This window comes from Roseobacter sp. AzwK-3b, from assembly GCF_000170875.1.
GTDB classification, from domain to species: domain Bacteria; phylum Pseudomonadota; class Alphaproteobacteria; order Rhodobacterales; family Rhodobacteraceae; genus Roseovarius; species Roseovarius litoreus.
In genome coordinates this window covers 452,824-508,629 of record NZ_ABCR01000001.1, presented here as the reverse complement: position 1 = coordinate 508,629, position 55,806 = coordinate 452,824, and the positions used below count along the sequence as shown (strand labels likewise).

Annotated in this window: 56 protein-coding genes (2 of these 56 cut by a window edge); 17 read left to right on the top strand and 39 right to left on the bottom strand. The window is 61.1% G+C overall.

Annotated elements, in window-relative coordinates; genetic code table 11:
- On the top strand, positions 1-836 hold the 3' portion of the coding sequence (locus tag RAZWK3B_RS02300) for an argininosuccinate synthase (RefSeq protein ID WP_007811841.1). The gene continues 391 nt to the left of window position 1, outside the view; the window shows 836 of its 1,227 coding nt (coding positions 392-1,227); its start codon lies beyond the left edge, outside the window; its stop codon occupies positions 834-836.
- An 89-nt stretch (positions 837-925) separates the two neighbouring features.
- Here RAZWK3B_RS02300 and RAZWK3B_RS02295 read toward each other — a convergent pair whose 3' ends face one another.
- Positions 926-1,639 carry a sulfotransferase-like domain-containing protein gene (locus tag RAZWK3B_RS02295; RefSeq protein WP_007811840.1) on the bottom strand — a complete coding sequence of 238 codons (714 nt, stop codon included), beginning with the start codon at positions 1,637-1,639 and terminating at the stop codon, positions 926-928.
- 27 nt (positions 1,640-1,666) lie between these two features.
- Positions 1,667-2,575, bottom strand: coding sequence for a D-amino acid aminotransferase (locus tag RAZWK3B_RS02290; RefSeq protein ID WP_007811839.1), 909 nt, complete (start codon positions 2,573-2,575; stop codon positions 1,667-1,669).
- Positions 2,576-2,756: 181 nt separating this feature from the next.
- On the opposite strand from RAZWK3B_RS02290, the gene msrA reads away from it, so the two are divergent.
- Positions 2,757-3,419 carry a peptide-methionine (S)-S-oxide reductase MsrA gene (gene msrA, locus RAZWK3B_RS02285; protein ID WP_007811837.1) on the top strand — a complete coding sequence of 221 codons (663 nt, stop codon included), beginning with the start codon at positions 2,757-2,759 and terminating at the stop codon, positions 3,417-3,419.
- A 7-nt stretch (positions 3,420-3,426) separates the two neighbouring features.
- Here the strand turns inward: msrA and RAZWK3B_RS02280 are convergent, their stop codons facing one another.
- The gene (locus tag RAZWK3B_RS02280; RefSeq protein ID WP_007811835.1) at positions 3,427-5,682 is read right to left on the bottom strand and encodes an NADP-dependent malic enzyme; all 2,256 of its coding nucleotides are present in this window, start codon (positions 5,680-5,682) and stop codon (positions 3,427-3,429) included.
- A gap of 167 nt (positions 5,683-5,849) precedes the next feature.
- Between RAZWK3B_RS02280 and mutS the strand changes: the two genes are divergently transcribed.
- A complete protein-coding gene (mutS, locus tag RAZWK3B_RS02275) occupies positions 5,850-8,459 on the top strand; it encodes a DNA mismatch repair protein MutS (protein WP_007811834.1) in 2,610 nt (869 codons plus the stop codon).
- A 26-nt stretch (positions 8,460-8,485) separates the two neighbouring features.
- On the opposite strand, the gene RAZWK3B_RS02270 is transcribed toward mutS, so the two are convergent.
- Positions 8,486-9,046 (bottom strand): nucleotide exchange factor GrpE, encoded by a 561-nt coding sequence (locus RAZWK3B_RS02270; protein WP_007811833.1) that lies wholly within the window; start codon positions 9,044-9,046, stop codon positions 8,486-8,488.
- 9 nt (positions 9,047-9,055) lie between these two features.
- Positions 9,056-10,120: a heat-inducible transcriptional repressor HrcA gene (gene hrcA, locus RAZWK3B_RS02265; protein WP_037294972.1), complete on the bottom strand. Its 1,065-nt coding sequence runs from the start codon at positions 10,118-10,120 to the stop codon at positions 9,056-9,058.
- 123 nt (positions 10,121-10,243) lie between these two features.
- Between hrcA and rph the strand changes: the two genes are divergently transcribed.
- Genes rph through hemW form a run of 3 tightly spaced genes read left to right on the top strand, consistent with a single transcriptional unit; the run spans position 10,244 to position 12,711 of the window.
- Positions 10,244-10,960 (top strand): ribonuclease PH, encoded by a 717-nt coding sequence (rph, locus tag RAZWK3B_RS02260; protein ID WP_037294795.1) that lies wholly within the window; start codon positions 10,244-10,246, stop codon positions 10,958-10,960.
- Positions 10,953-11,561, top strand: coding sequence for an RdgB/HAM1 family non-canonical purine NTP pyrophosphatase (gene rdgB, locus RAZWK3B_RS02255; protein WP_007811830.1), 609 nt, complete (start codon positions 10,953-10,955; stop codon positions 11,559-11,561). The genes rph and rdgB overlap by 8 nt, the downstream gene beginning before the upstream one ends.
- Positions 11,554-12,711: a radical SAM family heme chaperone HemW gene (hemW, locus tag RAZWK3B_RS02250; RefSeq protein ID WP_007811829.1), complete on the top strand. Its 1,158-nt coding sequence runs from the start codon at positions 11,554-11,556 to the stop codon at positions 12,709-12,711. The genes rdgB and hemW overlap by 8 nt, the downstream gene beginning before the upstream one ends.
- Before the next feature lie 6 nt (positions 12,712-12,717).
- Here hemW and RAZWK3B_RS02245 read toward each other — a convergent pair whose 3' ends face one another.
- From RAZWK3B_RS02245 to hemJ, 7 genes are all read right to left on the bottom strand, one after another.
- Entirely contained in the window at positions 12,718-13,626 is a 909-nt protein-coding gene (locus RAZWK3B_RS02245; RefSeq protein ID WP_007811828.1) for a ParB/RepB/Spo0J family partition protein, read from the bottom strand.
- 15 nt (positions 13,627-13,641) lie between these two features.
- Positions 13,642-14,451, bottom strand: coding sequence for a ParA family protein (locus tag RAZWK3B_RS02240; RefSeq protein ID WP_007811827.1), 810 nt, complete (start codon positions 14,449-14,451; stop codon positions 13,642-13,644).
- Entirely contained in the window at positions 14,444-15,055 is a 612-nt protein-coding gene (gene rsmG / locus RAZWK3B_RS02235; protein ID WP_007811825.1) for a 16S rRNA (guanine(527)-N(7))-methyltransferase RsmG, read from the bottom strand. The genes RAZWK3B_RS02240 and rsmG overlap by 8 nt, the downstream gene beginning before the upstream one ends.
- Entirely contained in the window at positions 15,052-16,914 is a 1,863-nt protein-coding gene (gene mnmG, locus RAZWK3B_RS02230) for a tRNA uridine-5-carboxymethylaminomethyl(34) synthesis enzyme MnmG (RefSeq protein WP_037294792.1), read from the bottom strand. The genes rsmG and mnmG overlap by 4 nt, the downstream gene beginning before the upstream one ends.
- A gap of 12 nt (positions 16,915-16,926) precedes the next feature.
- Positions 16,927-18,213, bottom strand: coding sequence for a tRNA uridine-5-carboxymethylaminomethyl(34) synthesis GTPase MnmE (gene mnmE / locus RAZWK3B_RS02225; protein WP_007811820.1), 1,287 nt, complete (start codon positions 18,211-18,213; stop codon positions 16,927-16,929).
- Positions 18,214-18,238: 25 nt separating this feature from the next.
- Entirely contained in the window at positions 18,239-19,510 is a 1,272-nt protein-coding gene (gene rho / locus RAZWK3B_RS02220) for a transcription termination factor Rho (protein ID WP_007811818.1), read from the bottom strand.
- A gap of 130 nt (positions 19,511-19,640) precedes the next feature.
- Positions 19,641-20,090, bottom strand: coding sequence for a protoporphyrinogen oxidase HemJ (gene hemJ / locus RAZWK3B_RS02215; protein ID WP_007811816.1), 450 nt, complete (start codon positions 20,088-20,090; stop codon positions 19,641-19,643).
- Positions 20,091-20,501: 411 nt separating this feature from the next.
- Here hemJ and RAZWK3B_RS02210 point away from each other — a divergent pair, with 411 nt between their 5' ends.
- The 4 genes from RAZWK3B_RS02210 to dnaQ are packed head-to-tail and all read left to right on the top strand — an operon-like array spanning position 20,502 to position 23,245.
- Positions 20,502-21,098, top strand: a complete 597-nt coding sequence (locus RAZWK3B_RS02210; RefSeq protein ID WP_007811814.1) for a Maf family protein — start codon at positions 20,502-20,504, stop codon at positions 21,096-21,098.
- Positions 21,095-21,928, top strand: coding sequence for a shikimate dehydrogenase (locus RAZWK3B_RS02205; protein ID WP_007811812.1), 834 nt, complete (start codon positions 21,095-21,097; stop codon positions 21,926-21,928). The genes RAZWK3B_RS02210 and RAZWK3B_RS02205 overlap by 4 nt, the downstream gene beginning before the upstream one ends.
- Complete coding sequence (gene coaE / locus RAZWK3B_RS02200) at positions 21,925-22,518, top strand: dephospho-CoA kinase (RefSeq protein ID WP_007811810.1); 594 nt, start codon at positions 21,925-21,927, stop codon at positions 22,516-22,518. The genes RAZWK3B_RS02205 and coaE overlap by 4 nt, the downstream gene beginning before the upstream one ends.
- Positions 22,511-23,245 (top strand): DNA polymerase III subunit epsilon, encoded by a 735-nt coding sequence (dnaQ, locus tag RAZWK3B_RS02195; protein WP_007811809.1) that lies wholly within the window; start codon positions 22,511-22,513, stop codon positions 23,243-23,245. Before coaE ends, dnaQ begins: the two co-directional genes overlap by 8 nt.
- A 6-nt stretch (positions 23,246-23,251) precedes the next feature.
- On the opposite strand, the gene secB is transcribed toward dnaQ, so the two are convergent.
- Both secB and RAZWK3B_RS02185 read right to left on the bottom strand, forming a co-directional pair.
- Entirely contained in the window at positions 23,252-23,758 is a 507-nt protein-coding gene (secB, locus tag RAZWK3B_RS02190; protein ID WP_007811807.1) for a protein-export chaperone SecB, read from the bottom strand.
- A 71-nt stretch (positions 23,759-23,829) separates the two neighbouring features.
- Positions 23,830-24,309 carry an FxsA family protein gene (locus RAZWK3B_RS02185; RefSeq protein WP_007811805.1) on the bottom strand — a complete coding sequence of 160 codons (480 nt, stop codon included), beginning with the start codon at positions 24,307-24,309 and terminating at the stop codon, positions 23,830-23,832.
- A 109-nt stretch (positions 24,310-24,418) separates the two neighbouring features.
- On the opposite strand from RAZWK3B_RS02185, the gene RAZWK3B_RS02180 reads away from it, so the two are divergent.
- Genes RAZWK3B_RS02180 through RAZWK3B_RS02170 form a run of 3 tightly spaced genes read left to right on the top strand, consistent with a single transcriptional unit; the run spans position 24,419 to position 26,690 of the window.
- Positions 24,419-25,078 carry a Tim44/TimA family putative adaptor protein gene (locus RAZWK3B_RS02180; RefSeq protein ID WP_007811803.1) on the top strand — a complete coding sequence of 220 codons (660 nt, stop codon included), beginning with the start codon at positions 24,419-24,421 and terminating at the stop codon, positions 25,076-25,078.
- The gene (gene mltA / locus RAZWK3B_RS02175) at positions 25,075-26,112 is read left to right on the top strand and encodes a murein transglycosylase A (RefSeq protein WP_007811800.1); all 1,038 of its coding nucleotides are present in this window, start codon (positions 25,075-25,077) and stop codon (positions 26,110-26,112) included. The genes RAZWK3B_RS02180 and mltA overlap by 4 nt, the downstream gene beginning before the upstream one ends.
- A complete protein-coding gene (locus RAZWK3B_RS02170) occupies positions 26,109-26,690 on the top strand; it encodes a Smr/MutS family protein (RefSeq protein ID WP_007811798.1) in 582 nt (193 codons plus the stop codon). Before mltA ends, RAZWK3B_RS02170 begins: the two co-directional genes overlap by 4 nt.
- Here the strand turns inward: RAZWK3B_RS02170 and RAZWK3B_RS02165 are convergent.
- From RAZWK3B_RS02165 to regB, 20 genes are all read right to left on the bottom strand, one after another.
- Positions 26,673-27,896, bottom strand: coding sequence for an MFS transporter (locus tag RAZWK3B_RS02165; RefSeq protein WP_007811796.1), 1,224 nt, complete (start codon positions 27,894-27,896; stop codon positions 26,673-26,675). The genes RAZWK3B_RS02170 and RAZWK3B_RS02165 overlap by 18 nt on opposite strands.
- A 60-nt stretch (positions 27,897-27,956) precedes the next feature.
- Positions 27,957-28,577, bottom strand: coding sequence for a class I SAM-dependent methyltransferase (locus RAZWK3B_RS02160; protein WP_007811794.1), 621 nt, complete (start codon positions 28,575-28,577; stop codon positions 27,957-27,959).
- Positions 28,578-28,581: 4 nt separating this feature from the next.
- Positions 28,582-29,334, bottom strand: coding sequence for a CDP-diacylglycerol--serine O-phosphatidyltransferase (gene pssA / locus RAZWK3B_RS02155; protein WP_007811793.1), 753 nt, complete (start codon positions 29,332-29,334; stop codon positions 28,582-28,584).
- On the bottom strand, positions 29,331-30,020 hold the full coding sequence (locus RAZWK3B_RS02150) for a phosphatidylserine decarboxylase (protein WP_007811791.1): 690 nt from the start codon (positions 30,018-30,020) through the stop codon (positions 29,331-29,333). The genes pssA and RAZWK3B_RS02150 overlap by 4 nt, the downstream gene beginning before the upstream one ends.
- A 248-nt stretch (positions 30,021-30,268) precedes the next feature.
- Positions 30,269-31,903 carry an acyl-CoA synthetase gene (locus tag RAZWK3B_RS02145; protein WP_007811789.1) on the bottom strand — a complete coding sequence of 545 codons (1,635 nt, stop codon included), beginning with the start codon at positions 31,901-31,903 and terminating at the stop codon, positions 30,269-30,271.
- Positions 31,904-31,908: 5 nt separating this feature from the next.
- Entirely contained in the window at positions 31,909-32,694 is a 786-nt protein-coding gene (locus tag RAZWK3B_RS02140; protein WP_007811787.1) for an enoyl-CoA hydratase, read from the bottom strand.
- A 32-nt stretch (positions 32,695-32,726) separates the two neighbouring features.
- Positions 32,727-33,176, bottom strand: a complete 450-nt coding sequence (locus RAZWK3B_RS02135) for an OsmC family protein (RefSeq protein ID WP_007811784.1) — start codon at positions 33,174-33,176, stop codon at positions 32,727-32,729.
- An 11-nt stretch (positions 33,177-33,187) separates the two neighbouring features.
- Positions 33,188-34,360: a glycine cleavage T C-terminal barrel domain-containing protein gene (locus RAZWK3B_RS02130; RefSeq protein WP_037294971.1), complete on the bottom strand. Its 1,173-nt coding sequence runs from the start codon at positions 34,358-34,360 to the stop codon at positions 33,188-33,190.
- A 159-nt stretch (positions 34,361-34,519) separates the two neighbouring features.
- Positions 34,520-35,014: an Lrp/AsnC family transcriptional regulator gene (locus RAZWK3B_RS02125; protein WP_007811780.1), complete on the bottom strand. Its 495-nt coding sequence runs from the start codon at positions 35,012-35,014 to the stop codon at positions 34,520-34,522.
- Between the two features lie 160 nt (positions 35,015-35,174).
- Positions 35,175-36,482, bottom strand: coding sequence for an ATP-dependent protease ATPase subunit HslU (hslU, locus tag RAZWK3B_RS02120; protein WP_007811778.1), 1,308 nt, complete (start codon positions 36,480-36,482; stop codon positions 35,175-35,177).
- A complete protein-coding gene (gene hslV, locus RAZWK3B_RS02115; RefSeq protein WP_007811776.1) occupies positions 36,479-37,033 on the bottom strand; it encodes an ATP-dependent protease subunit HslV in 555 nt (184 codons plus the stop codon). The genes hslU and hslV overlap by 4 nt, the downstream gene beginning before the upstream one ends.
- Positions 37,034-37,093: 60 nt before the next feature.
- A complete protein-coding gene (locus RAZWK3B_RS02110) occupies positions 37,094-38,242 on the bottom strand; it encodes an amidohydrolase (RefSeq protein ID WP_007811774.1) in 1,149 nt (382 codons plus the stop codon).
- Positions 38,243-38,321: 79 nt separating this feature from the next.
- Positions 38,322-38,642, bottom strand: a complete 321-nt coding sequence (trxA, locus tag RAZWK3B_RS02105) for a thioredoxin (protein WP_007811771.1) — start codon at positions 38,640-38,642, stop codon at positions 38,322-38,324.
- Between the two features lie 58 nt (positions 38,643-38,700).
- Positions 38,701-42,072, bottom strand: a complete 3,372-nt coding sequence (gene addA / locus RAZWK3B_RS02100; protein WP_007811769.1) for a double-strand break repair helicase AddA — start codon at positions 42,070-42,072, stop codon at positions 38,701-38,703.
- On the bottom strand, positions 42,072-45,008 hold the full coding sequence (gene addB / locus RAZWK3B_RS02095; protein WP_007811767.1) for a double-strand break repair protein AddB: 2,937 nt from the start codon (positions 45,006-45,008) through the stop codon (positions 42,072-42,074). The genes addA and addB overlap by 1 nt, the downstream gene beginning before the upstream one ends.
- Entirely contained in the window at positions 45,001-45,693 is a 693-nt protein-coding gene (locus RAZWK3B_RS02090; RefSeq protein WP_007811766.1) for a nucleotidyltransferase family protein, read from the bottom strand. Before RAZWK3B_RS02090 ends, addB begins: the two co-directional genes overlap by 8 nt.
- The gene (locus RAZWK3B_RS02085; protein ID WP_007811764.1) at positions 45,669-46,694 is read right to left on the bottom strand and encodes an aminoglycoside phosphotransferase family protein; all 1,026 of its coding nucleotides are present in this window, start codon (positions 46,692-46,694) and stop codon (positions 45,669-45,671) included. The genes RAZWK3B_RS02090 and RAZWK3B_RS02085 overlap by 25 nt, the downstream gene beginning before the upstream one ends.
- The gene (gene tsaE / locus RAZWK3B_RS02080) at positions 46,687-47,163 is read right to left on the bottom strand and encodes a tRNA (adenosine(37)-N6)-threonylcarbamoyltransferase complex ATPase subunit type 1 TsaE (protein ID WP_007811763.1); all 477 of its coding nucleotides are present in this window, start codon (positions 47,161-47,163) and stop codon (positions 46,687-46,689) included. Before tsaE ends, RAZWK3B_RS02085 begins: the two co-directional genes overlap by 8 nt.
- 40 nt (positions 47,164-47,203) lie before the next feature.
- A complete protein-coding gene (locus RAZWK3B_RS02075; RefSeq protein ID WP_007811761.1) occupies positions 47,204-48,724 on the bottom strand; it encodes a PAS-domain containing protein in 1,521 nt (506 codons plus the stop codon).
- 72 nt (positions 48,725-48,796) lie between these two features.
- Positions 48,797-50,194: a sensor histidine kinase RegB gene (regB, locus tag RAZWK3B_RS02070; RefSeq protein WP_007811760.1), complete on the bottom strand. Its 1,398-nt coding sequence runs from the start codon at positions 50,192-50,194 to the stop codon at positions 48,797-48,799.
- Between the two features lie 90 nt (positions 50,195-50,284).
- On the opposite strand from regB, the gene RAZWK3B_RS02065 reads away from it, so the two are divergent.
- Positions 50,285-50,911: an SCO family protein gene (locus RAZWK3B_RS02065; RefSeq protein WP_007811759.1), complete on the top strand. Its 627-nt coding sequence runs from the start codon at positions 50,285-50,287 to the stop codon at positions 50,909-50,911.
- 83 nt (positions 50,912-50,994) lie between these two features.
- Positions 50,995-51,546, top strand: a complete 552-nt coding sequence (locus tag RAZWK3B_RS02060; protein ID WP_007811757.1) for an ActR/PrrA/RegA family redox response regulator transcription factor — start codon at positions 50,995-50,997, stop codon at positions 51,544-51,546.
- 3 nt (positions 51,547-51,549) lie between these two features.
- On the opposite strand, the gene RAZWK3B_RS02055 is transcribed toward RAZWK3B_RS02060, so the two are convergent.
- Entirely contained in the window at positions 51,550-51,996 is a 447-nt protein-coding gene (locus RAZWK3B_RS02055; protein WP_007811755.1) for a GNAT family N-acetyltransferase, read from the bottom strand.
- 38 nt (positions 51,997-52,034) lie between these two features.
- On the bottom strand, positions 52,035-52,628 hold the full coding sequence (locus tag RAZWK3B_RS02050; RefSeq protein WP_037294789.1) for an HD domain-containing protein: 594 nt from the start codon (positions 52,626-52,628) through the stop codon (positions 52,035-52,037).
- A 108-nt stretch (positions 52,629-52,736) separates the two neighbouring features.
- Here RAZWK3B_RS02050 and ahcY point away from each other — a divergent pair, with 108 nt between their 5' ends.
- Both ahcY and RAZWK3B_RS02040 read left to right on the top strand, forming a co-directional pair.
- Positions 52,737-54,125, top strand: a complete 1,389-nt coding sequence (gene ahcY, locus RAZWK3B_RS02045) for an adenosylhomocysteinase (protein ID WP_007811752.1) — start codon at positions 52,737-52,739, stop codon at positions 54,123-54,125.
- Positions 54,126-54,320: 195 nt separating this feature from the next.
- Positions 54,321-54,662 (top strand): DUF2853 family protein, encoded by a 342-nt coding sequence (locus tag RAZWK3B_RS02040; RefSeq protein ID WP_007811751.1) that lies wholly within the window; start codon positions 54,321-54,323, stop codon positions 54,660-54,662.
- Positions 54,663-54,885: 223 nt separating this feature from the next.
- Here the strand turns inward: RAZWK3B_RS02040 and RAZWK3B_RS02035 are convergent, their stop codons facing one another.
- The 3 genes in view from RAZWK3B_RS02035 to RAZWK3B_RS02025 are tightly spaced (at most 3 nt apart) and all read right to left on the bottom strand, a layout consistent with a single transcriptional unit that may run on beyond the window.
- Positions 54,886-55,305 (bottom strand): EVE domain-containing protein, encoded by a 420-nt coding sequence (locus RAZWK3B_RS02035; protein ID WP_007811750.1) that lies wholly within the window; start codon positions 55,303-55,305, stop codon positions 54,886-54,888.
- 3 nt (positions 55,306-55,308) lie between these two features.
- Entirely contained in the window at positions 55,309-55,578 is a 270-nt protein-coding gene (locus RAZWK3B_RS02030) for a YciI family protein (protein ID WP_007811749.1), read from the bottom strand.
- A protein-coding gene (locus RAZWK3B_RS02025; protein ID WP_007811748.1) for an NAD(P)H-dependent glycerol-3-phosphate dehydrogenase crosses the window boundary here: on the bottom strand, positions 55,578-55,806 show its end. Its footprint extends 731 nt past the window's final position; 229 of the gene's 960 nt are visible here — the last part of the coding sequence; its start codon lies off the right edge, out of view; its stop codon occupies positions 55,578-55,580. The genes RAZWK3B_RS02030 and RAZWK3B_RS02025 overlap by 1 nt, the downstream gene beginning before the upstream one ends.

Here is a 55,806-nt window from a genome sequence, read left to right as displayed (position 1 = left end):
TCGAACTTGCGGCCTATGCGTTAAACCCGGACATCAAGGTGATCGCGCCTTGGCGGGAATGGGATTTGACCAGCCGCACGAAACTGCTTGATTTTGCAGAGCAAAATCAGATTCCCATCGCCAAGGACAAACGCGGCGAAGCCCCGTTTTCGGTGGATGCGAACCTGTTGCACACGTCGTCCGAGGGGAAGGTGCTGGAGGATCCGGCGGTGGATGCGCCGAATTACGTGTATCAACGGACCGTTAATCCGGAGGACGCCCCGAACGAGCCGGAATTCATCGAGATCGGCTTTGAAAAAGGCGACGCGGTGAGCGTGAACGGTGAGGCGCTCAGCCCTGCCAACCTGTTGACAAAGCTGAATGAATTGGGCGGCAAGCATGGGATTGGCCGGCTTGATCTGGTCGAAGGGCGGTTCGTGGGCATGAAAAGCCGGGGCATCTATGAGACGCCCGGCGGCACGATCCTGCTGGAGGCGCATCGGGGAATCGAGCAGATCACGCTGGATCGGGGGGCTGCGCATCTGAAGGATGAGCTGATGCCGCGTTATGCCGAGCTGATCTATAACGGGTTCTGGTACAGCCCGGAACGCGAGATGTTGCAGGCGCTGATCGACCAATCACAACATCATGTGACAGGAACGGTGCGGCTGAAGCTGTACAAGGGATTGGCGCGGACGGTTGGGCGGTGGTCGGATCACAGCCTGTATTCCGAGGCGCATGTGACCTTCGAGGATGATGCCGGGGCCTATGATCAGAAGGACGCGGCGGGGTTCATCCAGTTGAATGCCCTGCGGCTGAAATTGCTGGCCGCGAGGGACCGCCGGTTGAAAGGCTGAGTTTCGTACGATTCGTACGAAACCTACGCGCATTCAGGACCAAACGAGGGTCGCGATCTGGAATTTGTGTCCATCCTGTACACAAATCATCAGATCGCGACGGCGCGAAGCCGGTCATAGGCCGGCATCGCGGCCCGCGCCAGGGCAGCGCGCGGACCGTCGAGATCGGGAATGTCCCCCTCGGGTCCGGCGAAGCCTGTGGAGGCGTGAACCGACCCATACCAATGCGAGGCCCAGACCCCATCAGAGGGATGACCGCCCGCAGGCCATGACAGCATGGCGGGATCCCATTCAAGACCGATGGCAGCACAAAGCTGCTGCAGCTTGCCCGCCGGATCGCGGCGGATATCGGCGGAGTCGATCACCACGGGCGCAACGCCCGCTGCGGTTAGGGTTTCGTAAAGCTCTTGCTGTTGGATGAACCCGATATCGGCAAGAGACGGATCATCGTATTTGGCAGAGAAACTGGCGGCCACACGGGCAGGGTGGCGAATGAGAAACACGTTGGTCACATCGGCGATCCAGTCGCGCGGAATGCCGGGGATCATGTGCTGGGACATGTGCTTTTGGTAGAGATGCGGACGGCCATCGCGGATCGGGCCAAGCAGGTGATCCACGACACGGGCGGGATCGGTGGGCTGGGAGGCGATGATTGCATCGCGCATCGGATGATCGAGCCCGGTCAGTGCGAGATAGGCGGCATAGAACGGTTCGTCCATCACCGCGAAATCACGGCGCGCACCGAATGCATACATCAGCGCAGTCGAGAGGTTGCGGGGGCCGGACCACATGGCAAGACGCATCGGGAGAGTTCCTTGGGCCGGGGCCGATCAGGCGGTTTCGTGGTGAATCAGAGCCTTGTAGAGCTGTTGAATACGGGTTGTGACGGGGCCGGGTGCTGCATCACCAATGGCACGCCCGTCGATTTCGGACACAGGGGTTTGCGCACCGAATGTGCCGGTGAGAAACGCCTCACAGGCTCCATAGGTATCGACCAGCGAGAAGTTACGCTCGAACACGGGGATATTGTTGGCGCGGCACAGATCGATCACCTTTTGCCGAGTGATCCCGTTCATGCAGTAATCCCCGGTGCTGGTCCAGACCTGGCCCTTGCGCACGATGAAGAAGTTGCAGGCGTTGGTGGTGTTCACGAAGCCATGAATATCGAGCATCAGCGCCTCGTCGGCGCCGGCCTTTTCGGCGGCGATGCAGGCGAGGATGCAATTGAGCTTGGAATGGGAGTTCAGCTTGGGATCCTGCGTCATGGGCAGGCCGCGGATATGCGGCACGGTCGCCAGACGGATGGGGCGGGCGATCTTGGGCCTGGAATGCTCCATGATGATGGCCATTGTCGGCCCCTGACGGCTGAGCGAGGGGTGCTGGAACGGGCGGGTTTTCACGCCGCGCGTCACCATCAGGCGCGCATGGGCGTCAGAGTGCATGTCATTGGCCTTTTGTGTGTCTAACACGGCTTGAAACACCTGTTCCCGGGTCATGCCGATATCGAGATCAATGGCTTTGGCGGCCTCGAACAGGCGGTCGAGATGTTCATCGGCAAAGGCCCATGTGCCGTTATAGAGGCGCAGACCCTCCCAGACGCCGTCACCCAGCATGAAGCCGCTGTCATAGACACTGACGGTGGCGGCCTGTTTCGGGACGATGTGCCCGTTGAGCCAGATGAGGATATCCTCGTTCCGGGCGTCTTCTTCGGCTTGGTGCGTGGTCTGGTGATCGGTCATGGGGGCCTTTTGAGTGTTACAGCCGAAGCGCGGCTTTTGTTTCAAAGGCAGGCTAAAGAGGCGGAAAAATGGTTCAAGCCGTAAATTCGGATCAACTGGATGTGACATCACGCGGGGGTGAATTGGCCGTGTGGGGGGTGATGGGCCAAGGTGGGCCTGTTGAAACGAGGAGGGTATCCCGATGGGGTTACGTCGCAGAACCATAAAAGCCGGTGCGCTGGCGATTCTGATCGCGATCGGCATCGGTGTCGAGGTCAATCAGGCCAAGGCGGCCGGGACCGAGACATTGACTGTCGCGGGCGGCTGTTTCTGGTGTGTCGAAGCCGATTTCGAGAAGGTCGAGGGCGTGCACGAGGTGGTGTCGGGCTATACCGGCGGCACGGTGAAGAACCCCACCTACAAGCAGGTTGTGGGTGGTGGCACCGGGCATTACGAGGCGGTCGAGATCATGTACGATCCGGCGAAAGTGTCGGCACGGCAGCTTTATGACCTGTTTTTCCGCTCGGTCGATCCGACCGATGCGGGCGGGCAGTTCTGCGATCGGGGAGACAGCTATCGCACGGCGATTTTCGTCTCTGATAAGGCGGAAAAGGCGGCTGCGAACGCCGCCAAGGCCGAGGCCGAAAAGGCGCTTGGGCAGCAGATCGTGACCCCGATCCTCGAGGCCGGACCGTTTTACGAGGCCGAAGCGTATCACCAGGATTACTACAAGGGTGACAAGCTGATCCTGACGCGGTTCGGACCGAAATCACAGGCGGCCGCCTATGAACGGTATCGCACGGCCTGCGGACGGGACGCCCGGGTGAAGGCGCTTTGGGGGCAGGCCGCGCCGTTTGTGAACTGAACCGGGATTACCCCACCTTGCAGGCCGACAGCACCGCCATGTTGAGAATGTCGCTGGCGGTGGCGTTGGTCGAACAAATCTGAATCGATTTGTCGAGACCGGCGAGGATCGGGCCGATCACCGTGGCGCCGGCCATTTCCTGCATCAGCTTGACCGAGATCGAGGCCGAATGCCGGGCCGGAACCACGAGGATGTTGGCCGGGCCGGTCAGGCGCTGAAACGGATAGGCGTCCTGCGCGCGGGGATTTAGGGCGACATCGACGGTCATTTCGCCTTCGAACTCGAAATCCACGCCGCGACGGGCCAGCACATCGGGAGCAAGGTGCATTTTCTCGGCCCGTTCCGAGCGCGGATAGCCGAAGGTCGAGAAGCTGACGAAGGCGACGCGCGGCTCAAGCCCCAGATGGCGGGCGACGCCGGCGGCACGGGTTGCGATATTGGCCAGATCCTCTTCGTTGGGCCATTCATGCACCAGCGTATCCGAGATCAGAACGATGCGCCCCTTGTGCAGAAGCGCCGTGACACCGGCGACGCCATGCGCGGTATCGGCGTTGAACACATGGTTGATGCGTTCGAGCACATGGGCGGATTTGCGGGTGGCGCCGGTCACGAGACCGTCGCCATGGCCATGGGCCAGCATCAGCGCCGAGAACACGTGACGGTCCCGCGCGGCCATGCGGTGAATGTCCTGCCGGTCATGGCCCTTGCGCTGCAGGCGGGTGTAGAGAAACTCTTTGTATTCATCCAGACGGTCGCTTTTGGCGGCGTTGGTGACTTCGATCTCGCTGACGGCATCGCCGAGGCCAGCCGCCTCGAGCTTGGCTTTCACGTCATCGTCGCGGCCCACGACGATCGCCTTGCCGAGACCCGAGCGCTGATATTGCACGGCGGCTCGCAGCACGCGGGGATCGTCGCCTTCGGCAAAGATCATGCGGGCCTGGGCGTTGCGGGCGCGGGCGTTGATCGAGCGCAGGATCGACGCGGTGGGATCCATGCGGGCGGCGAGCGACTGCTCATAGGCGTCCATGTCGACGATTGGACGGCGGGCGGCGCCGGTGCGCATGCAGGCCTTGGCCACGGCGGGCGGCACGGTATGGATCAGACGCGGATCGAAGGGGGTGGGGATGATGTAATCGCGCCCGAAGGAAAGCTTGCGGCCGTAAGCCATCGCGACCTCGTCGGGGACATCGGCGCGCGCCAGTTCGGCCAGGGCTTCGGCGCAGGCGATCTTCATCTCGTCGTTGATGGCGCGGGCATGCACATCGAGCGCGCCACGGAAGAGATAGGGGAAGCCAAGGACGTTGTTGACCTGGTTGGGATAATCCGACCGGCCAGTGGCGACGATGGCATCGACGCGGACCTCATGCGCCTCTTCGGGAGTGATTTCGGGATCGGGGTTGGCCATGGCGAAGATCACCGGGTTGTCGGCCATCGAGGCGACCATGTCTTGGGTCACGGCGCCCTTGACCGACACGCCGATAAAGACGTCGGCGCCTTTCATGGCCTCTTCGAGCGTGCGCAGATCGGTTTTGACGGCATGGGCCGATTTCCACTGGTTCATGCCGTCGGTGCGGCCCTGATAGATCACGCCCTTGGTATCGCAGGCGATGCAGTTTTCGGGGCGCGCGCCCATGGATTTCAGCAATTCGATGCAGGCGATGCCCGCAGCGCCGGCACCGTTCAGCACGATCCGGCACTCTTCGAGCTTCTTGCCCGAGATATGCAGCGCGTTGATGAGACCGGCGGCACAGATCACGGCGGTGCCGTGCTGATCGTCGTGAAAGACGGGGATGTCCATCTGTTCCTTGAGCGTCTGCTCGATGATGAAACATTCGGGCGCCTTGATATCTTCGAGATTGATGCCCCCGAAGGTCGGCCCCATGAGGCGCACGGCCTTGATGAATTCCTCGGGGTCTTCGGTATCGAGCTCGATGTCGATGGAGTTCACGTCGGCGAACCGCTTGAAGAGCACGGCCTTGCCCTCCATCACCGGTTTGGAGCCGAGCGCGCCCAGATTGCCAAGACCCAGAACCGCCGTGCCGTTGGAGATCACCGCCACCAGATTGCCCTTGTTGGTGTAGTCATAGGCGAGTTCCGGGTTGGCGGCGATTTCCTCGCAGGGCACGGCAACGCCGGGGGAATAGGCCAGCGACAGATCCCGCTGTGTCGTCATCGGCACGGTGGCCTGAATCTCGAACTTGCCGGGGGTGGGTTCGAGATGAAAGGCAAGCGCCTCTTCGCGGGTGTATCTGGGTCTGGACATGCTACGGCCTTGCACTGTTTGAGTGATTTGCATCGTCATAGCGGGGGTTTGCCACGGTCTCAACTGCAACTCGTTTTCGGGTTTCCGGCGGCTTGCGGGCTTTGTAAGGTTTGAACCAACCAAGCCGGGGGGCGCACGTGACGACCGAGACATCCGCCGTAACGCCGATGATGGCGCAATACCTTGAGATCAAGGCAGAATATCCGGGGGCGCTGCTGTTCTACCGGATGGGCGATTTCTATGAGTTGTTCTTTGACGATGCTGTGGCCGCCGCAGAGGCGCTGGATATCGCGCTCACGAAGCGCGGCAAGCATCTGGGCGAGGATATCGCCATGTGCGGGGTGCCGGTGCATTCAGCCGAGAATTACCTGCTGACGCTGATCCGCAAGGGGTTTCGGGTGGCTGTGGGAGAACAGCTTGAAAGCCCGGAGGAGGCCAAGAAACGCGGCTCGAAATCGGTGGTCAAGCGCGGGGTCGTGCGGCTGGTGACGCCCGGCACCTTGACCGAAGAAAGCCTTCTGGAGGCACGGCGACACAATTATCTGGCCAGTTTCGCACGCGTGCGCGGCGACGGGGCGCTGGCGTGGGTCGATATTTCCACGGGAAGTTTCCACGTCATGCCTTTGACCGAGGTGCGGCTTGGCCCGGAGCTGGCGCGGCTAGCGCCGTCAGAGGTGGTTCTGGCCGATGGGGATCAGGCGGATTTGGGTGACATAGTGACTGAATCCGGGGCTGCGGTCACCGAGTTGGGGCGCGCGGCCTTTGACAGTGCGGGTGGCGAAAAGCGGCTTTGCGATCTGTTCGATGTCGGCACTCTGGAGGCGTATGGGCAGTTCACGCGGCCCGAGGTGGCAGCGATGGGCGCGATCGTCGAATATCTGGAGATCACCCAGCGCGGCAAGCTGCCCTTGTTGCGGCCACCGCAGCGCGAGGCGCAAGCGCGGGTCATGCAGATCGACGCGGCGACGCGGCGCAATCTGGAAATCACGCAGGCGCTTGGCGGCGGGCGGGCCGGATCGCTTTTGTCGGCGGTGGATCGGACAGTCACGGCTGGCGGTGGGCGATTGCTGGAACGGCGGCTGTCGAGCCCAAGCCTAGTGCTTGAGATTGTACAAGACCGGCTGGATGCCGTGGGTTTTGCGGTGGAACAGAGACGATTCAGCGAGGATTTGCGCGCGGCCTTGCGCAAGGTGCCCGATCTGGACCGGGCGCTGTCACGGTTGGCGCTGGATCGGGGCGGGCCGCGCGACTTGGCGGCGATCCGCAACGGGCTGGAACAGGCGGGCGCTATTGCCGATATGGCCGAGGGCCACGAACTGCCACGGTTGATGGCCGAGGCGGTGACGGCGCTGAGCGGGCATGAGAGCGTGCTGGACCTTTTGGAGCAGGCATTGGTGGCGGAGCCCCCGATGCTGGTGCGTGATGGGGGGTTCATCGCACCCGGTTTCGATGAGGAGCTGGACGAAGCACGGCAACTTCGCGACGAGGGGCGCGGTGTGATTGCGGGGATGCAGGCGGAATATGTGGACCTGACGGGGATTCAGAGCCTGAAGATCAAGCATAACAACGTGCTGGGCTATTTCGTCGAGGTGACGAGCGTTCACGCGGACAAGATGCTGTCGGGGCCGCTGAACGAGACATTCAAGCACCGGCAGACCACGGCCAATCAGGTGCGTTTCACGACGGTGCCGCTGAGCGAGATGGAAACCCGTATCCTGAATGCAGGGGGTCGGGCGCTTGAGATTGAAAAGCGGCTCTATGACAGCTTGAAAGCGGCCATTCTTGAAAGCTCCGACGCGGTGTCACAGGCCGCAAGCGCATTGGCGGAGCTGGATCTGGCCACCGCGCTGGCCGATCTGGCGCGCGGTGAGGATTGGACGCGGCCCAAGGTGGATGCCAGCCGGGCGCTGGATATCGAGGCCGGACGGCATCCGGTGGTGGAACAGGCGCTGCGCAAATCCGGAGAGCCGTTCATCGCCAATGACTGCGATCTGGGGACTGCGCATGATATCTGGCTGCTGACCGGGCCGAACATGGCGGGTAAATCCACGTTTTTGCGGCAGAACGCGCTTATTGCGCTGCTGGCGCAGGCGGGCAGCTTTGTGCCGGCAAGGGCGGCGCATATCGGGATGGTGAGCCAGTTGTTCAGCCGGGTTGGCGCGAGTGATGATCTGGCAAGGGGGCGGTCGACCTTCATGGTGGAGATGGTGGAAACCGCCGCGATCCTCAATCAGGCGGACGATCATGCGCTGGTTATCTTGGATGAGATCGGGCGCGGCACGGCGACCTATGACGGGTTGAGCATCGCCTGGGCCACGCTGGAGCATCTGCACGAGATCAACCGCTGTCGGGCGCTGTTTGCCACGCATTATCACGAGCTGACCAACCTGAGCGACAAGCTGGACCGGGTGGATAACGCCACGGTCAGCGTCAAGGAGCATGATGGCGACGTTATTTTCCTGCACGAGGTGCGGCGCGGTGCGGCGGATCGCAGTTATGGCGTGCAGGTGGCCAAGCTGGCGGGACTGCCAGAGACGGTGGTGGCTCGGGCGAGGGTGGTTCTGGATGCGCTGGAAAAGGGCGAACGCGAGGGGGGAACGGCGCAAAAGGCGTTGATCGACGATCTGCCGCTGTTTTCCGCCGTGCCAGCCCCGCCACCGCAGGTCATCCGGGAGTCAGGTGTGGAGAAACGGCTGGCTGATATCCTGCCCGACGAATTGACCCCGCGCGAGGCGCTGGATCTGATTTATGAATTGAAGGGGCTTGTGCAGGGCTAGGCCGGGCCGGGGGCCCGACCCAATCCTTAGCCGTGGTTCGAGGACACGCCGACTTGCGCGGGGCGCAGGATACGGTCGTGCAGCATGAACCCTTCGGTCGACACCTGTATGATATCGCCCGCCTTGGTGCCGGGAAGCGGCGCTTCGAACATCGCTTCGTGCTGCTGGGGGTCGAATCTGTCGCCGACTTCGGGCGAAATCCGGGTGATGCCGTGGCGCGAGAAGACGTTGAGCAATTCCCGCATCGTCAGTTCGACACCTTCGAGAAGGGCGGCGGAAACCTGTTTCTGCTCTTCGGTGGCGGCTTCGAGCGCGCGTTTCATGTTGTCGTAGACCGGCAGCATGTCGCGGGCCAGCTTGGAGCCACCGTAGTTTTCGGCCTCGCGGCGGTCTTTATCGCTACGCTTGCGGGCGTTTTCGGCATCCGCGAGCGCACGCATGAACTTGTCCTGCAGCGCGTCCCGTTCGGCGCGCAGGGTTTCGATTTCGGCGTCTGTATCCGAGATCTCCTCGTTGGCGAGGGCGTGTTCCTCGGCCTCGGCCTGTTCGATGTCGTCAAGGAAATCTTCGTTCTTCGGCTCTGCCATATTTCACCTCTAGCTCCGGTCCGCGATCAGTTTTCCGACCAGTTGCGCCGTGTAGTCCACGATCGGCACGATGCGGCCATAGTTCAGGCGGGTGGGACCGATGACGCCCACCGCACCAATGATCTTTCGGTCAGCGTTCATATAAGGAGAGACCACCAGAGAGGAACCCGAAAGTGAGAAAAGTTTGTTCTCGGAGCCGATAAAAATGCGCACACCCTCGCCCTCGTCGGCCAGTTCGAGGAATTCTGCGATGTCGCGCTTGCGTTCGAGATCGTCAAAGAGGGTGCGGATGCGGTCCAGATCCTGTTCTTCGGTCTCGGCATCGAGAAGATTCGCGCGGCCCCGAACGATCAGGCGCTCATAGGTGTCGCCCTCGCCATCCCAGACGGCCAGACCGCTTTCCACCAGATCGCGCGCCAGTTTGTCGATTTCCTGCCGCCGTTCGACAATCTGTTTGGAAATAACGCGCTGAAGCTCGCTAAGCGTGCGCCCCTCGGCCAGTGCGTTGAGGAAATTGGCCGCTTCGCGCATCGAGCTGGGCGTTTGGCCCGGAGGCGGCGTGAAGATGCGGTTTTCGACATGGCCATCGGCAAAGACCAGCACCACGAGCGCGCGATCCTGCGCCAGACTGACGAATTCGATATGCTTGATCGGCGCTTCGCGCTTGGGCGCCAGAACGAGAGAGGCGCCATGGGTGACGCCCGACAGGGCGGATCCGATCCGATCGAGGATACCGGACACATCCTTGGAATTGCTGCCAAGGGTGGCGTCAATCATCTCGCGGTCGGTGCTTTGCAGGTCGCCCACCTCGAGCAGACCATCGACGAACATGCGCAAACCGGTCTGTGTAGGGACGCGACCGGCGCTGATATGCGGGCTTTCCAGCAGGCCGAGATATTCGAGATCCTGCATCACGTTGCGGATTGTTGCCGCGCTGACCTTTTCGCTGAAATCACGGGTCAGAGTGCGCGAGCCGACGGGCGCACCCGATAACAGATAGCTTTCCACGACCCGTCGAAACACCTCGCGGGAGCGTTCATTCATCTCTTCCAGAATTTTGCCTTGGTCATTCATGATGGTCAGGCCGTTTTGGGTATGGTCCGTCATTAAAGACGGCTTGTGGAAAAGGTCAATCGGGGTTGCTATCTGCGTGACACGGACTGTATCCACGGGACGAATTGTTAAAAGGATGACAACATGCGCCCCTCGGGTAGAGACTTAAGTGAAATGCGCCCCGTTTCAATCGAAACGGATGTTACGAAACATGCCGAGGGGTCGTGCATGATCCGTGTCGGAGACACGCATGTACTGTGCACCGCCAGTCTTGAAGAGCGTGTGCCCCCCTTCATGAAGGGCACCGGGCTTGGCTGGGTCACGGCGGAATACGGGATGCTGCCGCGCTCGACCTCGTCGCGGATGCGGCGCGAAGCGACTGCGGGAAAGCAAGGCGGGCGCACCGTCGAGATTCAGAGACTGATCGGGCGGTCGCTGCGCGCGGGTGTCGATCGGGTTGCTTTGGGTGAGCGTCAGATCACGGTGGATTGCGATGTGATCCAGGCCGATGGCGGCACGCGCTGTGCAGCGATCACCGGCGGTTGGATCGCGCTGCGGCTTGCGGTCAACAAGCTGATGAAGGCAGGCGACGTGATCAGCGATCCGCTTGTTGATCCGGTGGCGGCGGTCAGCTGTGGAATTTACGCCGGTCAGCCTGTGCTTGATCTGGATTATCCCGAGGATAGCGAAGCCGGTGTGGACGGGAATTTCATCATGACCGGGAGCAAGCGGCTGATCGAGGTGCAGATGAGCGCCGAGGGGTCGACCTATAGCCGGGATCAGATGAATCTGCTGATGGATCTGGCGGAAAAGGGCGTGGCCGAGCTGGTTGCGGCGCAAAAGGCGGCGGTGAATGCGTAAATTCACGGGCGATACCCTGCTGGTTGCGACCCATAACTCCGGCAAGCTGGAAGAAATCGCCAGCCTGCTGGAGCCTTTTGGCGTCAAGGTGGTGGGCGCCGCGGAAAAGGGACTGGCCGAGCCGGAGGAAACCGAGACGAGTTTCGTGGGCAATGCACGGATCAAGGCCCATGCGGCGGCCAAGGCCACGGGTCTGCCTGCGCTGTCGGATGATTCTGGGATCGAGGTGGACGCGCTGGATGGCGCGCCGGGTGTGTTTACCGCGAATTGGGCCGAAACAGAGACGGGTCGCGATTTCATCATGGCGATGGGCAAGACGCATGACCGGCTGGTGGAAAGCGGTGCGCCGCAACCCTGGACAGCGCGGTTTTGCTGTACTTTGGTGCTGGCGTGGCCCGATGGGCATGACGAGGTGTTCCCCGGAACGGTCGAGGGGCGGATCGTCTGGCCGATGCGAGGGCATGAGGGGCACGGATACGATCCGATCTTTCAGCCTGACGGGTATGAGCAGACATTCGGCGAGATGGATCGCTGGGGAAAGAACCGGATCAGCCACCGGGCCGATGCCTTTGCCAAGCTTGTAAAGGGCTGTTTTGGCTGAGGATTGGCAACAGGGGGGCTTTGGCCTCTACCTGCACTGGCCGTTTTGCGAGGCCAAATGCCCGTATTGCGATTTCAACAGCCAGGTGAGCCGCGACATCGATCAATCCCGCTGGCTTAGAGCCTATTTGCACGAGATCGACCGCTATGCCGGGATGCTGCCGGGACGGGTTTTGAACTCAGTTTTCCTTGGCGGTGGAACGCCCAGCCTGATGGATCCCGATGTGGTCGCCGCCATTCTTGAGCGCGTGCGGCAAAGCTGGCCGCAGGCGAATGATCTGGAGGTGACGCTTGAGGCGAATCCGGGATCGGTGGAGGCGCGTCGCTTTCGGGGATATGCGGAGGCCGGTGTGTCGCGGGTGTCGATGGGTATTCAGGCGTTGAACGACGAGGATTTGCGCCGTCTTGGCCGGATACACAGCTTGGCCGAGGCACGTCAAGCCCATGATATTGCAAGGAAAAACTTTGATCGCGTCAGTTTCGACCTGATTTATGCGAGACAGGATCAAACGGTTGAGGCATGGCGGGCCGAGCTTGGTGAAGCGTTGGAAATGGCGGTGGATCATCTGTCGCTGTATCAGCTGACCATCGAACAGGGCACTGCCTTTGCGGATCGCTATGCGCGGGGCGGGCTGAAGGGGTTGCCGGCCGAAGATGCCGCCGCGGATATGTATGAGGCGACGCAAGAGATATGTGCGGGCGCGGGCATGGACGCTTATGAAGTGTCGAACCATGCCAAACCGGGCGCTGAATCGCGGCACAACCTGATTTACTGGCGCTATGGGGATTATGTTGGCATCGGCCCGGGAGCGCATGGGCGAGTGACGCTGGATGGTCAGCGCCATGCGACCGAGGCGTGGTCGAACCCCGATCGGTGGCTGAGCGCAGTAGATGCGGGGCAATCCGAGAAGAGCTGCGAAGCGATTGATCCCAAGGATCAGGCGGCTGAATACCTCATGATGGGGTTGCGAATTCGTGAAGGCATAGATGTTGTGCGTTATGAGGCGATGGCAGGCGAGGCGTTGTCAGAGGAAAAGCTGATCGAGTTGCGAGAGCTTGGGATGATCGAAAGCAACGGACAGCGGGTATGGGTTACCGAGCAGGGTAGGCCAGTGCTGAACGCGGTTTTGCGGGACTTGCTGGTGGAGTGAGAGAGGTCAGTCGCCGGTACTCAGCATACGGCACAGGGTGTCGAGCTGATCGAGGGTTTCGTAAGTGATGGTCATCTGGCCCTTTTCCTGCCCCGGCTTGTGATCCAGTCGGACGGTCATACCCAGATTGGCCGACAGATCGCCCTCGAGCGCCTTGGTATCAGCGTCTTTTTCCACCGATTTCGACGGCTTCTTCTTTTTGCCGGGATCGGCAAAGATGTTGCTGATCGACTTCTTGACCAGCGCTTCGGTTTCGCGAACAGAGAGACCTTTTTTGATGACCTCAAGCGCCAGAGCTGCAGCATCTTCGGCGGTTATGAGAGCGCGGGCATGCCCGGCACTCAGGCGACCGTCGCGGAGATAGGCCTGAACCTCTTCGGGGAGAGTCAGAAGGCGGACCGAATTGGCGATGTAACTGCGGCTTTTGCCCAGAACCTCGGACAGTTTTTCCTGCGTGTGGCCGAATTTGTCCATCAGCTGGCTGTAACCGGCGGCCTCTTCCACGGGATTGAGATCGGCGCGCTGGATGTTTTCGATGATGGCGATTTCCAGCACTTCGGTATCGTTGAAGTCGCGAACCAGAACAGGGATCTGATGCAGCTTGGCCATTTGAGCCGCGCGCCAGCGGCGTTCACCCGCGACAATCTCGAACGCGGTATCGTCGCCGGGCACGGGACGCACGATCAGGGGCTGGATGATGCCCTTTTCCTTGATGGACGCAGCCAGATCATCGAGCTTGTCCTTGTCGAAGCTGCGGCGCGGCTGATCGGGGTTAGGGCGGATTTTCTCAATCGGAACAGTGCGATCCGCCGGCTTCGGGGCTTCAGAAGCGGTTGTCTTGTCTTCGTTCACGTCGGCCATGAGCGCGGACAGCCCACGGCCCAAACCGCGCTGTTTGGTTTTCTTGTCAGTCATCCGAAGCTCCTGTGATTACGCAGCGGCGCGCGTCTGATTGGACATCAATTCCCGCGCCAGATCGCGGTAAGCCTGCGCCCCCTTGGACGCCGAATCATATTGCAGAACCGGCACCGCGTAGGAGGGCGCCTCGCTGACGCGGACATTCCGGGGGATGCGCGTCTGGAACACCAGGGCGCCAAGATTATCGCGAGCATCCTGCTCGACCTGCGACGAAAGGTTGTTACGGGCGTCGAACATCGTCAGCACGACGCCTTCGATACGCAGATTAGGATTGGCGGTCTGGCGGACCTCGCGAATGGTCAGCATCAGCTGTGACAGGCCTTCGAGCGCGAAAAACTCGCTTTGAAGCGGCACCAGCACCGAATGGGCGGCAACCATCGCGTTGACTGTCAAAAGGTTGAGCGACGGAGGGCAATCAATGAGTATGTAATCAATGGCGTAATCGTCCATTGCGGTCTGGCGAAGGGCGTCATGCAAAAGAAAGCTGCGCTTTTCGGTTGCGATCAGCTCCATATCCGCCGAGCTGAGATCGACGGTTGCGGGAACGATCAGCAGGTTGTCAAAGGCGGTTTCCTGCACGACCTCTGAAAGATCAATTTCTTCGAGAAGAAGCTCGTATGTGGTGAGTTCACGGTCCGACGCGTCGATTCCAAGCCCGGTCGAGGCGTTTCCCTGCGGGTCGAGGTCAATGATCAGGACTTTTTGCCCGGCTTCGGCCAGTGCAGCACCCAGATTTATTGTCGTCGTGGTCTTTCCAACGCCGCCTTTCTGGTTTGCAACGGCAATGATCTTGGGTCCGCGAGGGCGGGTCGGATCAGACACGGGCGACTCCTGTAATGGTCATGATAACTGGGCCGGTTTCAGTTTTACTTTTAGCAAGCCGGTGCGAGAAGGTCCAAGCTGTTTGCGCAGCCTCGACCTCTTTTTGCCAGTTTTCGCCCTTTGGAAAGATCGCCGTCCCATCGGGACGCATATGCCGTTCGGCAAAGCCAAGCAGCGTTGTCAGATCGGCCAGCGCACGGGCTGACAGGACATTTGCCTCAAGGGGCGGGATATTTTCGATCCGGTCATTGATGACATCGGCGCGCGCACCCGTTTCGCGGATCACGGTGTTGAGAAACACGCATTTACGAACATCGCTTTCCACCAGGGTCGTGCGCTTGGGTGACCCTGTTTCAAGCGAGAGAATGGCCATCAGCAAACCGGGAAAGCCGGCGCCGGACCCAAGATCAACCCAGTGATCGACTGGATGTGGCGCGAGATCGTAAATCTGAATGGAATCAACGAAATGGCGCTGCCAGAGGTCGGGGAGCGTGGAGCGCGCCACTAGATTGATCCGCGGCGTCCATTTGCGCAGCAGCGCCTCGTAGATGGTCAGACGCTCCACTGTTTCACGTGAAACATTCAGATCAGCCGCATCGCTCATGCAGTTTTTTCACGCTTGCGCAGGCGCAGGCGGGACATGAGCAACGTCAGCGCTGCAGGCGTCATCCCATCAATGCGCGAGGCTTGCGCCAGATTCGCGGGGCGGGCGGCGGTAAGTTTGGTCTTGAGCTCGTTCGACAGCCCATCGATCGTAGAAAAATCGAGGTCAGAGGGAATTTCCTGTGCCTCGTCGCGCTTCATCATTTCCACGTCACGGTTCTGACGCTGGATGTAATTCGCATAAAGCGCATCCTTTTCCAGCTGCGCCCGTGAGGCTTCGTCGATATCGGCCAATGTCTGATCCAGCGTGAGCAGGTGCGAAAAGTCGATATCCGGGAAGGCGAGCAGCTGAAAAGCGGTGCGGCGCGAGCCGTCCTGATTGATTTTCAGTCCGGTCTTGATCAGGTCGCGGGGCGTGAAGCTGGCCGCGTCAAGACGCGCGCGGGCGGCGTCGAGGCGTTCCATCTTTTGGGCGAAAGCCTGGCTGCGTTGCGGACCGACAAGGCCCGTGGCTATCCCAAGCGGCGTCAGGCGTTGATCGGCGTTATCGGCGCGCAGGGAAAGGCGAAACTCGGCGCGGGAGGTGAACATGCGGTAGGGTTCGGACACGCCACGGGTTATCAGGTCGTCAACCATGACGCCGATATAGCTGTCCGAGCGGCTGAAGAGCAGGGGATCACGTTCTTGCGCCGCAAGCGCGGCGTTCAGCCCGGCGACAAGACCCTGGGCCGCCGCCTCTTCATACCCGGTTGTGCCGTTGATTTGACCCGCGAGGTAAAGACCGGGAACGGCCTTGACCGCGAGCGTGGCGTCAAGGGCGCGCGGATCGACGTAATCGTATTCGATGGCATAGCCCGGCTGCACGATCACGGCATGTTCCAGCCCCGCGATCGAACGGACATAATCTTGCTGCACATCTTCCGGAAGGGAGGTCGAGATCCCGTTGGGATAAATCAGGTCATCGGACAGGCTCTCGGGCTCAAGGAAGATCTGATGAGAGGTCTTGTCCGCAAAGCGCACGATCTTGTCTTCAATCGAGGGGCAGTAACGAGGGCCAACGCCGTCGATATGGCCACCATACATCGCGGATCGATCAAGGTTATCGCGAATGATGGCGTGCGTTTGCTCGTTTGTGTGGGTGATCCCGCAGGAAATCTGCCGCGCGGTGGGCGCGTCCGAGAGAAACGAGAACAGCACGGGGTCATCATCGCCGGGCTGTTTTTCAAGACTGTCCCAGTCAATCGTCTTGCCATCGAGCCGCGGCGGCGTGCCGGTCTTGAGCCGCCCAAGTTTGAGCGCAAAGCTGTCCAGCCGCTCGGCCAGTTTGATCGAGGGCTTGTCGCCCATGCGCCCCCCGGGTCGGGACACGTCGCCGATATGGATAACACCGCGCAGAAACGTGCCGGTTGTCAGGACGACCGCGCCTGCGGAAATCTCGCTTCCGTCGGCGAGAACGATGCCGGTGACGCGCTCGCCGTTCATCAGGACATCAGCGGCCTCACCTTCGATGATGCTCAGACCGGGTTGATTTTCGATCTCGGAGAGCATCGCCTCACGGTAGAGTTTGCGATCCGCCTGGGCGCGCGGGCCTTGGACGGCAGGGCCTTTGCGGCGGTTGAGCAGGCGGAACTGAATGCCGGCCTTGTCGGCGACACGCCCCATGACGCCGTCGAGCGAATCGATTTCGCGGACCAGATGGCCCTTGCCAAGTCCACCGATGGCCGGGTTGCAGGACATGACGCCGATGCCCGATTTGTTCAGGGTCACAAGGGCTGTGCGCGCGCCGACGCGTGCTGCGGCGCATGCTGCGTCGCATCCGGCGTGACCGCCACCGATCACGATGACATCAAAATGTTTCACGTGAAACACTCCTCATTTCCCAAGGCAAAAGCTTGCGAAGATTTCGTCCAGGATGTTCTCGATATCGACGCGTCCTACCAGAGAATCAAGCGCGCGGATAGCGGTTCGAATTTCTTCGGCGGTGATATCTGCGGTGTCTTCGCCTTCGGGCAACAGGGCAAGAGCCGACTGCAGCGCAGCACGGCCACGCTCCATCGCCTGTTTGTGGCGCAGACGGGTGGCAAGACCGGCGCCCGAGGCGCGCTTTGACAGGATCGCCGTGATCCGCGCAATCAGGTCGGACACGCCGAGCCCGGTTTTGCCGGATATGCCATTGGCCGGGTTATCGGAGAGATCTGCCTTGGCGTTCAAAACGATATCGTCAGGTTCGGGGTTGAGATCGGGCGTATCGCCCCCCGTGACAAGAAAAACCCGCAGGTCAGCCGCTTGCGCACGGGCAAGCGCGCGCTCGACCCCGATGGATTCGACGATATCATCGGTTTCGCGGATGCCAGCCGTGTCCAGAAGCGTCACGGGCAGACCGCCTAGATCCATACGGACTTCGATGACATCGCGGGTGGTGCCGGCAACTTCGGAGGTGATGGCGGCATCGCGGCCCGCCAGAGCATTGAGCAGGGTAGATTTGCCCACATTGGGTGCGCCGACAATCGCCACTTCGAAACCAGAGCGAATCCGTTCAGCGGTTGTCACGCCAGTGATTTCACGCTCGAGGTCATTGGTGACACTGGTCACCAGCTCTGTCACTTCGGGGGAGACATCAACCGGCACATCTTCGTCGGCGAAATCAATTGTCGCTTCCAAAAGTGCGGCGGCGCGGATCAATGATGTTCGCCAGGTTTCAGCCCGCTTTCCAAGATCACCGGAGAGAACACGAAGCGCCTGTCGGCGCTGCGATTCGGTTTCGGCATCGATCAGATCGGCAAGCCCTTCGACCTGAGCCAGATCGAGGCAACCGTTTTCCAAAGCACGCCGGGTGAATTCGCCCGGTTCGGCCGGGCGCAGGTCATCGAGCGTGGACAGCGCGTCAAGGACAGCGGCCACAACGGCTGTGCTGCCATGAACATGGAACTCGACGATATCCTCGCCCGTGAAGCTGTGCCCTTGCGCAAAGGTCAGGACCAGCGCTTCATCAAGGCGCATGCCATCCGGGGCGCGCAGAATGCGCAGGCTGGCTTCGCGAGGAGAGGGGACGGCCCCGGCGAGTGCCTGCGCCGCGCCGAACGCCAGAGGGCCCGACACACGGATGATCGCAACACCGGCTTTGCCCTGCGCCGTCGACAGGGCGTAGATCGTATCCATAGCGTTGCCCCCAAGAAGGCCGGTATCAGGTGTTCATCGAATCGAAGAACTCGGTGTTGGTCTTGGTTTGCTTGAGCTTCGAGAGAAGGAATTCGATGGCGTCGGTGGTTCCCATCGGGTTCAGAATCCGCCGCAGCACAAAGGTTTTCTGGAGATCGACCTTGTTGATCAACAGATCCTCTTTCCGTGTGCCGGATTTCAGGATGTCGATGGCCGGGAACACGCGCTTGTCGGCAATCTTGCGATCGAGCACGATTTCCGAGTTACCGGTTCCCTTGAATTCCTCGAAGATCACCTCGTCCATGCGGCTGCCGGTGTCGATCAGCGCGGTGGAAATGATGGTGAGTGAGCCACCTTCTTCAATATTCCGGGCCGCACCGAAGAACCGCTTGGGACGCTGAAGCGCGTTTGCATCAACGCCGCCGGTCAGAACCTTGCCCGAGGACGGAACGACGGTGTTATAAGCTCTACCAAGTCTTGTGATCGAATCGAGAAGAATAACAACATCTCGTTTATGTTCGACAAGACGCTTGGCCTTTTCAATGACCATTTCAGCAACAGCCACGTGGCGCGCCGCGGGTTCATCGAAGGTCGAGCTGATGACTTCGCCTTTTACCGAGCGCTGCATGTCGGTGACTTCTTCGGGACGTTCGTCAATCAGAAGGACGATCAGATAACACTCGGGATGGTTCTTTTCGATGCTGTTAGCGATGGTCTGCAAGAGAACCGTCTTACCCGTGCGCGGCGGGGCCACGATCAACGACCGCTGACCCTTGCCGATGGGCGCCACCAGGTCGATCACGCGCGGCGAGCGATCCTTGATGGTCGGATCCTCAACTTCCATCTTGAGACGCTCATCGGGATAGAGCGGTGTCAGATTGTCGAAAGCGATCTTGTGCTTGGCCCGCTCAGGATCCTGGAAATTGATCTGCTTGACCGTGGTCAGAGCGAAATAGCGCTCGTTTTCCTCGGGGGCACGAATTTCACCTTCGATCGTGTCACCGGTGCGCAGGGAGAACTGACGGATCGTTTCGGGCGAAACATAGATATCATCGGGACCGGGGAGGTAATTCGCCTCGGGAGATCGAAGGAACCCGAAACCGTCCTGAAGCACCTCGAGCACACCATCGCCGAACACGGTCCAACCTTCATCCGCGCGCTCGCGGAGGATCTGGAACATCATCTCGCCTTTGCGCATGGTCGAGGCATTCTCGATCTCAAGCTCTTCGGCCATGGCAAGCAGATCCTTGGCGCTGGTCGCCTTGAGATCACACAGGTTCAAACGGTCTTCGGACATGGGGGAAATCCTTGGGCACGACAAGCCTGCGACTGCAAAGCGTCATGTCGTCGTCATGAATTGGAAACGGGTCACCCGGACGGGTGCTTGGGCGCTACATACGCATAGCGCATGCTCGAGTCAACGATGCTCAGAATTTGATGATGACGGCGAGCACGATCACAACCATCAAAACGGTCGGCACCTCGTTCATCATGCGGTACTGACGGCCGGTCAGTTGATTGCGCCCGGCAAGGAAATCCTTGCGCCGCAGACCGAGCCAATGATGAAACCACGTCATCGCCAGAATGGCCCCACCCTTGGCATAGGGCCAGATCGTGGACCAATCGACGATACTAGGTGTGAACACCATCATCAGGCCGAAGACCCAAGACGCGATCATTGCCGGGGTCATGATGACGCGCAGCAGCTTCAGCTCCATCGTCTGAAACACTTCATCGCGGCTATCACCGGGAGAGGATTGCTCGACATGATAGACATACAGACGTGGCAGATAGAACAGCCCCGCCATCCATGAGATGACGGACATGATATGGAACGCTTTGCTCCACGGATAGAGCACGATCAGGATATCACTCATCAAGGGCCTCTTTCTTCGCTGTCTTCTCTATAAATAAAAATAAAGATTAAAAAGGTGATTATTTGACGTAGGGGAGCCTTGATCCTGTGGATTAGCGGTTTGTCACATGGTTATGAACAGACCCGGAGCCGTGTGGATAAAACCGTTAATTAATTTGCGAATATTGCGTTCAAAGCTATTAAAACATTTACTATCAGATACTTAAGACAGACAATGACAGAAGAATAACTTGAGGACAGATGCAGATCGACTTGGGTTATTCAGCGGACTTACTTATTCATATCCCCTGCGGATCAACGGAAGCGTTTTCGCGCGAGATGACGGGAGACGCCCGGACTCCTCGTCGGGGATGGATTTCTCGCCGATCAGTTCTTAAACCTTCGTTAAGATATCCAAGAGGTTGTCCACAAGATGACGGAAATCATCCTTGCGTCGGGATCCGAGATACGGCTGACCCTGCTGCGCAACGCCGGGGTCGAGGTGACGGCGGTTCCTGCGCGCGTTGACGAGGATGCGTTGCGCCGCGCGATGCAGGCCGATGCCGCGCCGCCGAGGGACGTCGCCGATGCGCTGGCCGAGATGAAGGCCCAGAAGATCAGCGCCAAGCATCCAAGATCCCTCGTGATCGGATGCGATCAGGTTCTGAGTTTCGAGGGTGATATCCTGAGCAAGCCGGACACCCCCGAGGACGCCCGCAACCAACTGGCACGGATGCGCGGCAAACGGCATGAATTGCTGTCTGCCGCGGTGATCTGCGAAGAGGGACGGCCGATCTGGCGGCATGTGGGGGTTGTTCGCATGGTGATGCGGCCGGTGTCGGATGGCTATCTGGACGACTATGTGGCGCGGAACTGGGACAGTATCAGACATTCGGTCGGCGCCTATAAGCTGGAAGAGGAAGGCGTGAGGCTTTTTGCGCAGATACAGGGCGATTATTTCACGGTTCTTGGTTTGCCGTTGCTGGAGCTTTTGTCCTATTTGACGGTGCGAGGAGATCTGGAAGGATGAGTATGGAGAAAATCCCGTTGGCGGGGGTGATCGGATCGCCGATCGCGCATTCCAAGTCACCGCAACTGCATGGTCACTGGCTGAAGGTGAACGGGCTGAGGGGGCATTACATTCCGATGGATATCAGCCCCAACGATCTTGAGACCGTGCTGCGCACGCTGCCGAAAATGGGGTTTGTTGGCCTGAACGTGACGGTGCCCCACAAGGAAAAGGTGATGGAGTTCGCCGATCTGGTGACGGATCGGGCGACCTTGATCGGTGCGGCGAATACGCTGATTTTCCGCAAGGATGGCCGGATACATGCCGATAACACCGATGGCTATGGGTTTATTCAGAACCTGCGTGAAAATGCGCCGAATTGGGACCCGAAAGCAGGGCCCGCCGCGGTTTTGGGGGCTGGTGGTGCTGCGCGGGCGGTGGTTGCGTCATTGCTGGATGCGGGCGTGCCCGAAATCCTGATTTCCAACCGGACCCGGGTGCGCGCCGAAGCACTGAAAACCGATTTCGGCAAGCGGCTGACGGTGGTGGATTGGGTGCAGGCCGGCAATATGCTGGAAGAGGCGGTAACGGTGGTGAACACCACATCGCTCGGCATGATCGGAAAGCCGCCCCTGCGGGTGCCGCTGGATGGGCTGCGCAAGGATGCGGTGGTGACGGACCTTGTCTATGCGCCACTGAAAACGCGTCTCCTGGCCGAGGCGGAAGAGGCCGGTTGCGTGACGGTCGATGGGCTGGGAATGCTTTTGTATCAGGCGGTTCCGGGGTTCGAGCGCTGGTTCGGGGTGCGGCCTGTGGTGGATAGTGCGACACGGGCAGCGGCCTTGCGATGAGCTTTGTTCTGGGTCTGACCGGGTCGATCGGCATGGGCAAATCGACAACGGCTGCCATGTTTGCCGACGAGGGCTGCGACCTGTGGGATGCAGATGCGGCGGTGCACCGGCTTTACGCCAAGGGCGGCGCGGCGGTTGCCCCCATGAAAAACGCCTTTCCGCAAGCGGTAGTGGATGGCGCGGTGTCGCGCGCGCGGCTGAAAGAGATCATATCCGATGATCCTGCTGCCTTGAGACGGATCGAGGCGATCGTTCACCCGCTGGTCGCAGAGGATCGCGCCAGATTCATCGCTGGCTCGACGGCGGATATCGTGGTTTTGGATATTCCGCTGCTGTTCGAGACAGGCAATGAAGCGCAGGTCGATGCCATTGCCTGCGTGATTGTCCGGCCAGAGGTGCAGCGCGCCCGCGTGATGGAGCGGGGCACCATGACCCAAGCACAATTCGAAGCGATCCGGGACAAACAGATGCCGGCGGAGGAAAAATGCCGCCGGTCTGATTATGTCATCAAGACCGATACGCTTGAGGCTGCGCGCAAACAGGTTCAGGATGTGGTCAGCGACATCAGGAGCAAGCTGGCCCATGCGTGAGATCGTTCTGGACACGGAAACAACCGGCTTCGACCCGGAGCAAGGCGACAGGATCGTCGAGATCGGGGCGCTGGAGCTTTACAACCACATGCCCACGGGGCGGACCTTTCATCATTACATCAATCCCGGACGCGGAATGCCACAAGAGGCGTTCGAGGTGCATGGGATCGGTCCCGACCTTCTGGACGCACCACGCCCCCCGCGCCCCGGAGAGATCACGCTGAGGGACAAGCCGCCGTTCGACCATGTGGCGAATGCCTTCATCGAGTTCGTGGGGAATGCAAAGCTTGTGATCCACAACGCGGCGTTCGACATGAAGTTTCTGAATGCCGAGCTGGGTTGGTTGAAGCTACCGCTTTTGCCTTGGGAGCAGGCGATCGACACGCTGGCAATCGCGCGGCAGAAATTTCCCGGCTCGCCCGCGTCGCTTGATGCGTTGTGCCGGAGGTTCGCGATCGACAACACCGCGCGGACATTGCATGGCGCGCTTCTGGATTCCGAAATTCTGGCGGAGGTCTATCTGGAGCTGATCGGCGGCCGCCAGCCGGATTTCGCACTGTCGGCGCATCCTGTGGCGCAATCGGGCAGTGCCGAGACCGATATCGGATGGCGGCCAAAGCCACGGCCACAGCCCTTGCCACCCCGCATCACCGAGACCGAGGCCGCCGCCCATGCGGCTTTCATCGAAACCATGGGCGACGGGTCGCTTTGGAAAAAGCTGGGATAGACCCGATCAGGCGTCAGGCGTGGCCTTTTCGGTGGTTTGTGCTTGCTGCCGTCGGGCGATTTCGTTGCGATAGAGCTGGACGAAATCCATGTTTTCAAGGTTCAGCGGCGGGAAGCCACCGTCACGGGTGACATCGTTGACGATCCGGCGAATGAACGGGAACAGCATCCGGGGGCATTCGATCATCAGGAAGGGATGCATTTGCTCGTCGGGTACGCCTTCGATGTGGAACACGCCGGCGTATTCCATTTCCAGAACGAACAATGCCTCGTCGGTGGCCTTGTTCTTGGAGTCGATGCGCATCTTGACGACGACTTCATACTGATGCTCGACCGAGCGTTTCTTGGCGTCAAGGCTGACGCCGACCTGCACATCGGGGGTGACTTCACCGCCGGTGCCGCGCTGCGACAGGACGTTCTCGAACGACAGGTCACGAATGAACTGGGTGAGGGTGTTCATCTTGACTTGAGGCTGTTGCGCCTGTGCGGCTGCCCCGTTTTCTTGTTCCGACATGTATCGACTCCACTGAAATGACGTTGGGCGAAGGATTAGCAGGAAGGGTTGGGGGCCTCAATCACAAGACGTCAATGCCGCGTCGTCCAGCCGGAGGGTTTATGTGTCGGGCGCTTGCTGGGGTCGACCTCGTGATACTCACCGTCGATGATGCCGGGATCCTGAGGAGGGCGCGGCGCATCGTGCCCCATCTCGAAGCGGGTGACGTGCACACGTTTGCGAAGGTATGCCAGCACAGCAACGCGCACCGGTGGCATCAGCAGGGCAAAGCCAACGGCATCGGTGAAAAAACCCGGCGTCAGCAACAAAGCGCCCGCGACAAGGATCATCGCACCATGCGCAAGGGGTTCTGTCGGGTCGTCGAGCTCGGAAAACGAGCGGCGCAGATCGTTCATCGCCAATCGACCCTGCGTGCGCACAAGCCAAGCGCCCAGAACTGCCGTCAGGATGACGATGGCAAGTGTTGGCCATAGACCGATCGCGCCGCCGACCTGTATGAACAGGGCGATTTCGACAACCGGCACCGCAAGGAAGGCCAGAAACAGCCACATGGTCGCAACTCCTATGTCTAATTTGCTTGCAAGGTGGACTTGCCTGCCCGCGTCACCTACATAAGTTCGGACGTTCAACGTTTCCATGCCTGCTTGACATGAGGTGCCAATGAATTCCCCCCTTCTTCAGCTTCTGGTTCTGGCCGGAATCGCGATCTTCTTGATCTTGCGATTGAAAAGCGTTCTGGGCACCCGTGACGGGTTCGAGGGGCCGCCGCGCAGCGAACGGGCAGGTGCAACGCCGCAGCGCCGTGACACGTTCGAGGTGATCGAAGGTGGTCCGGATTACGACATCATCGACAATGTCTCCGACGGATCGGACGCGGCCGATGCCCTAGCACGGATGAAGCGTATTGAGCCTTCGTTCAATGTCACGCAATTCCTGCAGGGTGCGCGCGGCGCCTATGAGATGATCCTCATGGCCTTCGAGCGCGGACAGCTCGAGGATGTGGCGCCGTTTCTGGATGAAGATGTCTATGAGGCCTTTGCCCAGGTGATCGATGCGCGGCAGGAACAGGGCCTGATTGTCGAGGCGGAATTCCTTGGATTGCGCGAAACCAAGCTGGCTGAAGCGACCTTGAGCGATGACAACCGTGCCGCGATCACCGTGCGCTTCGTCGGAGAGCTTACGTCGATCGTGCGGGATGCCAATGGCGAGATCGTCGAAGGCGATGCAAAGACAGCTAAGCGCCAGAAGGATATCTGGACATTCGAGCGCGTCATGGGCTCGGACGATCCGAACTGGCGGCTTGTTGCCACGGGCGAATGACCGGAAGGCTGTGGGCGGCGCTGGCTGTCTGGCTGTCCTTTGCGGGCGGCCTGTCAGCCAGTGAGACCACTCATAGCATTCTTGATTTCCGGGATCTCGATGGCTGGGAACAGGACGATCACGAGCGGGCGCTGTCGGTATTTCTTGAGACATGCCCGGATATGGATGATCCCGATTGGTCGGCGCTTTGCGCTTTGGCCCAGCAAAAACCCGAAGCGCGCCCCTTTTTCGAGCTGTTCTTTCGGCCAGTGCTGATCGAAAACGCTCAGAGGGCGCTTTTCACCGGATATTTCGAGCCAGAATTGAACGGCGCCTTGCGTCCTGACAGCCGCTATCGCTTTCCCGTTTACCGGATGCCGCCAGAGGCCAGGGGCACAGGTCAATGGCTTACCCGGCGGGAGATTGAAACCAGCGACGCGATGAAGGGCCGGGGCCTTGAGATCGCCTGGGTCGATGATCCGGTCGAGCTGTTCTTCCTGCAGATCCAGGGATCGGGTCGGATCAGGCTTCCTGATGGTCGCGTGATCCGTGTCGGGTATGCTGGCAAGAACGGGCATGATTATCGGTCCGTCGGGGTCGAGATGGTGCGGCGCGGCATCTATGAGGTGCATCAGGTTTCGGCACAGGTCATAAAGAACTGGGTCAGGCGGAACCCTGTCGAGGGGCGGGAATTGCTGTTCCACAATCCGTCCTTTGTTTTCTTCCGCAAGGTCGATCAGGTGCCAGCCGATAAAGGACCGCTTGGCGCGATGAACCGCTCGGTGACCCCGGGGCGCACGATCGCGGCCGATCCGGCGTTTGTGCCGCTTGGCGCGCCGGTCTGGATCGAAAAGGGTGGGGAAAATCCGATCCACCGGCTTATGGTGGCGCAGGATACCGGATCGGCGATCAAGGGACCGCAGCGCGCGGATATCTTCTTTGGGACGGGGGATGCGGCGGGACGTGCCGCCGGCAAGCTGCGCGATCCGGGGCGGATGGTGGTTCTGCTGCCGATCCAGCGTGCCTTTGCCATGCTGACGGAGCCGTTGCAGTGACGCGCCGACGTCTCAAGCCCGACGAGCTGGAACTTTGGCGCCGGGTTGCCAAGACCACGCAGCGTCTTGCCCCAGAGCGCCGGGAAGAGCATGGGCTTGCGCCAAAGCCGGTAGCGAAAAACACGGCACGCCCGCTTTTGCAGGAGTTCGAGATCGGGCAGAAAAGGACGCCTGCCAAGCCCGAGCACAATCTGTCCGTCGATATCGCCGAGCGGATCGCGCGGCAGCCCGTGAAGATGGATCAAAAGACCTATGGCAAGTTGAAGCGCGGCAAGGTTGTGCCGGAGGCGCGGCTGGACCTGCACGGGATGACCATGGATCAGGCGCATCCGGCGCTCATGGGCTTCATCCTGCGCGCCCATGCGCAGGGCAAACGGCTGGTGCTGGTCATCACGGGCAAGGGCAAGAGCCGCGACGAAGGGGGGCCGATCCCGGTCAGGCAAGGGGTGCTGAGGCATAATGTGCCACAATGGCTGTCCTCGCCGCCACTGGCGCAGGCGGTCCTGCAGATCACCGAAGCGCATATCTCGCATGGCGGCGGTGGGGCCTATTACGTGTATTTACGGCGCCAGCGTTAGAAGCGGCCGGGCGCGGGCAATGCCCAGACCCATCATCACGGTGGCAAAGACGAAATAGCCCGCGATGAGCACATATTGCGCTTCGATCTCCAGACCAAGGTCGATCCCCAGCCCGGTCAACCCCGGACCGATTGCCGATCCAAGCACCATGAGCGCAGCCGCCATCGCCTTGATCGAGCCGATGTTGCGGGTGCCATAGAACTCGGCCCAGAAGGCGCTTGGCAACGTGGCGTTCATGCCGGTGGTCAGGCCAAGAAAGAAGAACCCCAGAACCATGGCTGTCGGCCCGTCTGCCTGAGCGAATAGCAGAAAGGCAAAAACCATCGGCACTTGTGACAGCGGCATCAGCCGTGCGGTTCCCAGACGGTCAAGCGCCCAGCCGGACAGGACCATCGCAGCGATGGATACCGCGGTGTAGAACGGAAACATCGCCACAAGATCCACATGGGCGACATTCTTGATATCTGCGAAATGGACCTGATGAAAAAAGAACGCCGTGTTGAAGGCCGAAGGGCCAAGAAGGGCGGGGACCATGAACCAGAAAAGGAAATGGCGCAGCGCCTGATTGCGGGTCCAGTGGCGCGAGTCCATGCCGGTGGATTGGCTGAGATGCGCCATGGACTGCGGGGTGCGTTCATGGCGCAGCAAAAGCAGAAGGATCGGGATGCCGGCAACCGCGATCAGCCCTGCAAGACCCCATAGAAGACGCCAGTCGTAATGGATCATCAGCGCGACGAAGATCAGCGGCAACAGCGCCTCGCCTGCAGCGAAACCAAGGGTGGCGATTGACAGAGCCTTGCCACGGGTGGCGATGAACCAGCGCGACATGGCAACCACGGCGATATGGCTGGTCATGCCCTGTCCTGCGAACCGCAGGGTGAAGATGACCGCCGGGAGCAGCCACCAGACTGGATTGAGCGCCATGAACAGGCATGCCGCCATCAGCATCAGAAGAACCAGCGCCCCAAGCACCCTGACGCGGAACAGATCAGTCAGACCCCCGGCCCAGACCATGACAAGCGCCGAAAGCCCGGTTCCAAGCGTATAGAGGCCGCCCCATTCCCCATGTGACAGGCCGAACTCGGACCGGATCTCACCGGCGAAGATGGAAATGAAGAACGTCTGTCCAAAACTGCTGAGAAAGGTCAGCAGCACACCAGCGGACAGCCAGGGCGCATTTGAGCGCAGGAACGCAAGGATCGACATGCCCTTTGGTGGAACGGATCGCCCGGAAAGAAAAGGGCATTCGGTCGAGGGGCAGCGCCCTTATGACGGGCGGGGTTTTTCCATCACCAGAAAGGTCATCATGCCGATGGGCGGCAGTGACTTGTGTTCGGTTACCGACAGATCATCGCGCATGACCTGATCGATGTGGAAATCCGAATGCCAGCCAAGAAGATTGGCAAATGGCGCGGTCACACGGCCAAGGAAGGCGAAAAACCCGCGCTCGTGCACGAAGTGATTGGTGATGACAACGCGGCCCCCGGGCGCGCAGACGCGGGCGATCTCCGCCATGACCTTTTCGGGTTCGGGAACCACGGACAAGACATGCATCGCAGCGACCGTGTCAAAGCTGTTGTCGGGAAAATCAAGCTGCCGCGCATCCATCTGGCGCAGCTCCTTGACGTGATGGAGACCCAGATCGGTTACCCGGCGTTGCGCCTTGGCCAGCATATCCTCGGAGAAATCGATCCCGGTGACGGTGCATTTCGGATCGTAATGCGGCAGCGCGAGGCCTGTTCCAACGCCCACCTCGAGCACCGTTCCCGGCCGTTGATTGATCAGACGGACAGCGCGGTTGCGGCCCGCATTGGTGATCTTGCCGAATGTCGCATCATAGATCGGCGCCCAACGGGCATAGGAGGACTCGATCGCTTTGGGATCCATGGACTTACTCGCTTTGCTCGCTGCGGCGCAATTCTGCGACAAAAGACACAAGCACTGCAACAAGATAGGCGCCACAGGCGGAAAGCAGCGTAATCCACTCGAAAGCGGCGAGCGCAACCACGGCAACGATCACGGTGATGATGGCCAAAAGCCGGTTTTCACGAGCGATACGGATGGATTTAAACGATGGTGTCGGCACGCGGCTGACCATCAGGAACCCGATGAAAAGCATGTAAAGGCTGACGGCGATGCCCGGCAAGGCGGGCCTGTCGGTAAAGGCAAAAGACAACAGAAGAGGTGCCAGCGCCAAAAAAGCACCCGCGGGGGCGGGAACGCCGGTGAAATGGCTTGCCGGAGCCGTGGCCGAGGGGTCCCGGGCGCTGACATTGAAGCGCGCCAGCCGCAGGATACAGCAGATCGCGAAGGCCAGCGCCACGCTCCAACCGAAGGGCCCCATATCCTGCATGCCCCAGAAATACACGATCAGCGCCGGTGCGACGCCAAAGTTGAGGAAATCGGCCAGCGAGTCGAGTTCGAGCCCGAATTGACTGTCGCAGCCGACATAGCGCGCAACGCGGCCGTCGATCCCGTCAAGCACGGCGGCGAGCAGGATAAGCTGCACGGCCACAATGTAATTTCCCTGTACGCCAAAGCGTATGGCGGTGATCCCGGCGCAGACGGCGCCGAGGGTCAGCATGTTGGGAATGAGCCTGACCAGTGTCAGGTCGGTGATGGATTTTGCGGGTGGTCGTGTCATGTGTTCGCGTCGTGATCCGTTTTGGGCGCATCGAGATTGGCGATCACGGTTTCTCCGGCGACCATCGTTTGCCCGACACGCACTTGCGGTTTGATGCCTTCAGGAAGGTAGACATCCAGCCGTGATCCGAAGCGGATCAGGCCAAACCGTTCGGACATCTGTACACGATCACCGCGTTTTACGAAACACACAATCCTGCGGGCGACCAGACCGGCGATTTGGACCACCGCAAGATCTTGTTGGTTGCTCATCCGGATCACCAAGCTGTTGCGTTCGTTGTCGGCGCTGGCCTTGTCCAGGGAAGCGTTGAAAAATTTACCGGGACGATAGGCGATGGCGGTGACGTCACCGGCGACGGGGGCGCGATTCACGTGGCAGTTGAACACCGACATGAACACGCTGACCCGGGTGAGAGGGGTGTCCGGAAGGCCAAGCTCGGCGGGGGGAATGGCGGGTTCGATGAGGGACACGATGCCATCCGCAGGGCTGACGATGACATCGTCGCGCGCCGGGGCAACCCGCTCGGGGTCACGAAAAAAGTAGTAACACCAGACAGTTAAGCCAACCCCGATCCAGCCCAGCGTGTCTTCGATCAGGAAGAGGCCGAGGGTGATCGCGGCGAAGATCGCCACGAATTTGCGCCCCTCGGGGTGCATGGGTTTGACGAAGGTGGACATCATGTTCATGGGTGCGGTGTTCCGGTTATCTGTAGATCAGCCGCAGATAAGGCAAAACCGGGGGTTTGCATAGAGTGTGCGGAACACGTGCAGGCCGATCCGGCGAATCAGGGTGCAACCGATTGGTTAATGGGCAAAAACCCGCTGCGGTATCGCGTCGGTATAACGTCGGTATCGCGTCGGTATTTGGCACCGCACCACGCGCGGTTAACAGGGCGCGCGGTGCGGTGTTGCGAAAGACCCGATCCGGGGGCGCGTCAGCCTGCCAGAGAGCGGGCCTGATCGCGAAGGACGAATTTCTGGATCTTGCCGGTCGAGGTTCTGGGGATCTCGGCGAAGACGATGCGGCCCGGCACCTTGTAGGGGGCCAGATGATCGCGGCACCATGCGCGAAGGCTGGCTTCGTCGGCATCATGGCCCGAGGTGAGCTGCACGAAGGCGCAAGGTGTCTCGCCCCATTTGTCGTGTGGCATGGCGACGACGGCGGCGACCGCGACGGCGGGGTGACGGTAGAGCGCCTCTTCCACTTCGATCGACGAGATATTTTCGCCACCGGAAATGATGATGTCCTTGGAGCGGTCCTTGAGCTGTATATAGCCATCGGGATGGACGACACCCAGATCGCCGGAATGGAACCAGCCGCCAGCAAGGGCCTTTTGCGTGGCCTCGGGGCTGCGGAAATAGCCCTTCATGACGACATTGCCGCGAAACATCACCTCGCCCATGGTCACGCCATCGCGCGGCACGGGGCGCATTGTGTCGGGATCGAGCACATCCAGCCCTTCGAGCGGGAGATAGCGCACACCCTGACGGGCCTTGAGCGCGGCCTTTTGCGGGCCGGGCAGCGAGGACCAGTCGGCATGCCATTCATTGACCACGGCGGGACCATAGGTTTCGGTCAGCCCGTAAAGATGGGTGACATCGAAGCCCGCCGCATCCATTTCGGCCATAAGCGATTCGGGGGGCGGGGCGGCGGCGGTGAAGAATTGCACGCGACGATCCAGCGGACGCTTCACGCTGTCATCGGCGGAGTTGATGAGCGACATCACGATGGGCGCGCCGCACAGATGGGTCACGCCGTTTTCGGCCAAAGCGCGCCAGATCGGCTCGGCCCGGACCTGTCGCAGACAGACATGGGTGCCGATGATGGCGGACAGGGTCCAGGGAAAGGACCAGCCGTTGCAATGGAACATCGGCAAGGTCCAGAGATAGACACTGTGTTTGGCCATTGAGGTGGTCAGCGCATTGCCCTGCGCCAAAAGATAGGCGCCGCGATGATGCGAGACGACACCCTTGGGATCGCCGGTGGTGCCGGAGGTGTAATTGATCGAGATCGCATCCCATTCGTCTTCGGGCATGAGCCACGCGAAATCGGGATCGCCGGTGGCGAGAAACGCCTCGTAATCCATGGCTTCGGGCATGTCGCCGGGGCCGTCATATTCGGGATCGTCATAAAGGATGACATCCGGCGTCACACTGGCCAGGGCGAGCGCGTCTTGCATCAGGGGGGCGAATTCGCGGTCCACGATCACCAGTTTCGCCATCGCATGATCGAGCTGGAAGGCGATGATCGCCGCATCAAGCCGCGTGTTGATCGAGTGCAGCACAGCGCCGCACATGGGCACACCGTAATGACATTCGAGCATCGCGGGCGTGTTGGCCAGAAGTGCCGACACGGTGTCGCCCCGGCTGATGCCGCGCTGGGCCAGAGCTGATGCCAGCCTGCGCGACCGGGCATAGAAGGCGGCATAGCTGCGCCGCAGATCGCCATGCAGGATCGCGGTGTGATCGGGAAACACGCTGGCGGCGCGTTCGAGAAAGGTGAGCGGCGTGAGCGGTTGGTAATTCGCCGGGGTTCGATCGAGCCCGGTGTTATAGGGATTGCTGCCCATGGTGCTTATTGATCCTGCCATTGCGGCGCGCGCTTTTCGATGAAGGCATTGATGCCTTCGCGGGCGTCATGGGCCAGCATGTTATCAACCATCACCTGAGAGGCATAGTCATAAGCCTCGGCCAGCGGCATCTCGCGCTGGGCATAGAAGGCGCGCTTGCCGGTGGCCAGTGTCATGCTTGATTTCGAGGCGATCTTGCGGGCCATGTCGAGCGTCGCCGCGCCAAGCGCGTCTTCGGGGACAGCATGATTGACGAGACCCATTTCGGCGGCGCGGGAGGCCGGGGTCATGTCACCGGTCAGCAGCATTTCCATCGCGTGCTTGTTGGAGACATTGCGCGACAGCGCCACCATCGGCGTGGAGCAGAAGAGCCCGATATGGACACCCGGCGTGCTGAAGCGGGCGGTATCGGCGGCGATGGCCAGATCACAGCTTGCCACCAGCTGACAGCCCGCGGCGGTTGCGATGCCCGTCACCTCGGCGATCACGGGTTTGGGGCAATTGACGATGGTCTGCATCATCGCAGAGCACTGTGCCATCACCTTGGTGAAATAGGCGCGCCCCCCGTCGGGACCGGCGCGACCGGCGGTCATTTCCTTGAGATCGTGACCGGCACAAAAGGCGGGGCCATGCGCGGCAAGGATGATGACGCGCACGGCAGGGTTTTGTCCTGCGTCGGTGAAGACCTCGGTCAGTCGGGTCATCATCGCCTCGGACAGGACATTGCGGCGCGAGGGATCGTCCAGCGTGAGGCGCAGGATGCCATCTGCGTCGAGATCGGAGAGAAGCATGTCTTATCCTTTGGAGGCGGTGATTGCGGGACTTAGCGGACGTTGATTTCAACGCTGTCTGACAGCGTGTTGGCGATGAAGCAATAGCGGTGGGCGCGGTGCTGCATCTGGGCCAATTCGTCCGGGTCGATGGCGAAGCCCGTGTCGAAGCGCACCACCGGGTTCAGGTCGATCCGGGTGACGGACATCTGTCCCTGCGGGTTCTTGCCAAGATGCGCCTCGGCATAGTCGTGATAGCTGGCCACGGGCCAACCGGCCTTGGCGCAGAGCGCAAGGAAGGTCATCATGTGACAGCTGGACAGGGCGGCGGCCAGCGCCTGTTCGGGGTTGGTGTGGTCGGGATCGCCGCCCCAATCGGGGGCGGCGTCCACCTGGACCTCGTGGTTGGTATTATAGAGCACGGTGTGCGCGTTTGAGTATTTGCCGGTCTGCAAGGCAGGTTCGGCGCGCTGCCAATGCAGCTCGATCGCGAGGTCGGACATATGCGGGCCTTTTATGCGGTGGCTTGGGCGGTCAGCGACGACCCGGCGGCGGCCAGTTGCTTGCGCGGATCGAAGAACGGACGTTCGACCACGGTGGCGGTGGTTTCGCCGGAATGGGTCACCACCTCAAGCTCGGTGCCAAGTTCGGCGCAGTCGACCGAGACCATGGCGAGCGCGATGTTCTTGCCAAGCCGGGGCGAGTAGATCGCCGAGGTGACCCTGCCCACGCAGGCGCCGTCATGATTGATCGGCCAGAAGGTCGTATTGGGGCCGGTCAGTTTTGGCCCGTCGATGACAAGGCCGATCTGCTTGCGGGTAACGCCATTGTCGCGGATGCGCTGGAGGGCGAATTTGCCGATGAAGTCAGCCTCCATATCCAGGTTCACGAGCCGGTCCAGACCCAGTTCGAACGGGTTGGTGTGGATGTCGGCATCGGCGTGATAGGAGAGCATGCCGCCTTCGATGCGCCGGATGCTGGATGTGTGACCCGGTTTCAGCCCAAAAGGCATGCCTGCGGCCATGATACGCTCCCACAGGGCGTCGCCCTTGGTGCCGTCACGCAGGTAGATTTCGTAGCCCAACTCGCTCGACCAGCCGGTGCGCGACACGATGAGGGGGATGCCGTCGAGGTCCATCTCGCGGAGCCAGTAATAGCGCAGGTCCATGATCTCGTCGCCGAAGAGGGCGCGCATGATCTCGCCGGATTTGGGGCCTTGCAGCTGCAGCGGAGACACGTCCGGTTCGCAGATCGAGACATCGAGGCCGGAATGCACGGCCACGCCCTGCGCCCAGAGCAGAATGTCGCTGTCGGCGAGCGAGAGCCAGAAGTGGTTTTCATCCAAGCGAAGGAGGATCGGATCGTTGAGGATGCCGCCTTCGGCGTTGGTGATGAGCACGTATTTGCACTGACCCACGGCCATGTTGGACAGGTCGCGGGGGGTGAGCATCTGAACGAATTTCGCGGCGTCGGGGCCGGTGATCTCGACCTGACGCTCGACGGCGACATCGCACAGGATCGCGCAGTTCACGAGGTTCCAGAAGTTCTGTTCCGGATCGCCGAAATCGCGCGGGATATACATGTGGTTATAGACCGAGAAGCCTGTCGCACCCCAACGGACGGTCGCATCGAAATAGGGGGATTTGCGGATCTGGGTTCCAAAGCCGAAGTCATGTGGTTGCATCATGTCGTTCACCCTGTTCTGCGCCGGATTGCTGCCCGGAGCGGCGTTGCTGATGAGCAGGGCGTATCCTGTTTCGGGGTGCAAGCGTGGCCTGAAAACGCGGGTTTTGCAGACCGATCAGCCCGGGATTCGGCCCGTTGGCGACCAAATGGACCTGACGCCTTATCGGGTGGTATGCGCGACCAGTTTGGCGAGGTTGGGTTGCTCGGCCTTGATGAGACGGGTGGCGAAATAGGTCATGTACCGATCGATGCCCAGATCGGCGGACAGAAGATCGTCCATCACACCCTGAAAGGTGCTGAGGCTGGGGGTGACCACGGTCATGATATAGTCGATCCCGCCGCCTGTCGCGACACAGTTGATGATCGCATCAATGCCCGCGATATGATTTTCGAACCGGTCGAAATCGGTCTTGCGGTGATGCGTGAGCGAGACCGTCACCACAACGCGGGTCGTATCCACCACGCGATCAAGCGCGATATCGGCGTGATAGCCGCTGATGTATCCGGCGGCGCGCAAACGGGTCAGGCGCGCCCAGCATGGCGTGGGAGACAGGTTCACGAGTTCGGCCAGCTTGGTCTTGCTTAGCTGGCCGTATTTCTGAACAGCGGTCAGAATACGGATGTCCGCCGCATCCAATCCATTTCGTTCTCGCATCGCACCCTGCTTCCTGCATGCCGAAGACCCGAAAGCAGCGCCCGAACTTCGCGGCGCCTTGCGTTCGCGGCGATTATGCCGCCATGCAGACCGGAATTGAGGGAATTTTGCGACAGCTTAGGGGGTTGCAGCGTCACTTTGGGCAGATCGCATCGGCACCTCAGAGCACATAGCGCGACAGATCGGCGGATTTCATCAGCTCGCCCAGATTGGCATCGACGAAGGCGGCATCCACGGTCACGGTATCGCCGGCGCGGTCCGGGGCGGTGAAGCTCAGCTCTTCGAACACCCGCTCCATCACGGTGTAAAGCCGCCGCGCGCCGATATTCTCGACCGATTGATTGACCTCGGCGGCGATTTTGGCCAGCGCTGCGATGCCATCTTCGGTGAAAGTGACGGTGACATCCTCGGTTCCCATGAGCGCGGTATATTGCCGGGTCAGGGCATTGTCGGTCTCGGTCAGGATGCGCACGAAATCCTCTTCGGTGAGAGCGCGCAGTTCGACCCGGATGGGCAGGCGGCCCTGAAGCTCGGGGAGCAGATCCGAGGGTTTGGCGATATGGAAGGCGCCCGAGGCGATGAACAGGATATGGTCAGTCTTGACCGGGCCGTATTTGGTGGACACGGTCGTGCCTTCGATCAGCGGCAGCAGATCGCGCTGCACGCCTTCGCGGCTGACATCGCCGCCGCGCGCATCCGAGCGGGCGCAGACCTTGTCGATCTCGTCCAGAAAGACGATGCCATTCTGTTCAACCGCTTCGAGCGCTGTCTTGTGGACGGTGTCGTCATCCAGCAGCTTGTCGGCCTCTTCGCTGATGAGCGCCTCGTAGCTTTCGGAGACGGTCATCTTCTTGCGCACGGTGCGCCCGCCGAACGCCTTTCCGAAGATATCGCCGAGATTCATCATCCCCATCTGGCTGCCGGGCTGACCGGGAATATCCATCATGCCGAGGGGGTTCGATTGGTCGGCGACATCCAGTTCGATCACGGTATCGTCCAGCAGGCCGTCGCGCAGTTTCTTGCGAAACATCTCGCGTGTGGAGTCGCGGGCGTCTTCGCCGGCGATGGCGGCGATCACCCGGTCTTCGGCCTGTTGATGGGCCTTGGATTTGACATCCTCGCGCATGTAGTCGCGGGTCTGGGCGATGGCGCTGTCCACCAGATCGCGGATGATCTGTTCGACATCGCGGCCGACATAGCCGACTTCGGTGAACTTTGTCGCTTCGACCTTGATGAAGGGCGCGCGGGCGAGTTTGGCCAGACGGCGGGAAATCTCGGTCTTGCCGACGCCGGTGGGGCCGATCATCAGGATGTTCTTGGGATACACCTCGTCGCGCAGATCATCGGCCAGTTGCTTGCGGCGCCAGCGGTTGCGCAGGGCGACGGCGGTGGCGCGCTTGGCGTCCTTCTGGCCGATGATGAAACGATCGAGTTCCGAGACGATCTCGCGCGGGGTCAGGTCGGTCATTTGGAAATGCTTTCTACGGTCAGGTTGCCGTTGGTGTAGACACAGATATCGGCGGCGATGGCCATGGCGTCGCGGGCGATCTGTTCGGCGCTGCGGTCGCTGTCCATCATGCCGCGCGCGGCGGCCAAGGCGTAATTGCCGCCCGAGCCGATCGCTGTGACATCATGTTCAGGCTCGAGCACGTCGCCCGCGCCGGTGATGACATAGATCTGATCGCCATCGGTGACGATCAGCATGGCTTCGAGCTTCTGGAGGTATTTGTCGGTGCGCCAGTCCTTGGCCAGGGCGACGCAGGCGCGCTGCAGCTGTCCGGGGGTGGATTCGAGCTTGGATTCGAGACGCTCGAGCAGGGTGAAGGCATCGGCGGTCGAGCCGGCAAAGCCCGCGACCACGTCATAGCCACCGGGGGACAGGCGGCGCACCTTGCGGGCGCTGCCCTTGATGACGGTGTCGCCGAGGCTGACCTGTCCGTCACCGGCCACGACGACGGTTCCGGCCTTTTTCACGCCGATGATGGTTGTGCCGTGCCAGCCGGGAAATTCTTTGCGCATGGGGCCTCCGTTGGGTTCCCGCCTATATGGAAGGGTGGCGGACAGGGTGCAAGGGGCGCATCAGCCCAGAAGATCGCGGGCGATCCGGGCGAAGATGCGGGCGCCGATCGGGATCAGATCGTCGGGAAAGTCGTAATCGGGGTTATGCAGAGCCGCATGATCCGTGCCTGCGCCCAGAAACAGCATGGCGGCTTTGGCGGAGTGGCCGAAGCGCCCGAAATCTTCAGAGGCGCGCATCGGCAGGCCCGATCCGTCATGCGACATGCCGAGCGCATCGAGGGCCTTGCGGATATGGGCCGCAGCCTCGGGGTGGTTTTCGCAATGCAGGAAAATGTCGTGAAAGCTGTGATCGGCGGTCAGGCCGTGCTGAGCGGCGGTGCTGTGCAGCAGATCGAGCGCGGTGCTGCAAAGCGCGTCCATTCGGTCATCTGTGAGGGTGCGCAGCGTCGCCATCAGCGTGGCCTCGCCCGGAGCGATCCCGAAGGCGGCGGCGCCCAAATTGGCATGGGTCACGGTCACCAGCGCGAAATCGGCGTCCTGCGTGGTGCCATGACCGAGGGCAGTCAGCGCAGGCATCAGGCTGCAAAGCGCGGCCATCGGGGAGGTGCCGTTCTCGGGCTCGGACGCATGGGCGGTCTTGCCTGTGAGCCGGGCCAACAGCCCACGCGAGGCGCAGTTCACCGGCCCGTCGGCCAGCCCGATATGGCCTAGGGGCAGGCCCGGCATGTTATGCAGGGAAAAGGCGAAATCAGGTGAAACAGTGTCGAATTGTGGGTCCGCGATCACCGCTTGCGCCCCGGCGCCGGTTTCTTCGGCAGGCTGGAACAACAGCACGACGCGACCGCGCGCGGGACGCTTGCGGAACAGAAGGCGCGCGAGGCCCATGAGGATCGTCATATGCCCGTCATGACCGCATAGATGCCCGGTGCCGGGATAGGCGGAGCGGTGCGGGCTGTCCGAAAGCTCTTGGATCGGGAGGGCGTCAAGCTCGGCGCGGAACAGGACGGTAGGGCCGGGATCGGTGCCCTGATAGATCGCGGCGATGCCATGGCCGCCAAGATCGGTCAGAATCTCATCGGGCGCCTGCGCATCCAGAGCGGTGAGAATGCGGCGGGCGGTCTGCGCTTCATGTCCCGAAACCTCGGGGTGGCGGTGCAGATCGCGGCGCAAGGCGGTCAGATCCGCGATATCGGAATTGCTGAGCATCATGGGCCTTTTGTCACCTGTCCGGGGGCAAAAGAAAAGGGCCGCAAACGCGGCCCCTTCCATATCAAATGTGTGGCATCGATCAGATGCTGCTTTCGATCCAGTTTTGCAGCGCGGCCTTGGGGGCGGCGCCGGCGCGGTTCGAGATCACCTCGCCATTCTTGAAGATGAACAGCGCCGGGATGCCGCGCACGCCCATGGCGGCGGCGGTGTTCGGGTTGCTGTCAACGTCGATCTTGGCGATCTTGACCTTGCCGCCCATTTCTTCGGACAATTCTTCGAGGGCCGGACCGATCTGCTTGCACGGGCCACACCATTCGGCCCAGAAATCGACCACGACGGGAATGTCGGAGTTCTTAACTTCTGCGTCGAATGTCTCGTCTGTTACGGCTACGGTGCCCATTTTATGTCTCCTGACAGGAATTGATTTGACCAGAACGTATGGAGCGTGACGGGGAGCGTCAAGCGATTGGCGTGTCACGCAGCGCCTTTGTCACAAGATCGTGCGGTAACAGGGTCAGCGTGGCGTTGCGTGTCCAGAGAAGACCTGTTTCCACGGGTCGGTCGGGATAGATCAACGCAAGGGCGTTGGCATAGGCCCCCATCTGCCGCAAAAGCGCTGTGGGCACATGCTCGGCCGTGTCGGGAACGCCGGCGTTGGTCTTGAAATCGACGGCAAGCACCCGGTCGGGGGAGATCAACAGCCGGTCGATGATGCCATGAATCCGGCGGCCACCCAGGGCATCGAGGCTGGCCGAGACTGGCACTTCGCATAGCGCATCGGGCTGGAACAGAAACTGAAGCGACGGTTTGGTCAGCACCTTTTCGGCCTCGGCCAGAAGCAGGCGAAGTTCCTCGCCTTCGGCCGCATCAGAGCCGTTCGACAAAAGCGTCCCGGCTGTCTCTGGCCAGTCCGATTGCGGCACGGTGGGCAAAAATTCGAGCAGACGGTGGATCTGCCGACCGCGGCGCTTGGCGGCGTCCTCATCAAGCCCGCGTTCGTCCGGCAGCGCCTTGTCACCGCCCAGATCGGATGGCTTGAGGGTTTCGGGCGGCAGGACCGGAGGTGGCGCCGGTTGTTGGAAATGCGCAGGCAGGGGCGTGGTGGAATGCGTCGCATCCGCAGGCGGATCAGAGACTGTTCCGGCCCAATCACCATGCTGCAGCCGCAATCCCTGTCCCAGATCGAAATCATGAGCGGTGGCGCCGGCCGCTTGCAGACCGGCCTGCACCTTTTCATACCAAGCCTCGCCATTCTTTCCCAGATCGCCGGCAGCGGCCACGATCAGCCATGTTTCGGCGCGGGTCATCGCGACATAGAGCAGGCGATCGCGTTCCGCGCGCTGGGCGTCGCGGGCGGCATCACTGGCGCGCACAATCGCGGCGGGCGCCTCGCCGCTGGCGCTGCGCCAGAAGGGGGTTCCGTTGCTGGTGGTGATCTGGTCGCGGATCCGGATATCGCGCTTGGCGGTATCGGGCAGGATGACCACGGGCGCTTCGAGCCCCTTGGCGCCATGCACCGTCATCACCCGGACCCTGTTTCCGGCGCTGTCCATCTGGCGCTTGATTTCCAGATCGTCGGTTTCCATCCAGACCAGAAACCCCGTCAGACTGTCCACGGCGCGCTGTTCATAGGCCATCGCCTGCATCAACAGCGCGTCGATGCCATCTTCGGCCTCGGCGCCAAGGCGGGCCAGCAGTTTGCGGCGCCCGTCGTGGCGGGTCAGGATGCGTTCGATCAGATCGTAGGGGCGCAGGTAATCGGCCTTGCGGCGCAGATCGTCCAGAACGGCCATGGTTTCGGGAAAATCCGATGCCCGGTCGCGAAGCGCCGCCCAAAGATAGCGCTGCGTGCGCTTGTGGGCACGATCGAAAAGCTGTGCCTCGGACCAGCCGAAGAGCGGCGAGCGTAGCGCGGTGGCCAGCGACAGGTCATCCTCGGGCGTGGCGAGAAAGGACAGGAGCGCGGCAAGATCCTTGACCGCCAGTTCCGCCCCGACCTTGAGCCGGTCTGCGCCTGCAATGGGCAGGTTTTGTGTCTTACATTCGCGGATCAGCTCGTGAAACAGGGTCGAGCGGCGTTGCACCAGGATCAGGATATCGCCGGGCCGGATCGGTCGCAGGCCCGAGGGAGAGGCCTTGTCGGGAATGGGCTGTTTGTCGTCGACCATGCGGCGGATCGTGAGGGCGATCTGACGGGCGAGAAGCGTGGCGGGATCGTTGGCGGCCTTCACATCCACCGGCATGTGCCATTCGGGATCCTCGTCCTGATCGGGCTTTTCGATCACGGGCCACAGATCGACCCGGCCGGGCAGATCGGATTTGAACGCCTTGTGACCCTGTTCCGGCGTAAACCCGCTATCACGGCTATTGGCGAAGGTATGATCGACAAGGTCCAGAATGGCGCTGGAGGAACGGAAGGAATATTCCATCTCCATGTCCTGAAGCGGCTGGCCGGTGGCGTGCAGACGGGTGGCGAAATCCCCCTTCATGCGGTCGAATTCGTCCGGATCGGCGCCTTGGAAGGAATAGATCGACTGTTTCTTGTCGCCCACGACAAAAATCGTGCGCGTCACGTCGGCGCGCGCACCCTGACCGCTGGTGAATTCCTGCGCCAAGCGCTCGATCACCTGCCATTGCACGGGGCTGGTATCTTGAGCCTCGTCCACAAGGATATGGTCGATGCCGCCATCCAGCCGGAAGAGAACCCAGGCGGCGACGGCGGGATCGGTGAGCAATTGACGCGCGCGCAGGATCAGATCGTCGAAATCCAGCCAGCCGCGCAGGGCCTTGGCGCGGTCATAAGCGGTGAGAAAGACGCGGGCAAATTCGTGCAGCGTGCGGGTTTTCTGGATCGTGGCAAGGGCGAGACGGGCGTCGCGCGCCTCTTCGACGCGGGCCATCCATTGGTCGATCTGCGGCATGATCGCATCGATGGGGGCGCGGCCTGCCTTGGTTGGAAAAGAGCCTATCTTGGCGGAAAACGGCTCTTTTGCGCTATCGCCAAAAAGAAAGACGGAGTCGAGAACAGGCAGAGCAGAGGCATCCAGCCTGTCGATAGAGGCAAGGCGCAGGGCAGCTTTCTGGTCATTGGTGCCACTGGCCCGAAGCGCCGGGATCAGTTGGTTCAACAGGTCCTGTTCGCTTCCCAGAAATACGCGTGCGGTGATGTCATCAAGCGTCAGGTTGCCGGGCTGCCCAAGCGCTTGTGCCAGTGCGTCATCGCTGCACGGGGTGTCGAACAGGGTGCGGTGCCGGACGATTTCCGCGGTGATATCGTCAAGGGATTCGCCGCCATAATGCCGGGCGAAGGCATAAAGCGTGGCGGCGTCGGGGCCGCTGGCGATGGCTTCGGTGATCTCGGAGCGCAGAAGCGAGGCGGTGCGGTCCTCCATCTCGGTGAATTGGGGGCTGACGCCAGCCTCGAGCGGGAAGCGGCGCAGAAGACCGGCGCAGAACGAGTGGATCGTCTGAATTTTCAGACCGCCCGGAGCCTCGATCGCGCGGGCAAAGAGACGACGGGCTTTGCGCAGGGTATCGGCGTCGATCAGGCCCTCATGGCCCAGATCCTGCAATTCCCGAGACAGGCGGTCATCGGGCAGCATCGCCCATTGGCCAAGCCGCTTGAACAGGCGGTTTTGCATCTCGCTGGCGGCGGCCTTGGTGTAGGTCAGGCACAGGATGTGCCGGGGATCGACATCTTCGAGCAGCAGGCGCGCGACACGGTCGGTCAATACGCGCGTCTTGCCCGACCCGGCATTCGCCGACAACCAGGTAGAGCGATCAGGGCGCGCGGCATCGATTTGCCGTTGGGTGGCGTCGTCGCGGGCCATCAGCGCAGCTCTGCCGTGTCGGGGGGATCGGTGATGTCCCATTCGCCGAAGCGGGCCAATTGATCGTAATCGCCCTTGTCGGCCTTCTTGAACACGGCGCGGCGGGCGGTATAGCCGCGATCCGGCTCAAGATAGGCGCGCATCAGTTCTTCGAATTCGATCCAGACTTTCTGCACGGGTTCTTCGTCCAATGGGGCCAAAACAGTCTCTGGTTTGCTGCCCAGGCCGATGAACTGGGCGCGCGCGACCTGGGACGGGGCGAGCTGACCGAAGCCTGCCTGTTCGGCGATTGCGGCTTCCAGCAAAAGCTGCCGGTCGAAATATTTCTGTTCCTTGGCGCTGGGTGGTTTGCCGGTCTTGTAGTCGTAGATGTGAAGGCTGCCGGTGGCGTCTATGTCGATGCGGTCGGCCTTGGCCTTGAGGGTGACACCAAGATCATCGAGCGTGGCGATGCCGGATTGTTCCAGCGCGCAAGGTTGGGCGATCTGACGGCGGTCGAACTCACCGTCGATGAACCAGTCGGCAACGCGGTCCATGCGCGCACGCCAGATGGCACGCGCCTCGGCCCAAGGGACGTTTTGGGCAAGAACAGACTCTGTTACCGCCATCAGGTGATCGCGGGTGCAGAGCGTTTCATCGTGCTGGCTGTCCTTGATGAAACGGTCCAGAACCTCGTGCAGGACAGTGCCGCGCAGCAGCGCGTCCGGCACTTTCATCAGTGGATCAAGCGGCCGCACCCGCAGGACATGGCGCGCATAGATGGCATAGGGATCGCGGATCAGGCGCTTGATTTCCGTCACGGAGAACTCGCGGGGACGCGCCGCCAGCGGTGGGCAGGGCGAGGGGCGCTTTTCGGCGGGCACATAACCGGGCTCTTCAAGGCTGGCGACCAGACGGAGCCAATGCGCGCCGCGCGCTTTCATATCCTCGAGCGCCTGCGCGCCGCCTTGATCGGGGAGACCGGCCAGAAGGTTGCGGATGCGATTCAGCCAGCGAGACGGCACTGTTTCGGCGTCATCCGAGCGAATTGAGCGGGTCATCCAGACTTCGGGCGCGCTGGCGGCTTGCTGAAAATCATGGGCGGACAGGCCGATGCGCCGTTCGGGTAGCAACAGCCCGGCCTGATTGCGCAGCGCGCGGTTGAGCCAGGGATCGGGCTTGGGGGCTTCGGGCCAACTGCCTTCGTTGAGACCGGCGAGAATGAGCAGATCGGCGCCTTGGACGCGGGCTTCGAGCGTGCCCCAGATCAGGATCTGGGGATGAGGCGCGTCGGGGTTGCGGACCTCGCCGCCCGAGAGGATTGCGTGAAAGAGGGTGCCATAGTCCGCCGCGGTGATCTCTCCGCCGTGATTTGCATGTTCGGCAAGATTAGAGACGCATTTCCACGCTTCTTGCCCGGCATCGTTGCGCCAGAGCCCATGCGGGCTGCTGTCGACCGGGCCTTGGGCGATGCGATTGGCCAGATCGATATGCCGCTCGACGAATTCGGACAGGGGCAGGTCGCCATTCACCGCTTTTGCGCAGAAACAGTCACTGATCCAGCGCGCCCAGGGCGCGGCGGTGGTGTCTTTCTGAGCCTCGCCCCATGCGATCAGGCTGGCGGCATCGGGATAGGGTGGACCGTTGCGGCGCAGATGGAGTTCAAGCTCGCGGGTGAGCCGCAGATGCGGCCCGCGATCGGTCCCGCTATGGGTGAGCGGGTGCTTGAGCAACGTCAACAGCAACTCGGCTGTCAGAGTGTCGCGCATCAGATCGCCTACATGGCGCAGGTACCGGCCCGGCGGAGACAGGTGCAGCGGCATCCCGGCGCTGTCGTCGGGAATAATGCCCCAGCGATCCAATGCGGCGGTGACCTGTCGGGTCACGGTCCGGTCGGGGGTGATGAGCGCTGCGGTCTGCCCGTCTTCGGCGGCCTGACGCAGGCGCATGGCGATGGCCAGCGCCTCGGACCTGGTGGAGGGCGCCTCGAGCAGGGTGATATCCTGCGTGGCGCGGTCAAGATCGGTGAGGCTGGGGCCATCCTGCAGCCATTGATCGGTCACAGGCGCGGGCCGCAAGGCCAGTGACAAGAGCCGGTTGCGGGCAGGACAAGCGGGGCTGTCCGGTGTCCAGCGGGCGATTTCGCCGGGAGAGAGGCCGAGCTTGCCCATCAGATCGGCGAAACGGTATTGCGGATGATCCTCGGAGAGCATCGCATCGTCGAGCGCCCCCCAGACATGCGTCGGCATGTCGACATCGAAGCCGGGAAGAAGGACCGCGCCTTGCGGCAGTTTGGACACCGCCTGCATCAGAAGCTGGGTGGCGCCGCGCGATCCGGTGGATCCGGCGATGATGATCGGGTGATCGGGAGGCGTCTCTTGCCAAGTTTCGATCACATGCTCGATCACCAGACGCTGCCGGGTTTCGACATCGGGATGCTCGGTGCCCACGTCGAAATAGTGTCTGACAATGCCCAAAAAGGCCGTGATCCGATCCCAATGCCCGGATTGGTCGGTGACATCCAGCCCCTCGATCGCATCCGGAGAGACACCTTCGCCATGCATTTCGTCCATCAGCGATGCAAGGCTGTCGGCCAAGGCATAAAGCGAGGAGCGCGGCGCGATGTCGGGCTGTTTGTCCAGCAGCGAAGAGACAAGCTGTGTCAGCTCGAGCCGACGGCGGAGCGGCGGCACGGGATCTGGGATATGCGCCAGATCCCAATGCTCGCCCAGATCTGTGAGCAATTCGATCCGTGGCAACAACAGCGCCGGACCCTGATCGAAGAGCGCCCGGATGCGGCGCGCCATGCGTCGGGTGTTGACGATCACCTGCACGCGGGCAAGCGCCTCGGGCGGTTGGCTGGCATGGCGGGCAAGCAGGCCATCGACCAAAGCGCGGGGAAAATCCACGCCAAGCGGCACGCCAAAGACACGGGGGCGTTCGGTGGGATCAAACATGCCGATATCCAAGCATCTTTTCGGCCTGTGCGATACCCTCGGGATGGCCCACATCGCACCATTCGCCGGTGTAGCCTGCTGCGAACAGGCGATTTTCGGCGAGCATCCTGTCCCACAGAAGATTGAGGGAAAAAGCCGTCTCGGGGATGTCATGCAGACCCTCGGTCTTGAGGATCTGCAGCCCGGAATACACCAGGCCCGGTCCGCGCTGCGCCCTGCCATCGGCGTCGATGGTGAAATCGCCCGTGCCGGAATGGCCGATGGCGTGATCGGGCGGGATACACAGAAGCAGCGCATCCATGCGGGCCGGATCCCAGAGCGCGGCAAGCTGATCCAGAGGGTTGGCGCCGCGCCAGACGGCATCGGTGTTCATTGTAAAGACCGGCCCGGCGCCCAGAAGCGGCAAGGCGGCGCGCAGCCCGCCGCCGGTTTCAAGGATATCGGGGGTTTCGTGCGACAGGAGCACGTCGCTCTCGCCGAGATGCCGGATCAGCGCCTCGGGGCGGTAATGAATGTTGGCGACGATGCGTTCGGGGCCATGGGCGCGCACAAGCGACAGCGCGTGGTCGATCAGCGGCTGGCCCGCCACCTCGATCATTGATTTTGGGCGATCTGAGGTCAGTGTGCCCATCCGCGTGCCGAACCCGGCGGCGAACAGCATTACCGAGCGGGGACGGTCGCGCATTGTTCTTTCACCTTGTGGAGAATGGAGGCGTCGGGCGCGGGCAAATGCGCGCGGGTGATATCGGCCAGATCCGACAGGGATGGATCGGACAGATCGCGGATCAGATGCGTCCAGACACGCGGGATCAGATCGACGTAATGCACCTTGCCGTCACGCACGCAAAGCCGCGTGAACACCCCCAGAATGCGCAGGTTTCGTTGCGCCCCAAGCACGTGATAGGCGGTGCGGAACGCGCTTTCGTCCTGTCCGGTGCTGGCGATGTACCGGTCGATCATGGCGTCCTCGATTGCGCGGGGCACATCGCGGCGGGCATCCTGAAGCAACGAGACCAGATCATAGGCCCGGTGGCCCAGCATGGCGTCCTGAAAATCCAGCAGACCGACGCGGGCCAGACCCTGCCGTTGCGGCAGCCAGAGCAGGTTCTGGGCATGATAGTCCCGCTGCACGAGCACATCCGCGGTCGCGGCGTGACGTGTCAGCGCGTCGAGCATGGCGCCATGAAAGCGACCCCGCGCGATGGTGTCGGGACCGGTCGTGACGGCAAGATACCAGTCAAAGGCCAGCGCGGCGAGATCGGCCATCACGGGCGGCGCATAGGGCTGAAGACCGCTTGGCACGGGGTGGCTGTGAAGATCGGCCAAAAGATCAGTTGCGCAGGAATAGAGAGTGTTTTCCAGCGATGGATCGGCTGGGATCACGCTGGCGAAAAGATCATCGCCCAGATCCTCGAGCAGCAGGAGACCGGCGCCGTGATCCTGCGCCAGAATGCGCGGCGCGCTGAAACCCACGGAGGTCAGATAGCCGGCGATGGAGACGAAGGGGCGCACATCCTCGCCCCGGTCGGACGGGGCGTCCATCAGAACGGCGGTTGCCGCGCCGTCGGGATGTGTCAGGCGCAGATAGCGCCGGTTTGACGCATCCCCTGCCAGGGGCGCGACGGTGGCCCCGGCCCAGCCGGTCGCGTCGATGAAACCCCGGATCAGAGCGTCACGGTCAGACATCGAGAATACCTTTCAGTTTCGCATCCCAGGATGGGTCACTCCACGACAGCGAGAGCACCCGCGTGTCATCGGGTGCGGGCGCGTCCAGATGCAGGCAAAGTGCCGATGCCGGGGCCAGATCGCCCAGACGGTCGGGCCATTCGACAAGGCAGATCGCGTCGGAAAATGCGTCGATCAGGCCCAGTTCTTCGATTTCGGAGATATCGGTAAGACGGTAAAGATCGGCATGCCAGATCTCACCGCGACGCCCGGGATAGGATTGCACCAGCGTATAGGTCGGCGAGGGCACGTCCTCGGGGGTGTCGAGCGAGGCAAGGATCAGGCAGCGGGCGAAATGCGATTTTCCGGCGCCGATCTGGCCCGAGAGCAGCAGAACATCGCCCGGTTCAAGACGCGGGGCAATGGCCTGCGCAAGGGCGCAGGTCTGGTCGGGATCGGAGAGATGCAGTGTCTTGGCCCTGTCAGACATGGGCCGACACTACACGCCCGGCGCGGTCCTGCAAGCAGCATCAGCCTGCGGCCTGACATGACGTGTCGATCGGGACAGTGGCCGTGCAGTCAGCCATGCTCAGCATGGCGGACCCACCGGTGAGAGGCGACAGGCGACACCGCATCGGATGGCCTGCGCGGCTGTAAAGCACGGTTTCCAGAGGCTCGGTCAGGTTATGGCCCGACAGGAGGGTTTCCGCCTGCGGCCAGAAGGTATCGTCGGGGATATGCTCGCGGCAGATCGCGATGAGGGCGGGCACGGAAAGCTCGGCAAGGCTGCTGTCCGGGTCGATACCGAGGACATCTGAACAGCGCTTGTTGCACAGCAAAAGCAGGTTGTTGGGCGAAATCACCGCGATGGCATCGGGCAACTGATCCAGTACCGCCTGCCGCAGATTGAGCTGCGTACGGAATCGGCGGGTCAGGGCGATCTCGTCCGATATATCCTCGAACAGAAAGGCCACGGCGCCATCGGGATGTGGCCGACCGGTGACACGGTAGGTCAGCCCCGAGGGCAGTGACCAAGTGTCCTGATAGAGTCCGTCCGAGGCGGTGGCGACGATCTCGCTGATCCGGGTGCGCCAGTTGGCGTAGTTCTTTGGCTCCGGCATGATTTGCCTGTCGCGCAGATTGTCGAAAACCCCAATCAGGTCCGGGCGCGCGCTGAGAAACTCGGCCGAAAGCCCGGTCAGATCGACAAAGGCTGGATTGAACAGGGCCAGCCTTTGCTGGCGGTCGAACACCGCAAGCCCGGTCGTCAGATTGGCGAAGGTTTTGGTCAGCGTCTGGACAAACTCCCGGCGCACGGTCTCGGCCTGAATGACCTTGGTGATATCGGTGACATAATGGAACAGGTCGCCGCCGACGCGGGTGGAATTGACTTCGTACCATTGGGTTGCCCCATCGGCAGCGTTCTTGAACGAAATCCGGTCGATCAGGGAGCCTTCGCATTCCGGCACGATCTTCCGGTCGGGGAGAAGCCGCGCGCGCTCGTCTTCGGGGAGGTTGGAAAAGGCGAGGTTTTGCCAGATGACCCTCCCGTCCATCGATGAAATCGACAAGCCGAAAGGGGCATGGCGCAGAGCGGTGTTCCAATTCTCGAGCCGAGCGGAGAGGCGCAGATTGTCATGGCGTTCGGCCGGGCTTGGCACCGTCGGATCCCTGAGAGTGATGCGGCAGACCGGACCGATGAGGGCTATGTCCAGCATGGCCTGGTCGCCGGGAATCACGCTTTTGAGAAGCAGCCCGTCACCTGCAGGCACCAGCGCGACATCGTTGGGAAATTCAGGGAATCTGTCACAGAACCAATCGCGCAGCGATGACCAGTCCGACAGGTTCTGGGGAAGCAAGCGTTCGGGCAGATCATGATCCATGAGGACGCCGTTCTGGAAAAGGAAATGCGCGGATTTGTCTTGCTGCGGCGACACTCTTGCCTGCCTGCCCTGCCGTCCGATCAGCAGGCCGTAGATCCACAGGATCCCGAGCGCGGTCGCACCCGAGACGATGGGAAGCAAAAACCACCCGAAAGCGGGAACTGTCATCAAGCGCCTTTCAATCTGCCCAGACACCCAGCGCAGCCTGCGCGGGAATTGGTTAACCGGTGGTTAACGAAGTCAGGCGCGGATCGGTGGATTATCCCCGGTGGGTTGGCGGCTGTCCGAGGTTTCGGCCTCCATCCTGTGGCGCGGCCATGTCACCTCGACCACGGCGCCGGTGCAGTCCGGATGGCCACCTGTCCCGTCTTTCTGGGCGTCCGTGCCATTGGCAAAGCTCAGATCGGCGCCGGATCGTTCCAGCAGCGTCTTGGCGATGAACAGACCAAGCCCCATGCCTTCGTAGCCCGGGCGGCGCGGATCGAAGACCGGGCCTCGGCGGCGCATGAAGGGCTCGCCGATTCGGGCCAGAACATGCTGCGGATAGCCGCGCCCGTCATCCATGATCCGCAAGCTGATATGGGTCTCGGACCAGCGGCTTTCGATCCAGACATTGCCGCGCGCGAAATCGACGGCATTCTGGATCAGGTTCCGAAGGCCATGGATCACCTCGGGGCGGCGATGGATGGTTGGCTGGCTGTCAAGCGGCCCGGACGAAGAGACATGCTCGAAATGGATCGTCTTGCCGCGATCCATATGCGGGTCGGCGGCTTCTTCTATCAGGGCGGTCAGCGGCGCCTTGCGCAGGTGCAGATCGTCCTTGCCGGCGCGGCCCATCGACCGAAGGATATCGCGGCAGCGATCCGCCTGTTCGCTGATGAGAACGGCATCCTGACGCAGCTCTTCATTGTCTGACAGCTCTTGGGCCAGTTCCGAGCTGGTCAGCTTGATCGTGGCCAGGGGCGTGCCGAGCTCGTGTGCGGCGGCGGCGACGACACCGCCCAGATCGGTCAGCTTCTGCTCACGGGCCAGCGCCATCTGGGTGGCCTGGAGCGCGTTCGACATGGCGTCCATTTCGGACACGATCCAGCGGGAATAGACACCAAGAAAGACGATCGCAATCACGATCGCCGCCCAGTTTCCAAAGAGGAACACATCCGGCATCCGCAGGATAAAGCCCTGCTCGGTGCGCAGGGGAAGGTGGAATTGCGTCAGGATCGATACGATCAAGATCGCCATCAACCCCAGAAACAGCGTGGACCTTGACGACAGCGCCGAGGCCGACACCGTCACCGGCCCCACGATCAGGATCGAGAAAGGATTGTTCAGCCCGCCGGTCAGATACAGCATCAATCCCAGTTGCAGCATGTCGAACAGAACCACCAGCAGGGTTTCGGTTTCGGACAGACGCTTGTTTTCTGGATAGACGAAGGACGCCACCAGGTTCGAAATCACGGCAACCCCGACCACCAGATAGCACAGCCCGATTTCGAGGTTCAGGTTATACAGCCGCTGCGCCACGATCAGTGCCGAAACCTGCCCGGCAATGGCCCACCAGCGCAGCAGGATCAGCGTGCGCAGGCGAATCCAGTTCCCGCGACTGCGGGATTTGAAGGCGCTGGGGGAAATATCGGACATCTGCGCGCTTGGGTCCCGTTGCAACTTGGGTTTCTGCTGTTAGATGTGCCACAGCCCAGCTTGGTTGCCCAGAAGAATGAGGATCCTTCGATGACACGCATATTTGCGATTGCCGCCGCGATTGCCGCTTCGGCGGGGCTTGGCGCCTTTTATCTCATGGGATCGGGATCAGGGGGCGATGATCGTTTTGCGCAATGCCGCGAAGGGCAGGTCGCGGGCGGCGCGCAGATCGGCGGGCCGTTCACGCTGGTCAGCGAAACCGGCGAAACGGTGACAGATGCAGAGGTGGTCGATCAGCCGGCGCTGATCTATTTCGGCTATACCTTCTGCCCGGATGTCTGCCCGCTTGATGCGTCCCGCAACGCAGTGGCGGTCGAAATCCTTGAAGAGCGGGACCAGATCGTGAAGCCCGTGTTCATTTCGGTCGACCCCGAGCGTGACACGCCAGAGGTGCTGGATGACTTCACCGCCAACCTGCATCCACGGATGCTGGGGCTCACTGGATCGCCTGAGCAGGTCAAGGAAGCCAGTCAGGCATATCGGACCTATTTCAAGAAACAGGAGCCCACCCCGGGACAGGAAGACTTCTATCTGGTCGATCATTCGACCTTTACCTATCTGACGCTTCCGGAATATGGGTTTGTGGAGTTCTTCCGCCGCGAGACGACGCCTGAACAGATGGCTGACCGCGTGGGATGCTTTCTGGATGCGATGTAACCCCTTGCGATGGTTTGACGCATCTGAGGGCGAGGGCTAGAACTGTTGCGTACAAGCTGTGCGCGAACGGGAGGAGTGGCGGCATGACCGATGAGTTGTCTGATCTGGGAAGTGACAAGAGCCTGCTGCTCGTCGATGATGACGAACCGTTTCTGCGCCGTCTGGCCAAGGCCATGGAAAAACGCGGTTTCGAAGTGGAAATGGCAGGATCTGTTGCTGCCGGCAAAGCCATCGCGACAGCCCGCCCGCCGGCCTATGCCGTTTGCGATCTGCGGCTGGAGGATGGTAATGGGCTGGATGTGGTCGAGATCATCCGCGAAAAGCGCCCCGATAGCCGTGTGGTGGTGCTGACCGGCTATGGTGCGATTGCCACGGCAGTGGCGGCGGTCAAGATCGGCGCGACCGATTACCTCTCCAAACCCGCCGATGCGACAGACATCACCAATGCGCTGCTGGCGGGGGCCGACACGCTGCCGCCGCCGCCCAAAAACCCGATGAGCGCGGATCGCGTCCGTTGGGAGCATATTCAGCGCGTTTATGAGCTGTGTGACCGCAATGTGAGTGAAACCGCGCGGCGGTTGAACATGCATCGCCGCACCTTGCAGCGCATCCTGGCCAAGAGATCGCCCAAATAGGCTCTAATCCAGCGTGAAACGAGTGCTGATCTTGTCCACCAGCGTTCCGTCATCCAGCGCAACGCCCTTCTGCAGGGCATAGGGCTCGAAGCCGCGGCTTTGGTAATAGGCCCGCCCACCGGCATTGTCGGCGCGGATCGTCGCGTTGATCCAGAGATAGCCCAATTCCGTCGCGGCGATCGCACTGGCGTTGAACAGCGCCGATCCGATACCGAGCCCCGTCATGCCGGTCCGGACGAAGGTGGCGATATCGCAAGCCTCGGGCGGCAAGGCGTGATGCGGCGCGATGAATTGAAAGCCAAGGAGCGTGCCGCTGTCATCCTCGGCCACGTGCCATGCGGATCGACCCTGTTCCTGCCCAAGTCGGGCCGATATCGCGTCACGGGTGACCGGCTTGGTCAAGGCCGTGGTGCCGCCCTTGCGAATGATCGCATTGAGAAGATCGGCCATCGCTCGCGCATCCAGGGACCCGGCCCGACGAACGATGATCACGACATCTGGTCCAGAAGATCTTTGTGGCGGGTGGTGTAATCGTTGCGTGCCTCGAGCGGCGGACGCAGCACGATGGTCAGCCCTTCGATCAGCCCCATGTCAGGCTTGCCAAAGAACCGGTTCGCCTCGGGCTCGGTGAAGCCGGCGATCTGGGTGGCCTCCATCCATGCGCTGATCTTGTCGGCCTTCTTGATCTGTTTCTTGACCTCGACCGGGATCGTAGCTGGCAAGCCGAAGCGCAGGTGAATTGCCGCCGCAAGCCGCTGATCCAGCTCGTCATAGCCCGGCCCGACCGCGGCCTTGACCGGCGAGATCATGTCCCCGATCACATATTCCGGCGCGTCATGGAGCAGCGCGGCAAGGTTCCATTTCCTCGGACTTGCAGGATTGAGGCGAGAATAGAGCCTTTCCACCAGCAATGAATGCTCGGCCACGGAATAGGCATAGTCGCCGATTGTCTGCCCGTTCCAGCGCGCCACAAAGGCCAGACCATGCGCGATATCCTCGATCTCGATATCCACCGGGGTCGGATCGAGAAGATCAAGGCGCCGTCCCGATAACATTTTCTGCCATGCACGGGGTTGTTTCATAGTGGCCTCTTTGTCGCGCTATGGTTTCTGCGTGCCTGTGGCGTTGCCCATCACGGTCGCCGGTGCTATCTGCACTCGCAAATGTAAGTTTGCAAGGAGCCGCCCCAAATGGCGAATGATTACATCGTAAAGGATATCAACCTGGCTGAATATGGCCGTAAAGAGTTGGATATCGCGGAAACGGAAATGCCGGGGCTGATGGCCCTGCGCGAAGAATACGGTGAGGAAAAACCGCTCAAGGGCGCGCGTATCGTCGGGTCGCTGCACATGACGATCCAGACTGCCGTTCTGATCGAGACGCTGGTCGCGCTCGGCGCCGATGTGCGCTGGGCCAGCTGCAACATCTTCTCGACACAGGATCACGCGGCCGCCGCCATCGCGAAATCGGGTGTTCCGGTTTTTGCGATCAAGGGTCAGACACTGGAAGAGCATTGGGATTACCTCGACAAGTCGTTCCTTTTCGAAGACGGCCCGAACATGATCCTCGACGATGGTGGCGACGCTACGCTCTATGTCCTGCTGGGCGCGCGCGCCGAGGCGGGCGAGGACATCATTCCCGTCCCCACCTCGGAAGAGGAAGAGGTCATCAAGGCGCAGATCGCCAAGCGCATGGCGGCAAGCCCCGGCTGGTTCACCAAGGTGCGTGACCAGATCAAGGGCGTGTCCGAGGAAACCACCACCGGCGTCAACCGGCTCTATCAGCTCGTGCGCGACGGGCAGCTGCCCTTCCCGGCGATCAACGTGAATGACAGCGTCACCAAGTCGAAATTCGACAACAAGTATGGCTGCAAGGAATCGCTGGTCGATGGCATCCGCCGCGCGACCGACACGATGATGGCCGGCAAGGTGGCCGTGGTCTGTGGCTATGGCGACGTGGGTAAAGGCAGTGCTGCATCGCTTGCCGGCGCCGGCGCCCGTGTCAAAGTGACCGAAGTCGATCCGATCTGCGCGCTGCAAGCTGCGATGGACGGGTTCGAGGTGACGCTTCTGGAAGATGAAGTTGCGAGCGCCGATATCTTCATCACCACGACCGGCAACAAGGACGTGATCCGCATCGAGCATATGCGCGAGATGAAGGACATGGCGATCGTCGGCAATATCGGCCATTTCGACAATGAAATTCAGGTGGCCAGCCTCAAGAACCACAAATGGACCAACATCAAGGAACAGGTGGACATGATCGAGATGCCCTCGGGCAACCGGATCATCCTGCTGTCCGAAGGGCGCCTGTTGAACCTTGGCAATGCCACTGGCCACCCCAGCTTTGTGATGTCGGCCTCGTTTACCAATCAGGTGCTGGCGCAGATCGAGCTTTGGGTGCGCGGCGATCAGTATGAAAACCAGGTCTACATCCTGCCCAAGCATCTGGATGAAAAGGTCGCTCGCCTGCATCTTGGCCGGATCGGCGTCAAGCTGACCGAGCTCAAGCCCGATCAGGCGGAGTATATCGGCGTAAAACCCGAAGGCCCGTTCAAGCCCGAGCATTATCGTTACTGATATCCCCAATCGGGACATCCAAAGGCCCCGGCGGCGACTCCGGGGCCTTTTGCATGCCATAAGTCGGCAATAAACCCGACAAATTTATTCTTTGTCGGGGGGCAATCTGTGGTTATCGTTCCCTCAGCGCCGGAATGGGGCTGTAATGTTAACAAAACGACCCGGCGTCAAAGCCGGTAAGGTGGGAGAGACAGTATGGGAAAGCGTGACGACCTGATCGCAAAATATGCCGAAGATCTTCGGACGAAATGCGGCATGGAGCCGGACATGGACCTTCTTACAAAGGTAACGATCGGCTGTGGCCCGTCGATCTATGACGCCGACGCCTCGACCGTGGCGGGAAGTCAGCAAGGTGAGCTGGAAACGGTCAAGAACAACTTCCTCATCAAGAAACTGGGTCTGGCCGATGGTCCCCAGTTGATGGATGCGATCACCCAGGTCATCGAAACCTATGGCCGCTCCGAGCGTAACAAATACCGGGCCGTGGTCTATTACATGCTGACCAAACATTTCGGCAAAGAGTCGGTTTATTCCTGAAACCCGGCCAAAGACATGACCGGCGCCCGTCCCTTGCGGCGGGCGCTTTCATTTGAGGCGTATTCTAAGCATTACGGATTTGGCCGGGATGGTCGATTGGGATAAGGTCAATTCAAGGGCCAGTATGGCCGGGACCTGTCCAAAGATCACGTGTGGTGCGTAGGGAGCACGTGGGGTGGCGGAGGGTGTCGGTCTTTGGCTGACCCCTCCGTTCTACCAAATTTCAGGGCGTGACCCCTGCCATGTCGCAAATGATGCGCCATTCGCCTTCGGAAACGGGTTGCACCGACAGCCTCGGGCTTTTGACCAGCATCATATCGGATAACCTCGGATCGCCTTTGATCGTCTCGAGGGTCACGGGGGTTTTGACGGGCTCGACAGCCTTGATATCCACGCAGTCCCACCGCGGATCGTCTGCCTTGCTGTCTGGATGCGCCTCGGCGATGATCTCGACAATGCCGACAACGGCTTTTTCCGTCTGACTGTGATAGAAAAATCCCCGGTCACCCAGCTTCATGTCCCGCATGAAATTGCGGGCCTGATAGTTACGCACGCCGTCCCATTCTTCACCCGAGTCGCCCTTGGCGACCTGATCGTTCCAACTCCACGCCTCGGGTTCGGATTTGAACAGCCAATACCGCACGGATCAGATCACCTTCTTCCACTCGATCAGATCGACAGAGCCAAAAAGGCCCGCCTTGGCATAGGGATCGTTACTGGCCCAGTCCTGTGCCTGTGCCATATCCGCGACATCCAGAATAACCAGCGATCCCGCCATGTTTCCATCTTCGTCAAGAAGCGGACCGGCCTGCGACACCACGCCGGTTTCCTTGAGATAGGCGATATGCGCCTCACGATTGTCCAGACGGGTTTGCAGCGCACCGGGCTTGTCGCGGGCGATCAGGGCTATCAGCATCATTCTTCCTTCAATGGTCGTGACAACAACATATCCATAGCCTGATCCACCTGCAATTCGCCATCGATCAGTGCGGTAATGGCGCGGGAAACGGGCATATCGATCCCAAGATCCGCCGCGCGTTGGCACACCGCTCTTGCCGTGGCCGCACCTTCGACCGTGATGGTTGGATCGAACGCTTCGTTTCGACCCAAACTTAGCCCGAAACGGGTATTCCGCGACTGATCC

What these genes read in the sequence shown, in the direction of transcription:
- ahcY (WP_007811752.1), top strand. Translation starts at nt 52,737, where the DNA reads ATGGCGAATGATTACATCGTAAAGGATATCAACCTGGCTGAATATGGC.
- RAZWK3B_RS02160 (WP_007811794.1), bottom strand. Translation starts at nt 28,577, where the DNA reads ATGGATCCCAAAGCGATCGAGTCCTCCTATGCCCGTTGGGCGCCGATC.
- RAZWK3B_RS02280 (WP_007811835.1), bottom strand. Translation starts at nt 5,682, where the DNA reads ATGTCCAGACCCAGATACACCCGCGAAGAGGCGCTTGCCTTTCATCTC.
- RAZWK3B_RS02150 (WP_007811791.1), bottom strand. Translation starts at nt 30,020, where the DNA reads ATGAACATGATGTCCACCTTCGTCAAACCCATGCACCCCGAGGGGCGC.
- RAZWK3B_RS02110 (WP_007811774.1), bottom strand. Translation starts at nt 38,242, where the DNA reads ATGATGCTCAGCAATTCCGATATCGCGGATCTGACCGCCTTGCGCCGC.
- RAZWK3B_RS02135 (WP_007811784.1), bottom strand. Translation starts at nt 33,176, where the DNA reads ATGTCCGACCTCGCGATCGAGCTGCATTGGCAGCGCGCCGAACCTGCC.
- coaE (WP_007811810.1), top strand. Translation starts at nt 21,925, where the DNA reads ATGAGCTTTGTTCTGGGTCTGACCGGGTCGATCGGCATGGGCAAATCG.
- RAZWK3B_RS02060 (WP_007811757.1), top strand. Translation starts at nt 50,995, where the DNA reads ATGACCGATGAGTTGTCTGATCTGGGAAGTGACAAGAGCCTGCTGCTC.
- hrcA (WP_037294972.1), bottom strand. Translation starts at nt 10,120, where the DNA reads ATGAATGACCAAGGCAAAATTCTGGAAGAGATGAATGAACGCTCCCGC.
- RAZWK3B_RS02185 (WP_007811805.1), bottom strand. Translation starts at nt 24,309, where the DNA reads ATGTGGCTGTTTCTGGCCTTCCTTGCGGTGCCGGTTGTCGAAATCGCC.
- hslU (WP_007811778.1), bottom strand. Translation starts at nt 36,482, where the DNA reads ATGACCGACCTGACCCCGCGCGAGATCGTCTCGGAACTCGATCGTTTC.
- RAZWK3B_RS02065 (WP_007811759.1), top strand. Translation starts at nt 50,285, where the DNA reads ATGACACGCATATTTGCGATTGCCGCCGCGATTGCCGCTTCGGCGGGG.
- trxA (WP_007811771.1), bottom strand. Translation starts at nt 38,642, where the DNA reads ATGGGCACCGTAGCCGTAACAGACGAGACATTCGACGCAGAAGTTAAG.
- rph (WP_037294795.1), top strand. Translation starts at nt 10,244, where the DNA reads ATGCGCCCCTCGGGTAGAGACTTAAGTGAAATGCGCCCCGTTTCAATC.
- mutS (WP_007811834.1), top strand. Translation starts at nt 5,850, where the DNA reads ATGATGGCGCAATACCTTGAGATCAAGGCAGAATATCCGGGGGCGCTG.
- mltA (WP_007811800.1), top strand. Translation starts at nt 25,075, where the DNA reads ATGACCGGAAGGCTGTGGGCGGCGCTGGCTGTCTGGCTGTCCTTTGCG.
- mnmE (WP_007811820.1), bottom strand. Translation starts at nt 18,213, where the DNA reads ATGGATACGATCTACGCCCTGTCGACGGCGCAGGGCAAAGCCGGTGTT.
- RAZWK3B_RS02295 (WP_007811840.1), bottom strand. Translation starts at nt 1,639, where the DNA reads ATGCGTCTTGCCATGTGGTCCGGCCCCCGCAACCTCTCGACTGCGCTG.
- pssA (WP_007811793.1), bottom strand. Translation starts at nt 29,334, where the DNA reads ATGACACGACCACCCGCAAAATCCATCACCGACCTGACACTGGTCAGG.
- RAZWK3B_RS02075 (WP_007811761.1), bottom strand. Translation starts at nt 48,724, where the DNA reads ATGACAGTTCCCGCTTTCGGGTGGTTTTTGCTTCCCATCGTCTCGGGT.
- RAZWK3B_RS02140 (WP_007811787.1), bottom strand. Translation starts at nt 32,694, where the DNA reads ATGCTTCTCTCCGATCTCGACGCAGATGGCATCCTGCGCCTCACGCTG.
- secB (WP_007811807.1), bottom strand. Translation starts at nt 23,758, where the DNA reads ATGTCGGAACAAGAAAACGGGGCAGCCGCACAGGCGCAACAGCCTCAA.
- dnaQ (WP_007811809.1), top strand. Translation starts at nt 22,511, where the DNA reads ATGCGTGAGATCGTTCTGGACACGGAAACAACCGGCTTCGACCCGGAG.
- RAZWK3B_RS02205 (WP_007811812.1), top strand. Translation starts at nt 21,095, where the DNA reads ATGAGTATGGAGAAAATCCCGTTGGCGGGGGTGATCGGATCGCCGATC.
- addB (WP_007811767.1), bottom strand. Translation starts at nt 45,008, where the DNA reads ATGTTTGATCCCACCGAACGCCCCCGTGTCTTTGGCGTGCCGCTTGGC.
- RAZWK3B_RS02030 (WP_007811749.1), bottom strand. Translation starts at nt 55,578, where the DNA reads ATGCTGATAGCCCTGATCGCCCGCGACAAGCCCGGTGCGCTGCAAACC.
- RAZWK3B_RS02270 (WP_007811833.1), bottom strand. Translation starts at nt 9,046, where the DNA reads ATGGCAGAGCCGAAGAACGAAGATTTCCTTGACGACATCGAACAGGCC.
- RAZWK3B_RS02085 (WP_007811764.1), bottom strand. Translation starts at nt 46,694, where the DNA reads ATGTCTGACCGTGACGCTCTGATCCGGGGTTTCATCGACGCGACCGGC.
- RAZWK3B_RS02165 (WP_007811796.1), bottom strand. Translation starts at nt 27,896, where the DNA reads ATGTCGATCCTTGCGTTCCTGCGCTCAAATGCGCCCTGGCTGTCCGCT.
- RAZWK3B_RS02210 (WP_007811814.1), top strand. Translation starts at nt 20,502, where the DNA reads ATGACGGAAATCATCCTTGCGTCGGGATCCGAGATACGGCTGACCCTG.
- RAZWK3B_RS02130 (WP_037294971.1), bottom strand. Translation starts at nt 34,360, where the DNA reads ATGATGCAACCACATGACTTCGGCTTTGGAACCCAGATCCGCAAATCC.
- RAZWK3B_RS02055 (WP_007811755.1), bottom strand. Translation starts at nt 51,996, where the DNA reads ATGGCCGATCTTCTCAATGCGATCATTCGCAAGGGCGGCACCACGGCC.
- rho (WP_007811818.1), bottom strand. Translation starts at nt 19,510, where the DNA reads ATGTCCGAAGACCGTTTGAACCTGTGTGATCTCAAGGCGACCAGCGCC.
- RAZWK3B_RS02090 (WP_007811766.1), bottom strand. Translation starts at nt 45,693, where the DNA reads ATGCGCGACCGTCCCCGCTCGGTAATGCTGTTCGCCGCCGGGTTCGGC.
- regB (WP_007811760.1), bottom strand. Translation starts at nt 50,194, where the DNA reads ATGTCCGATATTTCCCCCAGCGCCTTCAAATCCCGCAGTCGCGGGAAC.
- tsaE (WP_007811763.1), bottom strand. Translation starts at nt 47,163, where the DNA reads ATGTCTGACAGGGCCAAGACACTGCATCTCTCCGATCCCGACCAGACC.
- hemJ (WP_007811816.1), bottom strand. Translation starts at nt 20,090, where the DNA reads ATGAGTGATATCCTGATCGTGCTCTATCCGTGGAGCAAAGCGTTCCAT.
- msrA (WP_007811837.1), top strand. Translation starts at nt 2,757, where the DNA reads ATGGGGTTACGTCGCAGAACCATAAAAGCCGGTGCGCTGGCGATTCTG.
- RAZWK3B_RS02145 (WP_007811789.1), bottom strand. Translation starts at nt 31,903, where the DNA reads ATGGGCAGCAATCCCTATAACACCGGGCTCGATCGAACCCCGGCGAAT.
- RAZWK3B_RS02180 (WP_007811803.1), top strand. Translation starts at nt 24,419, where the DNA reads ATGAATTCCCCCCTTCTTCAGCTTCTGGTTCTGGCCGGAATCGCGATC.
- RAZWK3B_RS02125 (WP_007811780.1), bottom strand. Translation starts at nt 35,014, where the DNA reads ATGCGAGAACGAAATGGATTGGATGCGGCGGACATCCGTATTCTGACC.
- RAZWK3B_RS02245 (WP_007811828.1), bottom strand. Translation starts at nt 13,626, where the DNA reads ATGACTGACAAGAAAACCAAACAGCGCGGTTTGGGCCGTGGGCTGTCC.
- hslV (WP_007811776.1), bottom strand. Translation starts at nt 37,033, where the DNA reads ATGCGCAAAGAATTTCCCGGCTGGCACGGCACAACCATCATCGGCGTG.
- addA (WP_007811769.1), bottom strand. Translation starts at nt 42,072, where the DNA reads ATGGCCCGCGACGACGCCACCCAACGGCAAATCGATGCCGCGCGCCCT.
- rdgB (WP_007811830.1), top strand. Translation starts at nt 10,953, where the DNA reads ATGCGTAAATTCACGGGCGATACCCTGCTGGTTGCGACCCATAACTCC.
- RAZWK3B_RS02050 (WP_037294789.1), bottom strand. Translation starts at nt 52,628, where the DNA reads ATGAAACAACCCCGTGCATGGCAGAAAATGTTATCGGGACGGCGCCTT.
- rsmG (WP_007811825.1), bottom strand. Translation starts at nt 15,055, where the DNA reads ATGAGCGATGCGGCTGATCTGAATGTTTCACGTGAAACAGTGGAGCGT.
- RAZWK3B_RS02040 (WP_007811751.1), top strand. Translation starts at nt 54,321, where the DNA reads ATGGGAAAGCGTGACGACCTGATCGCAAAATATGCCGAAGATCTTCGG.
- RAZWK3B_RS02290 (WP_007811839.1), bottom strand. Translation starts at nt 2,575, where the DNA reads ATGACCGATCACCAGACCACGCACCAAGCCGAAGAAGACGCCCGGAAC.